We start from the raw sequence: 56,004 nt of genomic DNA on the forward strand, positions 1-56,004 counted from the left end.
GCGGTCCACGGCGCCGGCGGCGACGATTTGCAGGTATTCGAGGGTCCGGGCGATCTCCTCGACGTCGCCGGCGAAGTCCGCCGCCGCAGCGAAGCCGAGCAGCGCCGCGTCCCGCGCCGCCGTCGAACTCAACTCCCGCAACTGGCCCAGAATACTGCCGAGCGACGGAGCGGCGCCGCGCTCATCACCGTCCGGCCGACCGGCCGGACGAGAGACGAGAACTGCACCGATTCCCATGAACCAATTCAAACAAGGGGGTCAGACATTAAAGGAGTTGCGAGCGTTGCTGCCTCGAAGGCCACGCGGGGGCGGAAGTATCGTGGGACCAGGAATCGGATTTCGATCTCCTACCCGACATTCGGAGGCGAGCGTGAATTGCTGCGTGCGGCGATGCGGCGGCATAGCGCGTGAGTGACCCTCAGGCTCTGGCGCGGCGGCTGGGCACCCTTGACGCGTCTGTGATCGGTCTTGGATCGATGATCGGCGCCGGCGTGTTCGCGGCCTTCACTCCGGCAGCGGCGGTGGCCGGTTCAGGTCTGCTGGTGGGACTGGTTGTTGCGGCCATGGTGGCGTTCTGCAATGCCACCTCCTCCGCCCAGCTCGCCGCCGTTTACCCGACTTCGGGCGGAACCTATGTGTACGGCCGTGAACGCCTGGGACCGTGGGCCGGCTTCGTGGCCGGCTGGGGCTTCGTTATCGGTAAGACCGCCAGCGCAGCGGCCATGGCAATGACATTCGCCGCCTACGCCGCCCCGGCAGGGTGGGAACGGCCTGTTGCCGTCGGCGCCGTCGTCGTCCTCGCCGCGGTGAATTACCGCGGCGTCACCCGGACAGCCGGGCTCACCCGCATCCTTGTCGTACTGGTGCTGGCGGCCCTCGCGACTGCCGTTGCCGCCTGTTGGGGTGGTTCCGGGGCGGATCCGGCCAGAATTCTCGGGGACGGGCTGTTGGCCCACGGCTGGTACGGGATTCTGCAGTCAGCCGGCCTGCTGTTCTTCGCCTTCGCCGGTTACGCCAGGATCGCGACGATGGGCGAAGAAGTCCGGAACCCCCGCCGCACCATTCCCCGCGCTATCGGCATCGCCCTGGGTATCACCATCATCGTCTACGCCATCATCGCCGTCACTCTGCTGGCGACCATCGGTCCCGAGGCAGTGGCAGCCAACCCCGCACCTCTCGCCGCCGCCGTCGAATCCGGGACCATGACCTGGGCCAGCCCTATAGTTCGGGCAGGGGCGGCGGGCGCAGCCTTGGGCGCGCTCCTGGCTCTCATCGCCGGACTCGGGCGGACCAGCCTGGCGATGGCCCGCGAACACGATCTGCCGCACTGGCTCGCCGCCGTCCACCCCCGCTACAAGGTTCCCCACCGCGCCGAGGTCACCCTGGCAGTGGTGATCAGCGGGATCATCACGGTCGCCGACCTGCGCGGCGCGATCGGCTTCTCCTCGTTCGGCGTGCTCATCTACTACCTGGTCGCCAACCTTGCCGCCTTCACGCAGCCGGCCGCGGACCGCCGCTACCCCAAGGCGCTCCAGGTCTTGGGCGCCGCGGCCTGCGTGGCCCTGGTCGCGACCCTCCCACCCTTCTCCGTGGCGCTGGGAGTCCTCATGTTCGTGGTCGGGATAGTTCTGCGCGTGGCCCGGCAGCGCAGGAAGTCCTGACCCCCGACGACGGCGACCCGCGCGACCTCGACGGGCAAGCGCGCTACGACAAGCCTTACAGCACCCTCGGCCGGCCGAACTGGGTGTGGACCCCGGGCGAGAACAGCACCGAATCGGGCGGCCCGGAGACTGCAATGCCTGCTGCCGCGACGAGCTCATCCTCCAACTCCGTCAGCTCCGCCCGGAACAACGGCCAGGGGCCGTGGGCGTTGGGAATGTAGAGCGTGTTGCCGCGGAACCGGGAATGTAAACCGAACCGCGCTGTGAGGTGGACGGACAGCGGATCGTCGGCGTCAGCGTCGAACTGCGGGACAACAGCGAAATCGCTCCCCTCCCCACCACGCAGCCGACGAACAGAATACCCAACTGAACCGTCCGGCGTGGCCGCGCGGAAGTGCCCACGGGACCAGACGTACGGGATGCCCGCAGCACGGGCCGCCAGCACCACCGCCAAGCGCGATGCGTCCAGGCTCAGGAACACGACACCCCTCGTGCCGTCCGGTTCCCGGGAGTAGAGCCGCACGTTGACCTCGTTGAAGCTGCCGAAGTAGGGGATCCCCGGGCCCCTACCCACGCCCGCGCCCTGCATGCGGAAACCGATGAGCCCCACCCAGGCCGACCCATCGAACTCGTCCGGGACCACGCCAACCGGCATGAACGACGCCGCGACCGGCCGGGGAACGCGCCAGTGCAGGAACACCGCGTCGGTCCAGCGCTGCGCCATGATGACCGGTCGGGGCAGCTCCGGCGCCAAAGGCCAGGGATCCGGCTCCATATGCCGCGTCAGCTCGCCGTCGCGGCCGCTTGGTCGCCCGCGGGTTGCTTCTGCCAGGGCCAGCGCCCGGTGATTTCCAGCTCGAGGGAGAAGCTCAGGAAGGTCCGGATCAGCACGATGATGGCCAGCACGCCCACGCTCTCGAAGGTGGGGGTCACGGCGACGGTCCGGATGATGTCGGCTGCCACCAGCAGCTCAAGGCCGAGCAGGATGGAGCGGCCCAGCAACTGCCGATACGACCGGTACACCGTGAGCGGTTCGGAACCGGCAGGAAGACGGCGCGGCTGGAAGCCACGCAGGGCCAACGGCAACGACACCAGGGCGCCGATCACCATCACAGCCACGCCGGCGAAATCCATGAAGCCGCCAATCGCCTCAATGATGTGCTGAAAATCCATGCTGCCCCTCAAAAGTTGGGTGTGAAATCTAGTGCTGCGCGGCCCCGTTCCGGTGCCGCCTCGTCATGGATGCCGCTCGCCGACGCCGCCCAGCACGGACCGGTATCCCTCGCGGAAGCTCGGATACCGGAACTCGAAGCCGGTGCCCCGCAGCAATGCGTTGCTGATGCGCTTGTTCCCGCCCCGCGACGGCTCGCCGCCCCCGGTGCCATCGCCGGAGCCGCCCCCGGAGCCCCTGCCAACCCCGGAGGCCGCGCCCGCCCCGGCACCGGACTCCGATGCCGGTTCCGGTAGCTCCAGCTCGGCGGCCAGGAACCGCAGCACCTCGCCGAGTTCGGCGGGTTCGTTGTCCACGCCCAGGTACACGGGTGCCGGCTCGGGATCCATGCTGCACAGGTGCACGATGGCGGCAGCGGCGTCGTCGCGGTGTATCCGGTTGGTATAGCGGGGTTCCGCCGGGATCTTGGCGTTCCCGCCCCGCACCTGGTCGATCAACCGGGTACGGCCAGGGCCGTAAATCCCGCCAAGCCGCAACACCACGGCCGAAACTCCGGTCCCCTGCAGCCGGGTGTGGAGCAGTTCCTCGGCCTCGCGGATGATGCGGCCGGAGAACCCGCCGGGATTCGGCGCCGTCGATTCGTCCACCCAGCCGCCGTCGGCGTCGCCGTAGACCGCGGTGGAGGACACGAACAGCACCCGCCGGACGGGGGCGCCGGAGGCCCCCACGGCGTCGAGCACATGCGCCAGCCCGTCCACATAGGCCGCCCGGTAAGCTTCCTCGGTGGGGGAGCCCGCCGCGATTGCGACGACGACGGCGGTGGTGTCCGCCGGGACCGGTGGCAGTTCGCCGGTGGTCAGGTCCGCCGCCGCACCTTCGATGGCGGCCGGCAGCTTTTCCGGGGACCGCCGCCAGCCCACTACGCGGTGTCGGGCAGCGGCAAAGCGCAGTCCGGCCTCGGTGCCCAGGTCGCCGCAACCGGCCAGCAGTACAGTCATACGGGCCAGTCTGCCAGCCATTGAGCAGCTCCACTGACCGCCTTGAGGAAAACTTGAAGTGATCTTGTCGTGGACCGAAGCCTTGCCTTGAAGGAGGCCGGGCATCGTAGTAGGGGTCAGCCAGTGAGGCTGGCGGACACAAATACTTCGCCTGGCCGGTCGGCCGGCCCCACGAAACGGAAAATCTGATGGGTCTCAACCTCAAGTCCACGTCCAGCAAGGTCCTTGCCTCCGCAGCACTCCTCGCCGCAGCCGCGGGTGTGGCCGGCATGGGCACCTACGGTGGCTTCACCACCAGTACGTCTGCTTCCGCGGCCGTCAACTCCGGTACCGTCAACCTTGCCGTCGGCAGCGGGGCAAGTAACCGGCTGAGCGTTGCTGCCGCCGGCGCCGTCCCGGGTGACAGCATCCAGCGTGCTGTCACCCTCAACAACGGCGGCGACCAGAACCTCGCGTCCATCACCCTCACCACGACGGCGTCGCCGTCCTCCAAGCTCGACACGGACGCCGTCAACGGCCTACAGATGAAGATTGACGGCTGCTCCGTGCCGTGGACCGAGGCCGGAACGTCCCCCTCATTCACGTACACCTGCTCCGGCACCACCAGCGCTGTTCTGGCGTCGCGGGCCGTGACCGGCAGCAGCCTCGCACTGACCGGACTCGCCTCACTGACCGCAACCAAGACTGACTACCTCCGGGTTGCGCTGACCGTCCCGCAGACGGCGGACAACACCTTCCAGGGCTTGAACAGCACCATGGGCTTCTCCTTCGACGCCATCCAGCGCGGCGCCGCTAACAAGTAAGCGGCAGCAAGAATCACAGGAGCTCAGGCCGCTTGGACCCGGCCGGCTTGAGCTCCTCGCCACTACCCGATATCCGCAGCGCAGGGGAGGAACCCGTGAGCACCGTCATCACCCCGAGCCGTTCGACGGCCAGCCAGACCCCGCCGGTCACTGGCACTGAGCCGGGGGTCCCCGGAACGGGGCGTGGGCGGCGCCGGGCGCAAACCTCGAGCAAGCTGACGGGCGTCACGGCGTCGAAAGTCGCTGCCGCCGGCGGACGCGCGGTGTTTACACTCACCCTCGCTGTCGCAACCCTGCTGTTTCTGTTTCTTGCGGTGGGTCCGCGATTCCTGAACTACCAGACGTCCACCATGTTGACCGGCAGCATGGCCCCCGGTATCAACCCGGGGGATGTGGTGGTCAGCGTCCGGACGCCCGTGTCTGAGCTCAAAGTCGGTGACGTGATCACGTACAGCATCCCGATCGACGACCACCGGGTCGAAACGCACCGGGTGGCGAGCATCAAGCGCGGCGACGCCGGCGTGACCTCGGTGACCACCAAGGGCGATGCCAATGCGGGGGCAGACCCCTGGACGGCCGTGCTGTCCGAAGACCATGTCTATGTCCAGGCCGGGGTCGTGCCGTACCTCGGTGACGTCATCCGGGCCCTGCGCCAGCCCTTGGTCCAGGCCGTCTTCCTGTACGGTGCCTGCGGGCTGCTCGTCGTAGTGGTGCTGACCTCGATCTGGCGGAAGCCGGCCGGGGCCGCGGACGGAGCAGCCGGCCAAAGAGGCGGCATCCCGGGCGCCGACCCGGAACGGGGCCGGCCGTGAACTGCCACGGAAGCGGCATGGTCCTGGATATCCGGCAGATCGATAAGCTCGCCGCCGAGCTGGATTCGCGAACCTGCGCCGTACGTTTCGTGGGCCGCTTCCTCGACAGCCTGCCCCGCAGGGTGGCGTGCGTCCACAGCAGCCTGGCCGAGCGCGCATTGGTCGCGGTCCTCAGCGTGGCGACCTCGGCGGCGATGGCCGGAGCGGTTCAGCTGGAGGGCCGCAGCCGGGCCGTCGAGCGGAATATCCGCGCCGGTGACCTGACGGCAGCCAAGGCCGCTGCGGGCGAACTCGACTCCACCATCGCTGACTTCGCGCACCACGTCAACAAACTCGTCAGCTCCGCGGAATCCTCGGAATCCTCGCGCCAGGATCTCCGAACTAGGACCAGGACGCCCTAGCCGTACGGCCCAACCGGGGACGCCGGCAGTCTGACGGAGACGACCGTACCGCCGTCGGGGCCCGAACTGATCCACAAGCTGCCGCCGTGGGCGTTGGCGATCCGGAGGCAGGTCGCCAGCCCCAGTCCGGAACCGGGCGGGTCGTCCTCGCGGTGCAACCGGACCAGCGGTTGAGTGACGCGTTCCCAATCCGCCATAGGAATACCCTTGCCGTTATCCGCTACCTGAATCTCAACGCCGTCGGCAATGGCTTCGGCCCTGACCAGGATCCGGGGCCGCACACCGGGGCGGCGGTAGGTGACGGCGTTGTGGATGAGGTTCTGAAAGAGCATGCGAAGCTGTTCGGCGTCGGCGCGGAGGACGAAGTCCGAGACTTCGATTTCGGCATCGACTTCGCTGAGGCTCGAGCGCAGGTCCTCCTCCACGTCGCGGACCAATGCCAGCAGGGACACATCACCGCAGCGGAGGGCGCCGCCGATCCGGGAAAAGGACAAAATGTCGTCCACCATGGCCAGCATCCGGCGTGATGTCCGGCCAATGATGCCGAGTTCCTCTGCGTCCGCGGAGCTTTTGAGCTCCCCCAGCTCGGTGAAGCCGATGATACTGGTCAGCGGGTTCCGTAGATCGTGACTGATCCGTCCGGCGAATGACTCCAGCAGTTTGTTGCTGTTCCGAGCTTCTTCAAGGGCCCGGTCAAGCATCCGGGCGTGATGTTGGAGTTCGAGGACTTCGACGACCTGCGAGGCGATGATCTCAAGCGCCAGCGTCCGTTCAGCCGAGAGCTCGGCCGGGGCATGCGAGAAGAGGCAGAGCGACCCCAGCACGAATCCATCGGCCGTGGTGAGCGGCACCGACGCGTAGAACCGGACGGCGGCAAGCTGTCCCGTGACAAATGGATGGTCCCGGAACATGGGATCCCGCGAGGCGTCCGGGACCACCGTTGTCCTGCCGCTGAGGAAGACGCGGCTGCACATTGAATCTTCGCGGGAACACAAGCCGGGATCGATCCCCACAGTGGCAATGTGGTGTTGCTGATCGGCCGTGATGATGTTGACGACGCCGAACGGAATGCCGGTGGTTGTGGTGGCAAGGACGAGTAGCTTCCGGAGCTGCCCCATCGTGTCCGGGACGCGTGCGCCGCTGTTCTCCGGGAGCGGTTCGAGGCGCGGTAGCCCGTACCCCGCCAGCATGGACTGACGCGCGGCCTCGTCCTGCGCTTCGACCTGGACGGACGGTGTAGTTGACAGCTACCCCACCGCTTCCGCTGGCGCCATCCGGTAACCAACGCCGCGCACAGTGCGGATGAACCGTGGTTCGCGGCCCTTGTCGCCCAGCTTTTTGCGCAGGTTGCCGATGTGTACCTCGACGAGGTGCTCATCCATGGGCCACTCCATGCCCCACACCTTGGTGAGGAGCGCCTTTCGGGTCCACACGCGGCCGGGGGCGCAGGCGAGTGCTTCGAGAAGATCAAATTCCGTGCGCGTCAACACCAGTTCGGTGCCGTCCAGCGACGCGGTCCGGCCCTCGACCTCGACGACCAGCGGGCCGTGCCGGACGACGCCGTCGGCCTCGTCGCGCCGCGGATCGGGTTCCGGCGCCGCGGCGGCGCCCGAAACGACGGCGGGAGCGACGGAGGCGGCGGCGGGAGCGACGTCTCCGGCCCGGCGTCCCGGGTTGTGGTGGGCTTCGTCCGGCGTGGCGCCAGCGGCGCGGGGCATGAAGTCTGAGGCGCGGCGTTGCGGCGTGGGCCTTTGCGGAGTGGGCCGGTGGCGGCGGAGCACGGCCGTGATCCGAGCCTGGACGGTCCGGGGGCTGAACGGTTTGCTAATGAAGTCGTCCGCGCCGATTTCCAGGCCCATCAACTCATCAATCTCGTCGCCCCGGGCCGTGATCATGATGACGTAAGCGTCGGAGAACTTGCGCAGTCGGCGGCAGACTTCCACGCCGTCCAAATCGGGAAGATTGAGGTCCAGGGTGACAAGGTCCGGACCATATTCCTGGATGCCCAGCAGCGCCTCAGCGCCGGTGCCGGCTTCGGAAACGGCGAAGCCCTGCATCTCCAGCGTCCGGCGAATCAGCAGGCGAATATCGGCGTCGTCATCTATAACCACAGCGCGGAGCTGACTGACCGGACCGAACATAACCCCAGCTTCTCAGACAAAGAGACTTTGTCCCTGCTATCACATGAGTCACAAGGTGCGACACGAACCACATACAACACACTGGACTCTACGTTAACGCGGTTTTCTTGAGCAAATGTTGAAGTTTTACCCGGGTTCGCGTTGAAAACGGACTGCCAAACTGGGAGCTGCCAGATGAACCGCCCAAACAGGGAGTAAGCAGTGAACGTCGCCCGGCCCGTACCGCCAGCCCCGCGGGCTTCGCCCGTACGGCGCGAGCGGTTACGTCGGCTGTTTGCGGTGCCCGTGGCCCTGGCCCTGGTGCTGGGCGCCCCTGGGCTTGCCTATGCTGCCTTCACCGCTGGCACCAACGCCTCCCTGAGCGTCGGGACCTACACGATTCCCGCCCCCGCATCAGTCAATGGCACACTCCAGTGCACCAACGATCGCGGACAAAAGGGTGCCAGCATCACTTTTACGTCAGTGAGCGCGGTCGACCGCGCCACCGGATATACAGCGACGCTGACGCCGCCGACTGGAGCACCGTCCCTAGTCCCGATTGCCGCTGGGGGCAAGGTCCAGGTCACCATGTCTTCCGGCAGCGGCAAGGGAAAATATACCTTCACGGTGTCCGCTCAGGTCGGGTCGTGGACCGGACCTGAGTTTAAACAAACCGCGATCTGCTGACCAGCCCGGCGCGGACCGGACCGGACCGGACCGGGGCCGCGGCGCTCCGCGGCGCCTCCGCCCGAAGCCGGGGCCCGGCCGTCAGGTCAGCGGGCAGCGATCGGGAAGAACACCCGCGGGTCCTGCAGCAGTGCCGGGTAGTCGAAGTCCCGGCGCGCCAGGATCTCGCTGACCTGGAAATTGCGGGCGAACTTGCCGTCCACCGTGACGGGACGGCCCTGCACCTCGCCGACGGCGAATGACTGGCCGCCGTCGAACGGGATCGCCACGACGGACTTCCCGGGCAGCGTGGTGAAAGCCTCTTCCTGCGCCAGCCGCTTGCGCGTGGGCTTCTTCACCAGCGGCTTGGCGGGGCGCTTGCGTGCGTTCTTGTCCGGCCTGCGGGAAGGGTTGTCCGCGTAGACAAACTGGTAGTCGTCCGCGGCGGCATCGGCCCTGGTGCCCCGCACCGGCGGCAGGCTGATGGTGTCCAGTTGCTGCGGATCGGTGTCGTCCAGCGGCAGGCGGAGGACCCACATGCGGTCGCCGGCGGGATCTTCCGGCAGCAGCTCGTGCTTGGGTTCGGGCCAGACATACTCAAGGTCCGGGTCCGTGCCAGGGAACACCGAGGCGTAGAACCGGTGGTCCTTGGCCAGCAGCCGGGAGCGGTGGCTGAGGTGGAAGTCCGGGTTCCCCAGCCAGTAGGGCATCGGAATCTTGGCAGCGTAGTCCGGGTGCGCTGCCTGCGGAGCGAACTCCATGATCTTGTCCCGGGTGGTGTCCTCGCCGCCCCGGGCGGTCCATTCGTCCACCACGGCCAGACCGTACATGGTCAGCGCCGGGACATGGCCCATCCACATCCGGACGGCCGGGTGGGACTGCCAGCCGTACTCGGGAATCACCAGCGCGCGCAGCATTTGCAACGCTTCAACACGCTGCTTGCCGAGCCGCACGCGGTCAAGGGCCGCGGCGCTCTGCCGGAAATCGGGGAAGGGGAGGAAAGTCTGCATCTCTCCAGTTTGGGGCCACCGGGCCGCAACGCCAATTGCTGGGGCTCGCGGGTGAGCGCGTTCACACCGCGAAATGCTACAGACAGTTCCCAGCTGCGGGCTCTATCATTTATGGGAACCACCACTGCCGCCCGGAAGACCCGCCATGACCTTTGAAGCAGCGGCGCCCTTTGCGCCCAAATACGGACAAATGCTCGGACCGGAGGCCAACGGCATCCTGGTCCTCGAAGAATTCACGCTGAACCCTGCCGAGGCCCGCAAGGAGCAGAGCGGCTTCCGCGCGGCCCTGGCCTCGATGGCTCTGACCATGCGGCGGCTGATGGCGTTCCGGCTCCTCATCGCCCTCGTCGCCATCGCCAACCTGCCACTCTTCCTGCTCTCCAGCGGCTGGGAAATCTACGTCATCTCGCTGACGCTGGTGGTGGCCGTCCACGCGGCCGTGTCCTGGCTGAACCGGCATGAGCCCAAGTTACGGCAGCGCCGGTTGCTCGAACTTCACCTGCACCGGGAGCGCAGCGCCAACTACCGCAAGGTCCGCGACGCGGTGAAGTACGTGATCGACACCCCCGCCCGGATGAACGAACAGCTTTACCTGGAACTGCTCGCGGCCAAGCGGGTCGCACTGCACCTCGCCCAGGGCACCGTGGCCCTGCTGGACACCAGCGACGACGCCGCCTGGAAGGTCCGCATCGTCCGCGAACTCCCGCGGGCCGTTTGACCGCCTTACGACGACGCCGGAGCCGCCCCCAAGGGCGCCCCGGCGTCGTCGTTTTTAATCACACTGCTGTTCGAGCACACTGCGTCAGTCATTCCGCTGCAGCGCAGGCCGCCACTTTAGGCCGGGAGCTGCAGGACCTGGCCGGTGAGCACCAGGTTCGGATTGCTGATGGTGGCCGCGTTGGCGTCGGCCAGGGTCTGCCAGCCGCCCTTGATGTTGAGCTGGTCAGCGATCTTGCTCAGGCTATCGCCGCTCTGGACCGTGTAGGTCTGGCCGCTCAGGGCCACCGCGGCGACGTGCCGCGGCGCCGCCTGAACGGGTGCCGCCTGGACCGGGGCGGCCTGGGCCGGCGCATACCGGACCGGTGCGGGCGTTTGGACCGGTGCGGCGGCAGGGGCCGCGGCCGCGCCTCCGCTCAGGCCCAGCTTGGCGGCGCAGGCAGGCCACGCTCCCCAGCCCTGGCTGGCCTGGACATTTTGCGCCACCGCGATCTGCTGTTCGCGGCTGGCGGAGGCCGCCGCGCCGGTGCCGCCGTGGGCCGCCCACGTGCTCTGGCTGAACTGCAGGCCGCCCGAGTAGCCGTTGCCGGTGTTGGTGCTCCAGTTGCCGCCGCTCTCGCACTGGGCCAGCGAGTCCCAGGTGGAAGTGGGCGTGGCGGTGGGGATGGCCGCGCTTGCCGCCGTGGCGGAGAGGGCGACGCCGGCAGCCGAGATGGCTGCCAAGGTGGCTCCGCGGCGCGCGACAGTAGTGAGGGTTGAGGTCTTCATGGTTTCAGCTGCTCCTGAGGGCCACCGGCGCTCGGTCCGTCCCCGGACGTTATCGCGACTCTGCCCGCCCCTGACAATAGAGGTCATTTTCGGTGGCTACCGGTCGGGCAGATCATGGTGGAGGTAGCACCGGGCATGCAAACGCCCGACTGCGGGCATCCGTCCACGGTAAGGCAGGACGGGACGCAGATCAACCCCTACGGGGGTTTCGGGCGAACAATCAGCCGCCCAGCACCGCCGCTAGGTACGGCGCCGTTCTGCTGGTTTTGGAGCGCGCGACGACGGCCGGTTCCCCGGCGGCGACGATCTTGCCGCCGGCGTCGCCCCCCGCCGGGCCCAGATCGATGACCCAGTCCGCGGCGGCCACTACGTCCATCTCGTGCTCCACCACCACCACCGTATTGCCCGCGTCCACCAGGCGCTGCAGCTGCGCCATCAGGAGTTCGACGTCGGCCGGGTGCAGTCCTGTGGTGGGCTCGTCCAGCAGGTAGAGCGAGTGCCCGCGTTGGGCCCGCTGCAGCTCGGTGGCGAGCTTGATGCGCTGTGCCTCCCCGCCGGAGAGCTCGGTGGCGGGCTGGCCCAGGCGGAGGTAGCCCAAGCCCACCTCGCGCAGGGTCTGCAGGGCGCGCGCAGCGGCGGGGACCTCGGCCAGGAACTCGGCGGCGGCGTTGACCGTCATGCCCAGCACTTCGGCCACGTTCTTGCCCCGGTAGCTGACTTCCAGGGTTTCCGGGTTGTAGCGCGAACCGTGGCACACCGGGCACGGGCCGTAGCTGCCAGGAAGGAAGAGCAGTTCGACGGCCACGAACCCTTCGCCCTGGCAGGTGTCGCAGCGGCCGCCGGCCACGTTGAAGGAGAAGCGGCCGGCCCCGTAGCCGCGCGCCTTTGCCTCGTCCGTGGCGGCAAATTCCTTGCGGACGGCGTCGAACAGCCCGGTGTAGGTGGCGAGGTTGGACCGAGGGGTGCGGCCGATCGGCTTCTGGTCGACCCGCACCAGCCGGTCGATCTGCTCCAGCCCGGACACCGGACCGACGCTCAGCGGGGCGCCGGGCTCGACGTCATCCGGTGACTCCTCCGCTGCTGCGGCGGCGTCCGGGTGCAGCCAGGCGCCGGCGACCTCGGCGAGGACCTGGCTGACCAGCGTCGACTTGCCCGAGCCGGACACGCCGGTCACTGCCGTCAGCACGCCGAGCGGGAAGCTGGCATCGAGGTCCTGGAGGTTGTGCCTGCTGATGTCGCGCAGCTCGAGCCAGCCGGCAGGCTCGCGGCGGGCGTGTTTCCCGCCGTCGTGCGTCTGCTGGCGGGCGCCGTCCGGGAACAGGTACGGCCGGGTCACGGACGCCTCCACGTCGGCCAGCCCGGCCACCGGCCCGCTGTAGAGCACCTCCCCGCCGCCCTCACCGGCGCGCGGGCCCACGTCCACCAGCCAGTCGGCGCGGCGGACCACGTCCATGTTGTGCTCCACCACGAACACCGAGTTCCCCGAGGACTTGAGTTGGTCCAGCACGGCCAGGAGAGGCTCGGCGTCGGCCGGGTGCAGGCCTGCGGAGGGCTCGTCGAGCACGTAGATCACGCCGAAGAGCCCGGAACGCAGCTGCGTGGCAATCCGCAGGCGCTGCATCTCGCCGGGGGAGAGGGTAGGGGTCGAGCGGCCCAGCGCGAGGTAGCCCAGGCCAAGGTCCACCAGCACGGTGACACGCTGCAGCAGGTCGCGGGTGATGGCGACGGCCACCTCGTTGCGCTCGCCGGAGGACTGGCCGGCCGGGAGCCGGCGCGACGCCGTCCCGGCCTCGGTGAGTTCGGCCGTGGGCCTGATGATCTGGGTCAGCTCAGTCATCGGCACGGCGTTGAGCTCGGCGATGGTGCGGCCGGCGAACGTGACGGCCAGGGCCTCCGGGCGCAAGCCGCTGCCGCCGCAGCGGGGGCACGGGCCGGTTTCCATAAAGCGCAGCACCTTCTCGCGCATGGTGTTGCTCTTGGAGTCCGCCAGGGTATGCAGCACGTAGCTGCGGGCGCTCCAGAAGCGGCCCTTGTACGGTTTGGCCACGCGGTCGCGCTGCGGCGTCACCTCCACCACGGGCTGTTCCTCGGTGAAGAGAATCCAGTCGCGCTCCTTTTTGGGTAGCTTCCGCCACGGCGTGTCGACGTCGTAGCCCAGATGGGTGAGCACGTCGCGCAGGTTCTTGCCCTGCCAGGCGCCGGGCCACGCGGCGATCGCGCCGTCGCGGATGCTCAACGAGGGGTCCGGAACCAGTGAAGACTCGGTGACGGTGTGGGCGATGCCCAGGCCGTGGCATTCCGGGCAGGCGCCGGCGGCCGTGTTGGGCGAGAACGCGTCGGAGTCCAGCGGCGCGGCGCCTTCGGGGTAGCTGCCGGCGCGGGAGAAGAGCATGCGCAGTGAGTTGGACAACGTCGTCACCGTGCCCACGGTGGAGCGGGAGCTGGGGGTGCCGCGGCGTTGCTGGAGCGCGACGGCGGGCGGCAGCCCGGTGATCAGCTCCACCTTCGGGTTGTGGCCCTGCTGGATCAGCCGCCGGGCGTAGGGCGCCACGGATTCGAAGTACCGGCGCTGGGCCTCCGCGTAAATGGTGCCGAAGGCCAGCGACGACTTGCCGGAGCCGGAGACGCCGGTAAAGGCGACGATCGCGTCGCGCGGCACGTCAACGTCCACGTTGCGCAGGTTGTTCTCCCGGGCGCCGCGGACCCGGACAAAGCCGTCAGTAGGATGGTCCGGCACCAGGCCGGCTGAATCGGAAGCCTGCTGATTGTTCTGCATCTGTTCGACTCTATCCGGCGCGGCTTCCGGCGGCCTATCGCGTTCCGGCGGGCATATCCTTACCGAATGGAAACTTACGACGGCGGCGCCCGGGCGCCGCAGGCAGAGCTGGAGGCTGAGCTGGAGGCTGAAGGCGTCCCCGAGTTCGCCGAAATCCCCGAGGAAGTCCACGCCGCTTTACCGGTCGCGGAACTGCACCTGCACCTCGAGGGCACGCTGGAACCGGAGCTGATCTTCGCGCTCGCCGAACGCAACGGGATTGCCCTGCCGTACGCGGACCTCGCCGAGCTCCGCGCCCGCTACGAGTTCACGGACCTGCAGTCATTCCTGGACCTGTACTACGCCAACATGGCCGTGCTGCGGACCGAGCAGGACTTCGCGGACATGACCCGCGCCTATCTGACCCGGGCCGCGGCCGCCGGAGTGCGGCATGCCGAGATCATGCTGGATCCGCAGGCGCACCTGTCCCGCGGGGTCGCCCTGGAGACCTGCGTCAACGGGGTCGCGTCGGTGCTGGCCGGCTCGGAGCAGGAGTTCGGCATCTCCACCCTGCTGATCGCCGCGTTCCTGCGCGACCAGCCGGAGGAGTCGGCGCTCGCGGTGCTGGAGCAGCTGCTGGCCATGAACGCGCCGATCGTCGGGATCGGGCTGGACTCGGCCGAGGTCGGCAATCCGCCGTCGAAGTTTGAACGGCTCTTCGCGCGGGCCAAGGACGCCGGGCTGCGGCGGATCGCGCACGCCGGCGAGGAGGGCCCGCCGTCGTACATCATCGAGGCGCTGGAGCTCCTGGACGTGGAGCGGATCGATCATGGCATCCGCTGCATGGAAGACCCGGAACTGGTGGAGCGCCTGGTGAACGAGCACCTGCCGCTGACCGTGTGCCCGCTCTCCAACGTCCGGCTCCGCGCGGTCGACACCCTGGCCGGGCACCCGCTGGCCGGCATGCTGGCGGCCGGGCTGAACGTCAGCGTGAACTCGGACGATCCGGCGTACTTCGGCGGCTACGTGGATGACAACTTTGCCCAGATTAAGTCCGTGATCGGCCTGTCCGAATTCGACTGTGTGCGCCTCGCGGCCAACTCCATCCGGTCCTCGTTCGCAAGCGAGGAACGCAAGACTGAGTTGCTCGCCGAACTCGCCGCCTCGGGACGCTAACCCCGTGTTGCCCTATCAGCTATGGTCGCCAAAACGGGCGGACGGCAGCCATAGCTGACAGGGCAACAGGGCTAAGCGTCGATGCTGCCCATGTCCGGGTACCGCGCGCCCGCCTCGTAGCCGGCCGGCGCCAGCTCATCGAGGCGGCTGAGGTCCTCGGCGGACAGCTCGACGTCGACAGCGCCCAGGTTCTCGCGCAGCCTCTCGCGCTTCTTGGTCCCCGGGATCGGCACGATGTGGCCGCCTTGGGCCAGCAGCCAGGCGAGGGCCAGCTGCGCGGGGGTGCAGCCCTTCTCGGTGGCGAGTTCCGTGACCCGGTCCACGAGCTCGATGTTGCGGTTGAAGTTCTCGCCCTGGAACCGGGGTGAGTGGCGGCGGAAATCGTTCTCGGCGAAGTCGTCCTCGCTGCGCAACTGGCCGGTGAGGAAGCCGCGGCCCAACGGGCTGTAGGGGACGAAGCCGATGCCCAGTTCGGCGAGGACCGGGAAGACCTTGGTCTCCGGCTCACGCTCCCACAGCGAGTATTCGGTTTGCAGGGCGGCGATGGGGTGCACGGCGTGGGCGCGGCGGATCGTGTCGGCGCTGGCTTCGGAGAGGCCCAGCTGCCGGACCTTGCCGGCCTGGACCAGCTCGGCCATGGCGCCCACGGTCTCCTCGATGGGCACGGTTTTGTCCACCCGGTGCTGGTAGTACAGGTCGATGTGGTCGACGCCGAGGCGCTGCAGGCTCGCGTCACACGCCGACCGGACGTACTCGGGTTTGCCGTTGATGCCTACCCAGGAGCCGTCTTCGCGGCGTTCGTTGCCGAATTTGGTGGCCAGCACGACGTCGTCGCGCCGCCCGGCGATGGCCCCGCCCACCAGCTTTTCGTTGGTGAATGGCCCGTACATGTCGGCGGTGTCCAGCAGGGTTCCGCCGGCGTCGAGGAAGGCATGGATGGTGGCCACGGACTCCTGCTCGTTGCCCTGACCGTAAAACTCGCTCATGCCCATGCAGCCCAGGCCGAGGGCCGAGACGGTGAGCGGTCCGAGGGTACGTGTTTCCATAGGGATCTCCTGAACCAGAGGGGGATGTGGTGCCGTGGATGCCCGAGGGGCGGCTCGGCCAGAGGGGCTGCGGCGATCAGGCCACTCTAGCCAGCCTGCTTGCCGCGGGCAACGGTTTCCCGGGTTGTCATCGTCTTCCGGGCCGTCATAGTGGGACACGACGCAAAGAGTTAACCTCATCCGGTCGCGTAACCTGCCGAACCTTGGCAAAATGCAGGTGGATCAATTGCTTCTAAAGGAGACCCATGGGCGCGAACTCAGCGGAAAACACAAACCTTCGGCTTAAGGCCGTTTTGGACGTCCTGACCGAGGGGGTCTGGTCGGGCGAGAAGCTGAACGCCGGCGTCGTCCTGGGCGAGGCGATCGCGAGGGTGCCACTGAACGACCACGAGCGCGAACTGCTCAGCGGCGGCATTCCCCGCGGTCACAAGACGCTCACCACCGCCACGGCCAAGCTGGTCAAGGCCGGCTGGCTGGTCAAGGGCCGCTCCGGCTGGACCATCACCGAGGACGGCCAGCGCGCCACGGTTGCCTTCGCCGATCCCGCCGCTTTCACCGCCGCGCTCGACGCCGGTACCCCGGTTCCGGCCGACACTCCGCTGCCGTCCGCCCCCGCGGGGAAGCCGGCGCCCAAGGCTGCGCCGAAGGCCGCCAAAGTCGCGGCCAAGGTGGCCGACAAGGCAGCCAAGCTGGTCGAAGAGGCCGTCGCTCCGGTCGCCAAGGCGGTCCGGAAACGGAAGACCCCGGAGGGCGCGGCCGCTGAAACTCACGCGGAAACGCCAGCGGCAGCCCCGGCGCCGATTGAGCAGCCCGCGGCCGTAGCCGTTGCCGGGGACTTCAACGTCCTGCTGGGCGCGCCCGGGAACTGGGCTCCGCAGTATGACGAGTCCCAGATGCAGCTGGATGAAGTGGACCAGCTCTGGAAGCTCGCCGCGGAGCTGCCGGCGGGTTCCTATAGCTTCAAGATCGCGATCAACCGCTCCTGGGACGAAAACTACGGTGCGTTCGGAGCGTTCGACGGCGCCAACCACGAGGTGCATCACCGCGGCGGTGTCCTGGTCATCCGCTACGACCACCGGACCCGCGACATCGTCATCGACTAGGCGCCGACACCCAAAGATCCAGCCGACCTGCGCCTCGCGAGCCCAGGCTCAGAACCGGGTGGGGTCCGGGCTGGGCGGAACGGGCGGCGGCGGGACCGGGCCGGGATCCGGGATCGGCAACGGACCGGGCGTGGGGCTGGGTGTTGGGCTTGGACCCGGCGTGGGGACGGGCGCCGGCGGTGGCCCCGGATCCGGCGGGAACGGATCGCCGGGCTGCGGCTCCGGCGTTGTCGGGCCGGGTTCGGGCGGGAACGGGTCAGGACCAGGTGCCGGAGGGATCGTCATGGCTCCGATTATCGACCCACGTGGGCAGGCAGGGAAGACCCTGGCAGGGGAGACCTGCCAGGGAAGACCTGGCCGGCGAAGACCGGCCACGGAAGACCCTGCGCTCCCGAGCGTTACTAGTTCTTCTGCGCCGCGATCGACTTGTCCCGGTCCTCGAACACGTCTTCGCCGGGCCCGGTGAACGCGCGGGAGCGCTGCACAGCCTCGATGGAGCCGGTGAAGAGTTGCGAGTCGTGCGGGTCGGAGGGCATCCGCGCGGTGGTTTCGTCGGCGGCGGAGAGCCGGCCCGGCCGCTTCGCGGTGGGCCGGGCGGGGGTTGCCGGCTGGGTGGAGGCCGTGGCGGACGGCATGGATTCGAGCCGGACGTGCGGCAGCGCCGTCGGGTGGTCCTGCTGCAGGAAGAGCACCAGCTCCTCGCGGATCAGGCAGCGCAGGTCAAAGAGTGAGGCGCTGTCTCCGGCGCTGACCAGGATGCGCACCCGGACAAAGCCTGCCGTCGCGTCGGTGATCTGCAGGACGCCGACACGCTCGTCCCAGAGGTTGGTGCTGGCGAGTACCTTCTTGAGCTCGGCGCGCATGGCTTCCACCGGCGCGCGCCAGTCGAGGTCGAACTCCACGGTGCCCATCACTTCGGACTGGCGCCGGGTCCAGTTTTCGAACGGTGTGGTGGTGAAGTAGGTGGACGGCAGGATCAGCCGGCGGTCGTCCCAGATGTGGACCACCACGTAGGTCAGCGTGATTTCCTCGATCCGGCCCCATTCCTTCTGAACCACGACGACGTCGTCCACCCGGATGGCGTCCGTGAATGCGAGCTGGAGGCCGGCGAAGACGTTGACCAGCGAGGTCTGCGCGGCGAGGCCGGCCACGATCGAGATCACACCGGCGGAGGCCAACAGGCCGGCACCGAGGGCTTGGATGGCGGGGAATGTCAGCATGATGCTGCCCAGCGCCACCACCGCGATCAGCGCGACGCCGATCCGCCGGGCCATGATCACCTGGGTGCGGAGCCGCCGGGCACGCCGGTTGTCCGCCACATCCACGCGGTAGCGGGTCAGGATGATGGTTTCGATGACCAGCAGGACGGCGATCGCCAGCCAGGCCAGGGAAGCGATCAAGGCGATCACCAGGGCATGGTCCACGTTGCGGCGCCAGTCGGCGTCGTCGGTGGTCATGCTCAGCGCGATCCGGACCCCGATCAGGCAGAGCGCAAAGCGCAACGGAAGCCGTGCCTCCCGTGAGGTCTCGCGGAGTGCCTCCTGCTTGCGGTTGAGACGGAGGACGATGCGGCGGACCAGCCACGAGGCGACCAGCCCGGCGGCCACGGCGAGGACTACAGCGATATAGGGCATAGCGGAGCTTAGAAATTCTTGCATTACTTTCAGGTCTAGCAAGCTTCGCCGGGTCAACTGAAATCGGTGGAATGTCAACGTGGGCCTGCTCACCCAGGGCCGTTCCGGGCCGCCCCGGGCGCCAGTGCGCACGGCCGCCGGCCGGTTCGGGACCTAGTGCCCTTGATTCGGCGGCTGAATCCCCGAGAATGAGGCAAGTACTTGCATCTTTGGGGGAGGGTGACATGGGTCGCGCCGCGTTATTGACCGCTGCGGTTGGACTGGTCCTGGCGCTGGCGGCCTGCGGCATTCTCGGCACGGCGCCACCCAGCACGACGGCGGAGACCTCACCCGCCGCGTCCCCAGCCTCCGAATCCACAACGCCGTCGGGCTGGCAGACGTTCACGACGTCGGACGGGCTGGCCTTCGACTACCCGCCGGACTGGACCGCCAGGGATCCCGGCGACGCCCTCGGCGGGGCGTCCGTGGACGTCACGAACGCGGCAGGGAAACCGATGGCCCACTTGCGGACCAACATCGTCACCGGTGCGGAATGCAGCGAGCAGCACCCGTATCGGGTGTTCGATTCGCAAGCTGTCCAGGCGCTGGCGCGACCGGGCGCCGCGGACCGCACGGTGCCGCGCTACGTCTTCGAATCGCGCGGGGACGGCACCGGGCCGGTTCAGACGCAAACGACGACGGCCGCCTACGGGATCACCATGATGCCCGAGGAATCCGGGTCGCTCGCGTGCCCGATGTTCTTAATGTTCCTGTGGCCGCCGAGCGGGGCCTTGTTTGGCAGCGCCTACAACCCGGCCAACAATCTCACCCCGGGCGAGGCCTCGCTGCCGTACCTGGAGAAGGCGAAGCTCTACGCCGGTACCCCGGAGTACCGGGAGATCCGGACCATGATCACGTCGCTGCGGCCGGCTAAGGCGGCCGGGTAAGGCATCGATCTGGCCCGGGGCGCGCCTGGAGTGCGCGAGGGCCCGCCCGGCTACGAGCCGGGCGGGCCCTTATCGGAACCGATTCACACCGCGGGGAGGTGCCTCCGCCGGTGGGAGTGCTGCTGCGCCGGTTGGCTGCCTCTTGTCCGGGCGGCGCCCCAGGGGGTGGCGTGCGATTCCCTGATCAGCCCGGTGCCAGCGCACTCGCGGACCGCCATAATGCCGTCTGCGGCGGCGCGCTTGTCCTGGAAGGCCTTGGAGACGGCCAGCACTGTGCCATCCGCGCCCAGCAGGCGGAACCGGACGTTCGATTCTGCGTCGGTGAAGATCTCGAATTGCCCTGCCATGTCTTTATCCTTTCAGCGTTCCGGCGGGCGGCGCGGGGTGTCCGCTGCATGCCCGGTGCCGGAGGACTTCTATCCACCCTGCCCACCGCGCCGGGGGGACTAAAGGGGCGAAAGTCCCGGATGTTCCCAATGACGGGCGATCGCGGCGGACAAGCGCGGCTTTAGGATCGACCCTAGATAATCGATTTCCCTTACGATAGTGTTTTATTTGATACGAAATGCAAAAAATTGAGATCGCGGAAGTGCGCGAGGAACAGGAGACAAGGATGTCTTGGGGATTGATCAGTGCCATGGGGCACATCGGCATTCAGACGACGAAACTCGAGGACTCGGTGTTCGACGCAACCCAGATCCTCGGGCTCCGGGAAACCGAACGGACGGCGGGCGCGGTCTACCTCGCCGCCGGCAACGTGCACCATGAACTGGTCTACGTTGAGTCCGACGTGGACGGCGTCGACAGCTTCGGCCTCGTGGCCCGGGACGGCGATGCGCTGCGGATCATCCGCAAGCGCGTGGAGGATGAGAATTTCCGGATCATCAGCGAGAAACCCCGGGGTGCGGGCATCGAAGACGGGTTCTCCTTTGTGGGACCCGAGGGCTTCGTTTTCGAGATTTACGTCGGCATGCAGGAGAACCACGCGCCCCAGCTCTCGTTCGGTCCAGACCGCTATGGCCACATCAACTTCCACCCGCGGGATGTGGGCGGGATGATGAGGTTCCTGCATCGTGTCCTGGATTTTCGGCTCTCTGACGTAATCGGCGACGACTTTGCCTACTTCATGCGCTGCAACCCGGACCACCATGGCATCGCTCTGGTCCGCGGCGAGGGGACACTGCACCACCATGCGTGGCAGACCCAGAGCATCGCCGATCTGGGCAAGCTCGGCGACCGTTTGAACAAGCTGGGGCGGGACCTGATTTGGGGCCCGGTGCGCCACGGGGCGGGCCATAACATTGCCGCCTACTTCGTGGAAACCTCGGGCGCCGTCGTCGAGCTGTACACCGACCTGGAGCAGATCTACGACGATGCCAGGCCCCCGGTTGTCTGGGGCGAGGATGAGAACTGGTACAACATGTGGGGCCAATACCGCCCGCTCGACTTCCGCCAGCACGGGCTGGCTCCCGTGGACCTGCGCTCAGTTGGCGCCACACGCCGCTAGGAGTGAATAGCCGCCGTGCGGCCAGTCCACAGCGCCCACCAGAACGAAGTTCAGATAAAACACTTTTACGGGATTATGCGTAATCCATTTGATGGATGGGTGTGAGGCGCGTCATACTGGAGCCTGCCTGTGATGCAGCTCATGGTGGCCCTGACGGGCGCTCCTAAGAGAAACGAAATGAGCACATGCCCAACCCCAAAAGCACCCTGACACCCCTCGACCGGCCACACCCCGCTGTGGGTCCTGGTACCGAGCCCGCGACTGCTTCAGTCAAGGCATCGGACTCGCTAAATACGAAGAATATGCGTCGGATCCTCGGATCGAGCCTCGTTGGCAGCATCATCGAGTACTACGACTTCATTCTTTATGCCACCGCGGCCTCGCTGGTGTTCGACAAGGTCTTCTTTGCCAACCTCGGCCCGGGATTCGCGCTGTTCGCGTCCTTCGCCACCCTCGCGGTCGGCTACGTCGCACGCCCGCTCGGTGGCATAATCTTTGGCCATTTCGGCGACAGGATAGGCCGAAAACACGTGCTGGTGCTGTCGATGCTGCTCATGGGCGGCTCCACGGTGCTGATCGGCGTCCTGCCGACGACGGCGCAGATCGGGATCGCCGCGCCCGTGGTGCTCGTGCTGCTGCGGGTGGTCCAAGGCATAGCGGTCGGCGGTGAGTGGGGCGGAGCCACCTTGATGGCACTCGAACACGCCCCTGCGAAGAAGCGCGGGCTGGCGGCCTCCTTCGCCAATGCCGGCGGACCGGCCGGCGGCCTGCTGGCAACGCTGGTGGTTTCCGCTGTTTCCGCAGCCACAGGCGATCAGTTCCTGGTCTGGGGCTGGCGGCTTCCCTTCCTGTTCAGCGCGCTGCTGATCGTGGTCGGACTGGTCATCCGCCTCAAGGTGGCGGAGACCCCTGCCTTCCAGGAACTCAGCGCCAAAGCCGACCAGACCCGCCGGACCCCGCTGGTAGAGGTGCTGCGCAGCCACCCCCGCGCCGTCGTCGTCACCCTCGTGGCGACGCTGGGTTTCTATTGCTGCCAGGGCCTGCTCACCGTCTGGGGTGTGTCCGTGGCAGTCGCGAGCGGCGTGGACCGCTCTGAGGTGCTGAACTGGAAAGGTGCTGCGGCGGTCGTGACCGTGGCAGTCTGCTTCTACTCGGCCAGGCTAAGCGACCGGATCGGCCGCCGCGCGGTGCTCACGGGAGCCGGCATTGCCGCGGCGGTCCTGGCATATCCCTTGATCATGCTGGTCAGCAATGGGACGCTCTGGGGCTTCGCCACCGCCGTCGTGATCGGCAACGGGCTGCTTCAGGGAGCTCTCGGCGGACCTATCGGCGCCTACATCTCCGAGCAGTTCCCCACCGACGTCCGCTACACCGGGGCATCCCTTTCCTATCAGGGCGCCTCGATGATCGGCGCAGGCTTCACCCCGATGATAGCGACCGGGCTGGTGCTCGCCGGCAGCGGATCGATGTGGCTGGTGGGGGTCTTCTGGGTCGCGGTCCTCCTCGCCGGAGTCTGGGCAGTCCGCCTGACCCGGGAGGGCTCCGAGCTCGCGCTCTGAACTTCCTGGCCCCTCGAGCCCGGCTGCGCCGCTTGCGGCGCGCCGGGCTCGGCGTTGCCCCAGGGAAACTGCTAAATCAATTTTTCTGATCTCCATGCTCTGAAACGTGTCATTTACGCAACAAGTGGACACTGCCATGATGGATCCAGCGAGGCGCCGCAGCTTGGCGCGAACCACGAAAGGAATCAAGGCAATGAAGCCGAAGAATCATATGGTGCTGACAACGTTCATGTTGCCGGCGGGCTACCACAAGGACAGTTGGCGCATGGAGGGCAGCCGGGCCGAGGAACTGGGGAACCTGGAGTTCGTCGCAGACCTGACGGCCATGGCGGAGGCTGCCAAGCTCGACGCTGTGTTTTTCGGCGACATCGTCCATGCCAACACCGTGATGCGCGGAGATATCAAGATGAACGGGTTCTACGAGCCCATGACCGTGCTCGCCGCACTCGCCGCCAGGACCAAGAACATCGGTCTCATCGGTACGATGTCGACGTCGTTTTCGGAACCCTACAACCTGGCCCGGCAGCTGTGCGGACTCGACCATATGTCCAACGGCCGGGCGGGCTGGAACATCGTCACGTCCTCCGACGGCTTCCGCAACTATGGCGTCGACGAGGTCCCGGATCCGGCCGTGCGCTACCGGCGCGCCACCGAATTCGTGGACGTGGTGCAGCGCCTGTGGGACAGCTGGTCTGATGACGCCATCATCGTGGACCGTGCCTCGGGAGAATACGTGGACCGGAGCAAGCTCCGGCCCATCAACCATAAGGGTGAGTTCTTCGAGGTCGAGGGGCCGATCAACATGCCACGCTCGCCGCAGGGCCGTCCGGTGCTGGTCCAGGCCGGTTCCTCGGGCCCCGGAATGGACCTGGGCTCCTCGGTTGCCGACGGCATCTACACGGCCCAGCCGTTCAAGCAGCCGTCGGTCGAGTTCTACACGAAGTTCAAGAACATGGTGGCCGAGAAGGGCCGGAACCCCGACGACGTGAAGATCATCCCGGGAATCCTGCCGATCCTCGGGGACACCGAGAAGGAAGCACAGGACCTGGCCAATGAGCTCGCGGGCTACGTCCACCTCGGCAACGGACTGCAGCAGGTCGGGGCGGACCTGCGCATGGATCTTTCCGAGCTCGAGTTTGATGAGTCCATCCCCGCAGAATGGTTTTCCGATGACCCCAAACTCGGCAGCCGTTACCAGATTTACCGCAAGAAGAGCGTGGACATGGGCATGACGCTGCGCGAGCTGATCGTGGACCTGGCCCGTTCCACCGGCCACCAGTGGATGGCAGGCACGCCCTCCCAGGTCGCGGACCGCATGGTGGATTGGTTTGAGTCGAAGGCCTGCGACGGCTTCAACCTCAACGCCCCGTTCAATCCCGGCGGATTCAAACTGATCTGCGACAAGCTGGTCCCGGAGCTCCAGGACCGCGGCTACTTCCGCAGCGAATACGAGGGCACCACGCTGCGGGACAACTTCGGGCTGTCGCGCCCGTCGGCCTAATCCCGAGGTTCGTCGCCGCCGGGCCGGAAGCGCTCGACGGCGACGTCAACCCACGCTTGGGCCCGTGCGTTTAAGCGCATGCTGCGGGCCCAGGCGAGGGATACCGTGGCCCGCGCGCCCCCAGTGGCTCGCGGCTCCGAGACCTGCTTGAGCACCACGCGCAACTCCTCATAGGGTGCGTCGAGCATCGGCTGCTGGAAAAGAACTGCTACGCCACGGCCGCCCGCAACTAGCGAGCGGACTGTGGCGTAGCTGCGTGAGCGGTGCCGTATGTCGGGGGCCAGGCCGGCCGTGCGGTACATGTCCAGGACTCGCGTGGAGATCGGCGGCGCATCGAAAAAGATGACCGGATCTGCTGCCACGTCCTTAAGGGTCACCACCTGGGCTTCGCGAAGTGGATGGTTGTCCGGCAACAGGATGTACGGATCGACGGAAAGCAGGGGGGCCGTCTTGAGCGCCGGAGACACATCCATGTCATAGAGGAATGCTGCGTCAATGGAGCCGTTGAGCAGCCGTTCCTGGAGATCCTCGTGGTAGCCCTCGACGAAGTCGACCTCCACGTGCGGGCATTGGGTCGCGAAGTCGGTGAGCATCGGCGGGATGATCGTGGGCCCCAGCGGCATGTAGCAGCCGACTTTCAGAGGGCCGCGGATGTCCACACGGTCCCTCTTGGACAGCGACGTGATGTCATCCGCGAGATCCAGCAACTGCCTCGCCTGTCGGAACACGACTATTCCCGTCGATGTCAGGGTCAGCCCCTTTGACTTGCGCTTGATGCACAGCTGGGCGCCTACGATCCGCTCCAGCTCGGCGATAGACATGGAAATCGCCGACGGTGCCATATGGAGCCGCCGGGCGGCCTCACTCATCGTCCCTGACTCGGCGGCGACGACGAAATGGAGAACCTGGCGAAGAGTGATCGAGGGATGGGAGACGAGATTCATATTGTCAATTCTACTGATAAGCCTATACAGAAATCGACGGTTTACTTGAGGCATCCATGTTGCCATGATGGAATGGCGCCCCAGACGGGCGCCAGTGTGACGGCCGCCCCGTGGCGGCGCCTTCCCGGAAAGTGACGTGAACGTAGATGGACGCCCAAACGCAATTCCTCGACCTGGCCGAAGCCATTGTCGGCGCGGATAATGTTGTCCGAGCGACCCCGCAAGAGGGCTACATCGATCCCTACCCGCTGAACTCGGGACGGGCGAAGTGGCCGGGCGTGCGCCCCGGCAGTGTGGAAGAGGTTCAGGACGTCGTCCGGATCGCCAACGAGACCGGCGTGCCGCTGTGGTCTTTCTCCAAGGGTAAGAACCTCGGTTACGGCGGCCCGGAGCCGCGCACCCGGGACATGGTGGCCCTGGATCTGAGCCGGATGAACAAGATCATCGAGGTGGACGACCAGCTCAACTACGCGGTGATCGAGCCCGGTGTCACCTTTTTCGAGCTTTTTGACTACATCCAGGCCAAGGGCCTGAAACTGTGGATGTCCGTCCCCGCACTCGGTTGGGGATCGGTCATGGGCAATGCCCTGGACCGGGGGTACGGCATGACGCCGATGGGCGACCACGTCCAGTCAGTGTGCGGAATGGAGGTGGTGCTGCCGGACGGCGAGCTGCTCCGCACCGGAATGTGGGCCATGGAAGGCACGGACCTCGGCCCCATCTTCAAGGGCGGCTTCGGGCCGACCCTGGACGGCATCTTCACCCAGTCCAACCTGGGTGTTGTGACCAAGATTGGTCTGTGGCTGATGCCGTGGCCGGACGTCTACATCAACGGCGACGTCGTGGTGGAGCGCGAGGAGGACATGCCCCGGCTGGTTGATATCCTCACCCAGCTCCGCCGGGAGGATGTCATCCAAAACAATGCACTGTGCGGCAACGTGGTCAGGGCCGCGACCATGAACGGTCCCCGTTCCCGCTGGTACACCGGCGAGGGGTCAATCCCCGATGACCGGCTGGAGGAGATGCGCCAGGAGATGGGCATCGGGCAATGGAACGCCAAGTTCGCCATCTACGGCGACAAGGGCCTGGCCGAGCGCCGGCTGGAAATCATCCGGGAGCGTTTCGCCGGGCTCGAGGGATTCACCGTCAGAGCCCGCCTCTATGAAGGTGCCGAGGGCGCCCAGGTGGCGTACGAGGACATCGCCCAGATCGACCGCACCCAGATGGCCGGCGTTCCGACGCTCAAACCGCTGTCCACGGTTGCGTGGGCCGCCGAGAACGGCGGCCACATCGACGCGGCCCCCATCATTCCGGCCAGGGGCGAGGAGGTCTGGGAGTTCTACCAGGAGGCCAAGGAGCTTTACCGCCGCCACGGCTTCGACCTGTACATCGGCTATCACCTGTATCCACGGCACATGGTGCACGTGACCATGATTTTTTTCGAGAATGACAACCAGGAGCAGCTGGCCCGGGCGCGGGCTCTCTATGCCGAACTGCTTGCCGCTGCCCGCCGCCGCGGCTATGCGCCTTATCGCAGCCACGTGGACTACATGGACGTCATCGCGGACGGCTTCGATTACGGCAACCATGCCATCCGCCGCGTCCAGGAGAGGCTGAAGGACGCGCTGGACCCGAACGGGATCCTGTCCCCGGGCAAGCAGGGCGTCTGGCCCCGCCGCTACCGCGCGGTCGAAGCGCAGGTGCCGGACGGCGTCGCGGTCTCCGTCCTGGAGTAGGGCGGCTGTCGACAAGACCTGCAGACTGTCGCGGGACGGGAAGACAAAATGACAAAAAGGGCCGGACGCTGGTGGAAGAAACCAGCGTCCGGCCCTGTTCGCTTGCGGAATCCGGGCGGCGGACTAGGCGCCGCTGATATTGACCGCCACGGACTTGACTTCGGTGTAAGCCTCCACGCCTTCGCGGCCGTTCTCCTTGCCCCAGCCGGACTGCTTGAAGCCGCCGAACGGCATATTCGCATCCATGCCGCCGGCAGCGTTGACCCGCACATTTCCCGCCTTGATCCGGCGCGCGAACTGGTGGGCCCGGGAGACGTCCTTCGTCCAGATGGTCGACGAGAGGCCGTAGATCGTGTCATTGGCCCGCGCCACGATGTCCGCGACGCTGTCCCCATCCCGGAAGGTTGCCGTGGAGAGCACGGGCCCGAAGATTTCCTCGCGGACCACCCTCATTTCATGGGTCGTGTTCCGGAGGATGGTCGGCTGGATGAAGAAGCCATTTCCCGGGACTGCCGCACCACCGGTGACCAGTTCTGCGCCCTGCTCCCGGCCGCTCTCGATGTAGCCGAGGATGCGCTCGCGTTGCTGCGCGGAGATCACCGGGCCGAGCTGGGCCTGCGGGTCGATCCCGGCGCCGATCCGGAGCGCCCCGGCCCTGTCCGCGATCCCGGCAATCACCTCATCCGCCACGGACTCATGGACGTAGAGACGGGAGCCAGCAGCGCAAACCTGGCCGGTGTTGCCGAAGATACTCATCGAGGCGCCATCGATGGCCCGTTCGAGGTCCGCATCCGGGTAGATGACCACCGGGGATTTTCCGCCGAGCTCCAGCGAGACGCGCTTCAAATTCCCCGCGCAGGAGGCCAGCAGGTGCTTGCCCACGGCCGTCGATCCGGTGAAGGAAATCTTGTCCACGAGCGGATGGTCCGCGATCCGCTGGCCGGCAACCGCACCGAGGCCCTGGACAATGTTCAGCACGCCGGGCGGGAAGCCCACCTCCAGGGCCAGCTCGCCCAACCGGACTGCGGTCAGCGGTGTAAGTTCCGCGGGCTTGAGCACGACAGTGCAGCCGGCGGCCAAGGCAGGCGCCAATTTGGCCGCCGTGATGGCCAACGGGCTGTTCCACGGAACGATCAAACCAACGACGCCGATGGGTTCGCGAAGGGTATACGCGTGCCACTCGCCTGGCAATGAGACGTTGCGGGTCTCGCCGTTTAGCTTCGTCGCCCAGCCCGCGTTGTAGCGGAACGACTCCGCGGCCCCGCCAATTTCGAAGGCCCGGGCAATGCCAAGGGGCTTTCCCGTGTTCAGCGTTTCCAGCAGGGCCAGCTCGTCGGCGGCGGTCTCGATGGCCTCGCCGAGCTTCCAGATCAGCCGRCTCCGCTGGGCCGGGGTCATCGCTGGCCAGGGGCCGGAGTCAAAGGCCCGCCGGGCGGCCTCGACGGCCCGGTCGACATCCCCCGCGGTCGCGGAGGCAGAGTCGACCAGCTGTTCGCCGCTGGATGGATCGATGAGGGACAAGGGCTCGGCGCTGCCTTCCACCCATGCGCCGTCGATGAGCAGGCGCAGCGGCCTGGCCAAAAGGTCCGGGCGCGCAGGCGTGGAGAGGGTCTGGGTGAGGGGCATCGTTGGCTTCCTTCCGGGAGGCGGATTGCGTCGCATCTCAAACTATGTCTTCTGTGATGGTTGCCACATCGTATCCACCAAGATACATTGTTCTAGGAATTATGCATTTATTTGTAACCTTCGTATCGGGCCTGCCGCCCAATCGACCAGCAAGCATTCAGGCGCCACGTGGTCCGGGTTCCCCGGCACGGGCGCCAGTACTCAATGAGGAGATTCTGGATGGAAAAGCACAAGCGTTACTCACTGTTGGCCAAGGTCCTGACGCCGGCCGTTGCCGGACTTACCCTGCTGTCGTTGGCCGCCTGTGGCGCCCCCAGCGCTGCGAGCAGTGCGGCCAGCGGAGGATCGGAAGGCAAGACCTCGATCAAGGTGGTCGTAGCACCTATCCAGTTCGAAACGGCGTACGTCGCCAAGGAGAAGGGCTTCTTCGATGCAGCCGGCCTCACCGTCGAGATCGTCCCGGGCGCCGATCCCGCGGCCAACCTGGCGCAGACCGTGAGCGGACAGGCCGATATCACCACGGCGTCGTGGGGCGTCATGACAACCGCGACGGCGAAGGGCATGCCGGTGAAGGTGATTTCCGGTAACGGCGTGGTTGATCCCAACGTCGACAACTCCGGAATCCTGATCCCCAAGAACAGCGGCATCAAGACCGTCGCCGATCTGAAAGGCAAGAACGTTGCCGTCGTCGGCGTGAACACCGGTGGCGACATCCCGATGCTCCAGGCCGCCGCAGCGGCAGGAATCGATCCCAAATCGATCACGGAAATCGCCGTCCCGTACGCGGGCATGCAGGCCGCGCTGGAACAGGGAACGGTTGATGCGGCGTTCGCGGCGGATACCTTCTACCACCAGCTCGTTGACGCGGGCTTCAAGAGCATCGCCAGCCCCGTGCGGGAGTTCCAGGGCAACATGCCCGTGACCGTCTGGGCTGCCACCGATGCCTGGCTCAAGAGCAATCCGGGGACCGCCAAGAAGTTCAATGACGCAATGACCAAGGCCGCCGCGTTCTACACGGACCCGGCCAACGTCAAGGCAATCGTGGACATCACCGCCCGGATCAAGCAGGTTGACGCTTCGAAGGTCAACCCCAAGGCCTACGTTCCGGTGAACGTCTCCATCAACCTGGCGACCGGACAGGCCGGCATCGATGCCATGAAGGACCTCGGGTTTGTCACCAAGCCGTTGACCGCCGAAGCCATGCTCTGGGCCGACGCCCCGCGCTTCGCCAAGTAAGGCTGCACGGGCACCACGAACATGACGGAGAGATCGATATGAAGACAAGCACAAAGTCGCTGGACTGGGGTCTGAACGCCCAGCGGCTGTTGGCGGTAGCCGTACTCCTGGCCATCTGGCAGGTGGTCATCTGGAGCGGCACACTGCCTTCGATGACGCCGGGCGTCGCCGCCCTGGCATCCTCCATCGGGGAGGCAGTGGCGTCGGCAACGTTCTGGTCAGCCTTGGCGCAGACGATGGCGGCGGCGGTCAGCGGCTGGCTGATCGCCGTGGTGGCCGGGACCGTGCTCGGATTGCTGATCGGCTCTGTCCGCGTGCTGGACCGCTCGACGTCGATCCTGATCGACTTCGGGCGTTCTTTCCCCGTACTGGCACTGATGCCGGTGGTCATCATGCTCCTGGGCGCAACCGCACAGATGGAGACCGTCGTCGTCGCCCTGTCCTGCCTCTGGCCGGTATTGGTGCAGACAATTTACGGGGCCCGGCGGATGGAGGCGGCGGTGGTGGATACGGTGCAGATCTTCCAGATTCCGGCGTTCCTCCGGTTCCGCCGGGTGCTGCTCCCGAGTGCCACACCTTTTATTGCCACCGGGATCCGGATCGCCGCCTCGATCTCCATCCTTGTCGCCGTCGGCGTGGAGGTGCTGAGCCAGACGCCGGGTATCGGCCGGCAGATCACCCTTGCACAGCAAGCGCAGCGGTGGGATTCGGCCTTTGCTTACCTCTTCTTCGCCGGGTTGGTGGGCTGGGGCATCGCCAGCCTGCTGCATTTCGCTGAAGGCCGGATCCTCAAATGGAATAGGCAGACCAATGACTGATACCGCACTCCGCCCCGAATCAAAGACGGGGACCCCGGCCCGGCCCAGGCGGTCAAAGGTGGAGCGCGTGCGCAGCCGTCCCGCACAGCTGGCCTTGAACATATTGCAGCGCACGTGGTTGATCGTCGTCGTGTTTGCCGTTTGGTGGATTGCGACGGCAGACAGTACGAACGTCTTTATCCCTTCGCTCGAGTCGATCCTGACCAGCCTGTTCCGTGACCTCAGCAACGGCGTGATCGCCTCGGGAGCGGCCTACAGCCTGGGCAACCTGGCTGCCGGCCTCCTGATCGCGGTGGCTGTCGGGATCGTCGGGGGACTGATCCTCGGCGAGACGAAGCGGCTGCGGGAAATCGTGGATCCGGTGATTCACTTCTTCCGGTCGGTTCCGCAGGCGGCCCTGGTTCCCCTGATCATTGGTGCGTTCGGGATCGGACAGGGACCGAAGATCTATACGATCGCCTTCGCCTGCATGTGGCCGGTGCTGCTGAACACCATCGACGGTGTCCTGGGCGTGGAACCGACCATCCGGAAGTTCTCCAAGGTCTACCGCATCCCGCGGGGCCTGCATTTCCGCAAGGTGGTGCTCCCGGCGGCGCTGCCGCAGATCGTGGCCGGCGTTCGCGTGGCGCTTCCGATTGGAATCACGGTGATGGTGGTGAGCGAACTTTTCGCCGCCAACAAGGGCTTGGGTTTCTACATCCTCAATTCCTCCGCGACCTTCATGGTGCCGGAGACGTGGGCCGGGGCGCTGCTCGTCGGCGTCATCGGATATATCCTCTCCCTCCTGTTCATCGTCCTTGAACGCAGGATCCTGGGCTGGTACTTCAAGTCAGGCGCAAAATGACACTTCCGATCCAACAGAAATACGAAGGAGCTCCCATGGCCATTCAGGCAGCACTCGAGGAGGAGCAGGTGGCAACGACGCCGCTGCTCCAGGTCCAAGGGCTGACGATGAGTTACGGCGTCGGTGACTCCGAGAACAAGATCCTGAGTGATCTGAATCTTGAGGTGAACGACGGCGAATTCGTCTCCATCGTCGGTCCGTCCGGTGTTGGCAAGACCACCCTGCTGCGGTGCCTCTCGGGCCTCATCCAACCCCGGAGCGGCACCGTGAGCGTGGGCGGGGAAACTATCAACGGCCCCCACCGGGACCTGGCCGTAGTCTTCCAGGACTACAGCCGCTCACTGATGCCCTGGATGACCACGCTGGAGAATGTGGCCTTTCCGTTGCAGGGTCGCGGGGTGGGCAAGAAAGAGCGGAACGAAACCGCCGAGAAGAACCTTGCGGCGGTGGGCCTTGCCGGCCAGGGCCACAAGTATCCGTGGGAAATGTCAGGCGGCATGCAGCAGCGCGTGGCAATTGCCCGGGCCTTGGCCTACAACGCCAAGGTCCTGCTGATGGACGAACCGTTCGCGTCCGTGGACGCTCAGACCAGGTTTGACCTTGAGGACCTCGTGATCGATCTCCAGGCGTCTTTGGGAGTCACCATCATCCTGGTCACACACGACATCGACGAAGCGTTGTACCTGGCGGACAAGGTGATCGTCCTGGCGGAGAAGCCCGCCACCGTGGTGGACGTCATCGAGACCGGGTTCGGCGACCATCGCGACCAGGTCGAAACCAAGGCGGACCCGCGTTTTGCCGAGGCGCGGGCGCGCATCCTCCACCGACTGCGGGACCACTAGTGCCAGCCTGCCGAGAGGACGCGAAGTGAAACTGGGAACCATCGAACGCCCCGGAGGCAGCGCCGTCGTCGTACAAGCAGGCGAGCACGAGGTGGCTGTCTTGCCGGGCTTCAGCAGCGTGGACGAAGTAGTGCAGACAGACGAGGCCACGTGGCGGGCGGCGGCCGCCGAGGCCCTGCGCAGCGGGCAACGGCTGCCATCCGCCGAGCTGTCCTGGCTGCCGCCGGTGGTCCGGCCCGGCAAGATCCTCTGCGTCGCGCTCAACAACAGCGCGAACCCCGATCGCATCATGTCCGGTCCGGACACTCCCGCGATGTTCGTCAAGCCGTCCTCCTCCTTGGTGGGGCACGGCAAGCCGATTGTCACGAAGCCTTCCTATGGGCGGGTTCATCCCGAGCCGGAGCTCGCCGTGGTCGTGGGCACCGGCGGGGCCGACATCGCAGAGGACGACGCCCTGAAACACGTCTTCGGTTACACGATCATCAACGACATCACCTCGCCAACCATGCGCGATACGGATACCTTCCACTACCGGGCGATCCATCCGAGTACAGAAGAACCCGAGGGTGTCCGATACGTGGATAGCTGGGTGAGCTACCCTGCCCGGTACAAGGGATCTGACACTTTCGGGCCGCTCGGTCCCTGGGTCGCAACGGCCGAGGATATCCCGGACCCGCACGCGCTCCGCATCACGTGCAGCCACGACGGCCGCGTGGTGACGGACGATAACACCGCCAACCTCCGCTTTAGCGTGGCCCAGGTTATCGCCTTCGCCTCCGAGTACCTTGCGCTGGAACCAGGTGATGTCATCGCCATGGGTACGGCACTGCGCCGGTCCGCCAAGGGAGGCGCCGTGCAGAACCTCGACCTCGCCAAGGTGGGCGGCTCCGTGGCAGTTGAAATCGAGGGGATCGGGGTGCTCTCCAACCCCGTGGAGTGCCGGTGACAGTTTTGACTCCGGAGCACCGCGCCGCCATTGGCGATCTCAATGCGAGGTTCGCCTGGGCACTTGACCTGAAGGAATACGACTCGCTGCGGGACCTCTTCACCCCTGACTGCCACTATGCCAGCACGGGAGGGGAGTTCTTCGGGGTGGACCAGCTCATCGAATCCTTCCGCGCTCGCACCGGCACCCGCACCACACGCCACGGTCTGGGCAACCTGCTGTTGGACGGGGTCACAGCGTCCACGGTGAACGGGCGGGGGAGCTGGCACACGTTTGCGAGCAACGCCGAACCACCCCAGGGCGTGGACGTGTACATGGTGGCGGACTTCCGCGATAGGTATGTCCTCGCCAAGGGAACCTGGCGCATCGCCGAACGTCTCATCTCGCCGGTCTTCCGAAGGCCCGAGCTCGGGCCGCCCGCCACTACCAGCCCTCCAGGAAGGATCTGACATGCTTGACGACGACGCCGAGAGGGTCCGGGATCTGGCACACCTCGGTCACGTATCGCTTCTAACGCCCGACCTTGACCAGACGCGCCACTATTTCGTCGAATTGCTCGGCATGGACGTCGTCGAGGAGTCCGACGACTCGCTTTATTTGCGCGCCTACGGCGACTACGAGCGGTGGAGCCTGAAACTCACTCGTTCTCAACACGCTGGGGCCGAGTACGTTTCCTGGCGTGCGGTCAGTCCTCGGGCCTTGCGGCGGCGCGTCGCCTGGCTCGAGGACAATGGACACGCCGGAAGGTGGGTCCCCGCCGAACTTGGTAAAGGCCGCGCCTACGAGTTCGAGGACCCGGACGGCCACACCTTCCGCCTGTATTACGAGACGGAGCGCTATGCGGCGCCCGACGGGAAACGCGCGGTTATCCCCGTGAACGTGCAGGCCTACGCCGGGCGGGGAGCGAACGTCCACCGCCTTGACCACATCAATCTCCTCGCACAGGACGTACGCGGCTGCCGGGAATTTTGGGAGGCCGGGTTCGGGCTACGCACCTACGAGATCATCCAGGACTCCACCGGCCAGTCAGAGGTCGGTGCTTGGATGAGCAGCTCCATCCAAGGTCACGAGCTGATCTACACCCAGGAAAAGACAACCGGCAGCGGCCGGCTGCATCATCTTGCCTATGCCGTGGACACGCGCGAAGAGGTGCTCCGGGCGGCGGACATCATGGCCGACGCCGGCATCTACATCGAGGCGGGCCCCTCCCGGCATACCGCGATCCAGGGCTTCTACCTCTACACCCGCGAACCTGGCGGGAACCGCATTGAAGTGGCAAATGGCGGCTACCTCGTCTTTGCCCCGGACGCGCAGCCGTATGTTTGGACTGCTGCAGAGTGGGCCGCCAAGCCGGGGTGGGGAGCGGTGATACCGCCGGAGTTCCATATCTACGGCACGCCCGTGGCGGAGGTGGCCCATGTCTAGGCCCGGCAACGCGCGGGTCCCGCTGCGACCGCCCGGCGAGCTCGACGACGGCCAGCTCGCCCTGTACAACCGCATCGTCGGGGGACCACGCCAGTCCCAGGCGGGCCAGATCCCAATCGTTGACCGCTCCGGTGCACTCCTCGGGCCCTTCGGGCTCATGACCATCGCCCCGGAGATAGGCGATGCGATCCAGGCCGTGGGAGCCGCCCTGCGGTTCGCCAGCAGCCTCGAGGACCTGGTGCGCGAAGCGGCCATCCTGTTGGTCGCCACCCGCCACAGTTGCGAATTCGAGTGGTACGCGCATGCCGGGGCGGCCCGCGCGGCCGGACTCGACGACGGGCAGCTCGCGGCACTGGGCGAACTGCGGATCCCGCAGGGATTGCAGCCGGCGCAGCGGGCTGCCCTGGGGGTCATGCTGGCCCTACTGGAGGACCAGTCGCTAGGCGACGCGCAGTACCACGACGCGGTCGACATTCTTGGAGAGCGACAGCTCGCCGAGCTCGTCTGGCTGTGCGGGTACTACAGCCAACTGGCCCTGGCGCTCGCCGTTTTTCGTCCTCCGATGCCGGCTGCGGCTCCGGGCGCCTAAGCTTTGCGCCTAGGCTTTGGCCTTCTCGAGTCCGGGCTCGGCTGCTTCCTTCTCGACTCCGGATTCCAGGATGGCTTTCAGCGTGATCTCGTAGTGGTTCCGGATGAGCCGGGAGGCGAGACCCGCATTCCGGTCCAACGCGGCGGCCATAATGTCGCGGTGCTCCTGTGCGATGTCGCGGTCCATGAATCGGGTGGCGCGGCCGGCCCAGCGGCCGTACAGCTGTGCCAGGTCGGACAGGGTGGAGGCGAGGTCGATCAGCACCGGCACGCCACAGGCTTCGAGCAGTTTGGCGTGGAACGCCTGGTGCGCGCGGTCCCACGCTTCCGTCAGCTCGCCGTTTGCGCTCTCCTCGCGGTAGGGAGTGCGCTCCAGCGTGTGGTGGGCCGCGATGAGCTCCGATTCCCAAGCGAGGTCCCCGCGCTTGACGGCCAACCCGATCCCGAACTCTTCCGAGACGCAGCGCAGTTCCGTGATGTCCTTGATCTCGTCCAAGGAGAGCGTAGGAACGAAGAACCCGCGGTTCGGTTTGAGTATCACCAGGCGGTCTCCAACCAGCCGCGTCAGCGCCTCACGGATTACGGTGCTGCTGGTCTTGTAGTGCTTGGTGAGTGCCACCAGCTGCAGCTTGTCACCGGCGCCCCAGCGGCCAGCCAGGATGTCATCCCGCAGCGAGTCACGGATCTGCGTGCTGAGGGTCTCAGACTCGATACTTTTCGACATGTGCATTATTGTACCTCACAGCAAATTATATTTTCTTTATTGACTTATGCAATTTCGCTCCTAGAATTGGATGAGCATACGGAGAGACCTGAATCACAACAGACCCCGTCATTACCAAGGAGAACCGCCGTGACCAACTCCACCACCGAAGCCCTCCAGACCCGCGAGGAGCACGTCATCGACGACCTCTACTGGCGGGACAGGTATGAGCCCATCGCGGAAGACGACGAGTTTTTGCAGAAGATTGTGGACACCTCAGACCTCCCGGCGTTGATGGTGGCGCTGGCTGCAGTAACGAAGGACTTCTCCCTGCTGCGCGAAGATCTGCGTCCGCCGCAGCCGCCGGCGGAAATCGTCGGCCAGCCGCACGGCGGCATGAGCCAGGAGCAGCAGGCGACGGCGCGTGGACTGGCTTTCGAGGCGCTGAAGCGGGTTCGCGATGAGCACCTGACCAGCGTCGGCCCCCTGACCGAGGCGCAGGCTGACGACATCCTGACCTGGATCACCAATGCGGCCAACCCCGACTACCACCCCATGCTGATGCACGACATGGCCCTGGTCGAGGGCAAGAGCGGCAAGCCCGCGTGGGACTTCAATGACATTGCCGTGGGCCGGGAATTCAGCGTGGCCGTCATCGGTTCCGGGGTCTCCGGGATGGCCGCCGCGTACCGGCTCAAGCAGGCCGGGGTTCCCTACACGGTATTCGAGAAGGGTCATACCGTCGGCGGCACCTGGTGGAAGAACACCTATCCGGGCGTCCGGCTGGACACGCCGAACTACGCCTACAGCTTCTCCTTCGCCCAGCGCGACGACTGGCCCCAGCAGTTCTCGCAGGGATCTGAGATTTTCGAATACACTCGGCAGGTGGCCGAACGCGGCGGCATCCTCGGTGAGATCGAGTTCAACACCGAAGTCACATCCGCCAGCTATGACGAGGCCGCGGGCCTCTGGAACGTCGACATCATCGACGCCACCGGCCAGCCGGCCACCCGACGGTTCAACGCCGTGCTCTCCGCCGTCGGTCAGCTGGACCGGCCCAAGTATCCCGATGTTCCGGGACGCATGGACTTTGCCGGCATCCAGATGCACTCCGCCGAGTGGGACAACAGCGTCGACGTGACCGGCAAGCGGGTGGCCGTCATCGGCACCGGTGCCAGTGCTTACCAGATCGTCCCCGCAATCGTTGACCAGGTCTCCTCCTTGACCGTCTTCCAGCGCAGCTCACCCTGGATGTTGCCCACCCAGGGCTACTACGCGGACATGCCGGACTCCGTCCAGTGGCTGGTCCGCAAGCTCCCGCACTACGGACAGTGGCTACGGTTCTGGCAGCACTGGCTCGGCGTCGAGGGCCGCCAACACACCACCGTGGCGGAACCTGGCTGGGACGAGCCCGGCAGCGTGTCCGCCGTCAACGCGCAGTGGCGCCAGGGCCTGACCGACATCCTGGCCAAGCAGTACCAGGACCGCCCGGACCTGCTCGCCAAGGTCACCCCGGATTACATCGTGGGCGGCAAGCGCATGCTCCGCGACAACGGAGTCTGGGCTGATTCGCTGAAGAAGCCCCAATCCACGCTGGTCACCGAGGGCATTGAGCGCATGACCCCCGAGGGTATTGTCACGAAGGATGGTGTGCTCCACCAGGTGGACATGATCGTCTACGCCACCGGTTTCCAGGCCTCGGAGTTCCTCGAACCCCTGAAGATTACCGGCCTCCACGGCACGGACCTGCACGAATACTGGGGCGGCGACGCCAAGGCCTTCGCCGGACTGACGGTCCCGAACTTCCCGAACCTCTTCATCATCACCGGTCCCAATACCGGCCACGTGGTCAACGGGAGCCTGTACTCGATGATCGAATACGGCGTGGAGTACATCATGGAGGCGATCCGGCTCATCATCGAAAACGACCTCAAGGGTCTGGACCTGAAACAGGAGGTCCTCGACGAGTTCGTTGCCGGCCTCGACGCGGCCAACGCCACCAAGGCCTGGGGCCACCCCAGCGTGCACACCTGGTACAAGAACAAGTTCGGCCGGGTGTCCCAGATCTGGCCCCACCCGGTGTTGGACTTCTGGAAGATCACCCGCACCGTGAACCTCGACGACTACGACCAGCTGGCATGAGCGCCGCCGCTACCGCGCCGATGGCGCGCATCCGTGCCGGGGAGGCGCTGTACAAGGCGGAGACGCACGACGGCGTGATCAGCGTCCGCGGCGTCCGTTACGGCGAGCGGCTGGATCCCTCAGACCGCTTCTCCATGTTGGGCGACCCGTCACCGGAACGCCCCCAGGCCGCCGCGACCGTGTTCCCGCAAGCGCCCGGATCCCTGGACTGGCTGCTCGGCCCCGCCCTGGCGCGGATGCCGCAGAGCGAGGACTCCTTCCTGCTGGACATCTGGGCACCCGTTGGCGCAAAAGATCTCCCGGTGCTGGTCTTCCTGCCCGGGGGAGCCTTTATCAGCGGCGCCGGAAACGTGCGCTGGTATGACGGCGCCCGGCTCGCCCGGGAGGGCGGGGCCGTCGTCGTCACCGTCAACTACCGGTTGGGTGCGCTCGGTCTGATCGACGGCGTCGGCGGGGCCGCCAACCTTGGCGCCCGGGACATCCTGCAGGCCCTGACCTGGATCCACCGGAACATTGCCGCGTTCGGCGGCAATCCGGGGGCGGTCACCCTCGCCGGGCACTCTGCTGGAGCCTGGTACGCCTACGTCCTGAGCCTGGCCGAGCAGGCGCGAGGCCTGTTCTGCCGAACCGCCCTGTTCAGCCTGCCGTGGCAGCCGCCGCTAAATGCCGCGGAGTTTACCGAGCGCTTCGACCTGTTTGCCGCCGCCCTCGGCGGTGCTCCTCAAGCCACGGCCCCGGTCGGGGCGCTCCTGGCTGCCCAGGCCGAGGTATCCAAGGCTTACGCCGGACGGGGCCTGGGTCTGATGCCGACCGCTGATGGGGAACTGGTGCCGGCATGGGCCATGAACTTCGAACGGGCGGCGGCTGCAATGCATGTGGACGCGCTGCTGCTAAGCAGCACCGATGATGAAGCCGCCGCGTTCCTGCAGGCGCTGCCCGTTCGGGCTGTAGGCCCGGAACAGCTGGCCGGTTACCTCGGCGCGCACTTCGAAGCTCCCGCCGAGGCAGCGTCCTTCATCAATGCCCGGCATCCCGCGGCGACGGATCACGCCAAGCTGGTGGAAGCCATGAGCCTGCATCAGTTCCGGCTGGCTGCCACCGAGCTCGCGGACCGGGCGGCCGCGGCGGGAATCCCCGCGACGCTGCTGAGATTCTCCGTCCAAAGCAGGCTGGAAGGCGCCGGAAGCCCGCATTGCTTCGAGCTGCCCTTCCTGTTCGGGAACGGCCAGGACTGGCAAGACGCGCCGATGCTCGAGGGGTTCCCCGGCGAGGTGTTTGATGACGTGGCGGACCGGCTCCGGCCGCTGCTGCTCGGCTTCGTTGCCGACGGCGTGGCGCGGACGCCGGAAGGCCGGCCCGTCCCGCGCTTCGATCCGAAGAATCCGGCACTGAATACGGTGAGCGAAACCGGAAACGGCACCGCCATCGTCGAGCCTGAACTGCATCCGCGACGCTAGGTCCGCCCGCAGGCGGGAGACACTATTCAACCGAAAACGCCCGTGGAGCCGTCCGAAAGGGCGGCTCCACGGGCGCTAAGCGGATGAAGGCGGATCTCAGAAGCTGGTGATCACCGAACGGGCCACCGACCCGCCGCGCAGCAGCTCGTAGCCTTCATTGATCTGTTCCAGCGAGATGCGATTGGAAACCAATTCATCCAGCTTGAAACGGCCCTGCAGGTAGAGCTCCGCGTACATCGGGATGTCGATCTTCAGGTTGGTGGAGCCCATGGCCACGCCGCGGATGCCCTTCTGCTTGCCCATCAGGTCGCCGAACGGCGTCACTTCCAGGCGCGTTTCCGGTTTCTGGACACCGATGAGGAACGCCGTTCCGCCAATGTCCAGCATGGCAACGGCGTCCATCGCCGTCTGCTTCAGGCCGATTACCTCGAAGGCGCAGGTGACGCCGCCGCCGGTGAGGTCCTTGACCGCCTGCACGGAATCCCCGGCGCCGGCATTGATGATGTCCGTGGCGCCGAACACCTTGGCGAGTTCAAGCTTGGCCGGCTGGAGATCGATGGCGATGATCCTCCGCGCACCGGCCAGGGCGGCGCCCTGGATGACGTTGAGGCCCACCCCGCCGCAACCGATGACGGCAACAGTGTCGCCGGGGCGGATGCGGGCCGAGTTGATGGCTGCCCCGGCACCCGTCACCACACCGCAGCCCAGGAGCGCTGCACGGTCGAAGGGGATGTCCCTGCTGACGGAGACAACAGTGTTCTCGTGGACGATCACCTGCTCGGCAAACCCGCCGACGCCGATGAACTGCGTCAGTACCTCGCCGTTGCGGCTCAGCCGCGGCGCCTGGCCCGGGGCCCTTTGTGTTTCCTGCGGATGGCGGCACTGGTAGGGCCGGCCCGTCAGGCATCCCCGGCAGTGGCCGCAGCTGTGGATGGGCGATGACACCACGTGATCGCCCACGCGGAACTCCGTGACGTCCGGGCCTACTTCGGCAACCACTCCGGCGATCTCGTGGCCGAGCAGGGCGGGCATGGGGAAGCCCACGTTGGTCTCGGCCACATGCATATCACTGTGGCACAAGCCGCTGGCACGGACATCGATGAGGACTTCGCGGCCGATCGGATTTGCAATGTCAATGTCCTGGACCTGGAACGGCTGGCCCACTGCGTCGATTACCGCTGCCTTCATTTTTGTTTGGTCCCTTCGATGAACGAGCCGGAATCAGCCGGCATGGACGTGACTCAGGCCACAAAATAAATATACTATGAACTGAAGTGCAAAATCAGTTAATAATCGATTACATCGGCAAGTTTGCCTAGGGCGCCAAGTGGCGTGCCGGCAGGGGCGCCGACAGAGACAAGGGAGTCCACGATGAAAGCCGCAGTCATCAACGAAATCAACGGTCGCTTTGACATCGAAGACGTCAGTATCGGGGCTCCGGTGGGCCATGAGGTCCTGGTCGAGGTCAAAGCCGCAGGCCTGTGCCATTCGGACCTGCTCGTCGCCTCGATCGATCGCGGACGTCCGCTTCCCATGGTCGTGGGGCACGAAATGGCCGGCGTCGTCGCCGCCGTCGGCCCCGATGTCCGGGACCTCGCCGTGGGGGACCATGTTGTTGGCTCCGAAGTGAAGTTCTGCGGCCATTGCGAGGAATGCCTCGCTGGCCACAGCTACCGCTGCCTCAACCCCGGTGAGGTGTCCCGGCCGGTCTCCGCTGGTTCGAAACTCCGCGGCGGTGGCCAGGAGGTGCATGCATTCGGGGTTGCGGCCTTCGCCGAATACACCATCTGCCATGCCAACACCCTGGTGCGGATCCCTAAAGAGATTCCCTTCCCGCAGGCCGCCGTGCTCAGCTGTGCGGCGATCACCGGTGTCGGGGCCGCACTCAACACCGCGAAGGTCCAGCCGGGTGACACGGTGGCTGTCATCGGCCTGGGCGGCATCGGCCTCAATATCCTCTCGGGTGCCCGGATCGCCGGTGCCACGACCATCATCGGCGTTGATGTGCATCCGGCCAAGCTGGAACTGGCAGCCCGCTTCGGAGCGACCCACGTGGTGGACTCCGGCACTGAGGACGCCGTGGCCAGGGTGCGCGGGATCAGCGGGCGGGGCGTGCATCACGCCTTCGAGGCCATCGGACTTGGGGTGACCCAGGCCCAGGCCGTCGAGATGACGCGCGTGGGCGGTGGGGCCTACTTCATTGGCATCCCCAACGGCGGTCCACTTGAGGTCGACGTCCTCCGCTCGCTCATTGCCTCCCAGCGGCGCATCCAAGGCGTCTACATGGGCTCGAGCAACATCCGCAGGGACATTCCGATGTATGCCGAGCTCTACCTACAGGGCCGCTTGAACCTCGATGACCTGATCGCCCAGGAAATTCCGCTCGAGGGGATCAATGATGCCTACCGCCTGCAGGAGTCCGGGGCGATCGCCCGCAGCGTCATCACGTCGTTCTGACGGATGCCGGTGGGCGGGCATTGCCAAGCCTCGGCTTTTTATATAAAATCTATCCAAGAATACATTTTTAGCTCACAAATGTTGTGGAGCTTTCCACGGGTGCCAGAAGTGGTGCCAGCCCAAGAAGGAGTTCACAGTGACTGCACGCACCGGAGCAGAGTACAAGCGGGGCCTCGATGACGGCCGCGAAGTCTGGCTGGGCTCGGAACGCATCTCCGTTCTCGACCACCCCGCCTTCAAGGGCTCGCTGGACGGCATGGCCGGCTACTTCGACTATCAGCACAAGTACGCGCAGGACTGCCTGATGAGCGATCCGGAGAGCGGCGAGGCCATGAATGTGAGCCTGTCGCTGCCGAAGAACGCCGAGGATATCGCCCGCCGGCACCGCGCCTTCGACCGGCTGGCCCGCTACTCCAACGGGATGCTGGGCCGCACCCCGGACTACGTCAACGTCGTCTTGGCCGGCCACGTCTCCCGGAAGGACATCTTTGACCGGTCCGAACCCGTCTACCACGAGCGTCTGGCGGCCTATCACCGGGAAGTGATCGAGAACGACCTCGCTCTGACCCACACGATCGTGCACGCCGCGATCGATAAGAGCGTCGGCGAGCTGCAGGGCATGAACGAGGAACTCACCCTGCGCGTCATCGACCGGACCGAGGAAGGCCTGATTGTCCGCGGCGCCAAGATGCTCGCCACGCTCGGCCCGATCGCCGACGAACTCTACGTCTACCCGGCAGTCCCCATCCAGAAGGGCTTCGAGGAGTACGCAATCTCCTTCGCGATCCCGGTGGCGACCACCGGCGTCGTCGCCGTCTGCCGTGACCACTACGGCGTGGACGCGGCCGTGGAGGACAGGCCCTTCTCTTCGCGCTTTGACGAGCAGGATGCCGTCATCATCTTCGACGACGTGCTGGTTCCGTGGCACCGCGTGTTCATCGACGGCAACCTGGACGTCTACAACTCCATCAACGCCGGCACGGCCTCCGGGAACACCCAGCAGCAGACCGCCATCCGCGCCGCCGTGAAGCTCGAATTCGCGTACGACCTGTGCACCCAGATCGCCAAGGTGACCGCCACCGAGAACAAGCCCGATGTCGGCTCCATGCTGGGCGAAATCTACACCTACCTGCGGCTGGCCCGCTCCGTGATCCACTCCGCCGAGGTGCGGGCCTCGGACTGGGGCGGCGGAGCCTTCTTCTGCCATGACGACATCAGCTCGCTGCGCGCCATCCTGCCGACCTGGATGATCCGGATCAACGACATCATCAAGTCCATGGGCTCGCACAACCTGCTCGCCACCCCGACGGCAGGCGCGTTCAACGATCCGCGCCTGGGCCCGCTGCTGGAGAAGTACCTGCCCGGTGCGAACGGCATCTCCGCCCAGGAGCGTTCCCGCATCATGCGGACCGCATGGGACTTCGCCGGCTCGGCCCTCGGCAGCCGGATCGAGCTGTACGAGCGCTTCTACCTCGGCAGCATCGGCCGCGCCCGGGCCCTGGACCACCGCAAGGCCCAGGCCGCAGGGGAGACCGGCGCCTACCGCGCGCTCTTCGATGAAATCGACGCCGCCGCGCTGAAATCTGGGGCGCCGGGACAGGCTGGTGTGTCCTCGGCGCCGAGCCAGGACAAGCAGACCGTCGGGGCCAGAGGCTAGGAGCCCGGCCATGACCGCGCAGACCACAGACGGCACGAGAGTGGAGGCCCTCACCGAAACGGTGAGCCGGCACATCACCGGAACCGGGTATGAAGCATTTGACGCCACTACCGTGGCCCGGGCTAAAATCCGCATCATCGATTCGCTGGGCAACATCGCCGCCGGGCACCGCGCCCAGGGCAACGATGCGCTGCTGGCCCTCGCCTCCCGCTGGGGAGGTGCCGCCGAGTCCACGGTGTTGATCGACGGGGCCAGGGTTCCGGCGCACACTGCGGCCATGGTCAACGCGGCCATGATGCGGTCCTACGACTTCGAGGCCATCGGCGCCGAGTACGAGGACCACACGCAGACGGCAGCGCATATCAGCGGGACCACGGTCTCCGTGGCCCTGGCGGTGGCGGAGCAGCAGCAGTCCTCGGGCAAAGAGCTGCTGACCGCACTGATCCTTGGCGATGACCTGACTTCCCGCCTCGGCGCCTCATCCGGCTTCGACGTGTACAGCGGCCAGGACAACACCGGGACCATCAACGGACTCGGCGGCACGGCCGTCGCCGCGAAACTGATGGGCCTGGACGAAGTCCAGTTGCGGCACGCCCTCGGCATCGTGGAGAACCAGCTGTCCGGCACCGTGGCCAACATCTACGACCAGACGTTGGCCTTCAAACTCCCGATGGCCTTCGCCGCCCGGAACGCCATCGTGTCAGCTGAAATGGCGCAGCTCGGATTCACCGGACCGGCGGATGCCATCGGCGGAGGCCACGGATTCTTCGACATGTTCTGTGCCTCGCCAGAGCCGGAAAAGCTCACCCGGCGGCTGGGCGAGGCCTTCTACGCCGACTGTGTCATCAAGCCGTGGTCCTCCTGCCGGGCCAGCCATCCATCGTTGGATGCCTGCGTCCGGCTCGCGACGGAGCACGTGCTCGATGAGGACGAGATCCAGGAGATCGTCATCCATGTCACCCCTCGCACCCTGGCAGGCTTTGTCGGCCAGCCATTTGTGATCGGGGAATGCCCCGAGGTATCCGGCGCCTTCAGTATCCGTTTCACCGCGGCGACGGCGCTCATGTATAGGACCGTCCGGCCCGAGCACCTCACGCTCGGGCACATGCAGGATCCGCGCCTTCAGCGCCTGCTGGCGAAGATCACGCTGGTCGATTCGCTGGCCCCCACGGAATACCTCACCGCCGAGGTCCAGCTGAAGCTTCGGAACGGATCAGTCCTGCAGACCCGCACGGATGTCCCCAAAGGCGATATCTACACCAACCCGATGAGCGAGGCGGAGATCCTCGAGAAGTACTACGCCAACGTCGCATTCGGCGGCCGCATGACGCGGCCTAACGCCGAAGAAGCCGTCGGGCTTATCCAGCGGCTCGACGAGCTGGAGAACCTGGCGCCGCTGATCCGGCTCTTCACCCCGGCTGTCTAACCAGGCACCCCACACCACGCAACAACTCCCAGGAGGACGAAGTGAATTCAAACCAGGTCATTCCCGCAGCTGAGGTCACCGTCGATCCCGCTGCCTTCCGCCACGTCGTCGGGCACTTCGCCAGCGGCGTCACGGTCATCACCACCGTCGTCGACGGCGAACTGTTCGGCACGACGGCGTCGGCGGTGTCCTCGCTGTCGATGGAGCCGCCGATGATGCTCGCCTGCCTCAACCGTTCCAGTTCCACCCACGATGCCGTGCTCAAGGCCGGCGTTTTCGGGATCAACATCCTGGCCGAGGAACAGAGCGAGCTCGCCATGAAGTTCGGCCGCAAGGGGGCGGACAAGTTCGACGGCGTCGCGGTGACCTTTTCGGAGGAAGGCGTTCCGCTGCTGGACGGCGCCCTTGCCACGATCGTCTGCAGGGTTGAAGAGACACCCACTGGCGGCACCCACACCGTCTTCCTGGGCCTGGCCACCGCGGCGAGCGCCGGCAGCGGCGAGCCGCTCGCCTACTTCCGCGGCACTTTCGGGCGGCTGGAACGGGTCAAGGAGCTTGCGGCCTACAACGCCGTGCGCGACTGGGTGCTGCGGCGCCGGACCCCGCTGCGGCATGAGCTGGAACCGGCCGTGATCGCGGCAGAAACCAAATCCGATCCGCAGAACGTCCACAACGCCCTGGTCCAGCTGACGGCCGAATCGCTGGTGACCCGCGGTGACAAGGGGGAATTCCTGCCCACGCCCATCACGCATGAACTTATCGACAGCGTCTACGACGGCCGCGCCACGATCGAGCTTGGCGTGCTCGCAAGCCACTTCGGCAAGTTCACGGACGAGGACATCGCGGAGTTGAGCCGCTTGACCGCGGAGCTCGGGAAACTGCGCGAAAGCGGGAAGGACGGCCTGGACGAATTCCTGAAGCTGAACGTGAAGTACCACGACCGCCTGGTCAACGTTGCCGGCTCCGCGCAGCTCACAGATGCCTTCAGGCGCCTGGGCATCGGTACCGTATGGCGGGAGGCTCTCGGCGAGGATGAGTGGGCCCGCCAGATGGACCACAGCCACATCGCCGAGCTGACCGCGGCGCTGCGGGACCGTGATGAGGCACGTGCCGTCAAGGCCTTGTCTCTGCACACCGCCTTCGGCAAGAAGCTGGCCAGCGACGTCATCGAACGCCACGGCGGCGAGGTCTAAGCACGGTGCATCGGAGGCTCGGCCGGAAAACATAGTCCCCAAACCACGGCGGGCCGTACCGAAAGGTGCGGCCCGCTTTGGTTTGGGGTTGGGGTTTGGGCTCGGCCCGGGGTTTTGGGCTCTGGGGTTTGGGCCCGGCCTGGGGCTTGGGGTCGTCCCTGGGCTTGGGTTGCACGGGGTCTGGGTTGCGTGGGGTCGCCTGGCGCCGGGGGACATGCCCAGTCTTTGAACCCGCCACCGGGCATAACCGGAATATGTCCATGCGCCGGCCCCTGCGTGGGGCATGTCCTGAGCCGGGACGTGTCCACCAGCGAAGAAGCGGGCCGCACCCGAAGGTGCGGCCCGCTGTCGTTCCCAGCTGAGGCGGCTTAGCGGGTGGGTTCCGCCGCTGGCGCCTGGACCGAGAGGTCCGGCACGTAGGCATCCAGCGCGCGGAGGGCCGCAGGTTCCCCGGTCGCCGTCGTGGCGGCGGCGACGTAACGGTCCGGCCGGACCACGAGGCTCACTCCGGTGCCGGCGAGCTCCGTGAAGGCGCCGGTGGTGTCGGTGACCGTCACAGGACCGCCGCCGTCGTGCCCGTCAGTGGCGAGGGACTGTACCTCGAAGTTCCCGTTGCGGGTGCCGGCCGGGAAGCGCAGCAGCGCCCAGCCGCAGCCGAGCAGCGTGTCCAGGGCGGCGGTATCGCCGGTGGAGAGCCGGACATCAGGCTGGGAGAGGGAGCGGCCGACCAGCGCGGCGGCCGGCTTCGGGAGATCGGCCGCAGGAGCAACGACGCACCCGTTCGTGAAGTGGGGCTGCTTGAGGAACTTCATGCCCGCAAGCCAGCTCTTGGCCGCGGGGACGATGCCCGACGCCGTGATGGCGGCGTCCCGGATCGCCGTCAGTCTGGGGTTGACGTTCATGACCACCATGCCGATCCGGTGGGACAGGCGGACCATGTCCACGGCGTGCGGGCGGCGCTCGGCCTGATAGGTCCCCACGAGGGCGTCGGTGCCGGTGCCCTTGACGTGGGCGGCGACCTTCCAGGCCAGGTTGGCGACGTCCCGGATGCCGGCGTTCAGGGCCTGGCCGGCAAACGGCGGCATCATATGGGCGGCATCGCCGGCGAGCAGCACATGGCCCACACGGTAATTCAGGGCCACGCGCTGGTGCGCGACGTAGACGGCGGCGCGGCGGATGTCCTGCTTCGCAATGGTCCGGAAGGGGGCGACCATGGCGACGATGGATTCCGGTCTGGTCACGTCTTTGGCGTCCTCGCCGGCCAGCAGCATGAATTCATAGCGCCGGCGGCCCTTGACGCCGGGGACGACGACGGCGGGCCGGGTGCCGTTGCAGTGGAACTCGGAGAACTTTTCCGGTTCTTCGGTACTGTTGACGGTGTCCACGACGATCCATTTCTGGACCTGGGTGGAGCCTTCCATCGGGATACCCAGCTGGGAGCGGACCGGGCTCCGGCCGCCGTCGCACGCCACGATCCACTTGGAACGGACGGTGAGCTTGCCGGCGTCGTCGATCAGGACGGTATCCACGTGCTCCGGGCCGTCGGTGATCCGGAAGGCCTCGGTGTTGAACCGGACGTCGATCAGCGGACGCTGCCGGGCGGCTTCGAGCAGGAGGGACTCCATTACGGGCTGGTCGAACTGCGACTTGCCGGGGTGGCCCAGGCGTGGGCTGGCCGGGTACACCTCTGCCAGCAGCTGTTCCTTACGGCCGAAGTAGCGGGCGCCGGTGTCCATCAGCATTTCCGGCGCCAGCCGGTCCATGATGCCGATCTGCGCCATGACCCGCAGCGTCTCGTCCGTCACGCTGATGGCGCGCGGCTCGTCGCTGGTGCTGGCGTTGCGCTCGACGAGCATCACCCTCACGCCCTGGTCCGCGAGCAGGTTCGCCGCGGCCAGGCCGACGGGGCCCGCTCCGATCACCAGGACGTCGGTATCGATGACGTTGCCCATCAGGAGACCAGCTGGACCGTGTTGCTCAGGGTGCCGAGGCCGGTAATTTCAACCTCGACGACGTCGCCTTCATTGAGAAGCCCGGAGGGGACCATGAACCGGCCGACGCCGCCGGGGGTGCCGGTGACGATGACATCGCCCGGCGACAGCCGGGTGAAGCCGGTGACGTAGGCGATCAGCTGCGGGATGGTGAAGTACAGGTCGGCCACGGAGGCCTTTTGGCGGACGTCGCCGTTGACGCGGGTTTCCAGGGTGAGCTTGTCGACGTCGCCCAGGTCCGCGGCGGGCACCAGGTAGGGTCCGAAGGCGCCGGTGCCGGGGAAGTTCTTGCCCGGGGTCCACTGCGTGGTGGCCAGCTGCCAGTCGCGGACGCTGAAGTCGTTGTAGGCGGCGTAGCCGGCGACGTGGTCGAAGGCGTCTGCTTCGGCGACGTGGAAGCCTTCCTTGCCGATGACCAGGGCCATTTCGCCCTCGTAGTCGAATTCGTTCGTGGTCGCGGGCATCTGGGCCGGCTGCAGGTGGCCCATCTGGGAGTCGGCGAAGCGGGTGAAGACGGTGGGGGCCTTTTGTTCCTTCTGGTGCGCCGCGTTGCCCGTTTCGTTTTGGTGGCTGCGGTAGTTCACGCCGATGCAGATGATCTTGCCCGGATTGGTGATCGCCGGCAGGAATTCGATCTCAGTTTCATCGCGGGCCGGCGCCGTGCGGAATTCCTCGCCGAGGGCACCGAAGATGCCTTGCTCGACGGCGGCACGCAGCGTGGGGGCAAGGTTCAGGCCGGTGGGGCCCAGGTCATAGACGGTTCCTTCGCTCACGATGCCCCAGGTGGGGGAGCCGTCGGCGGCCAGGAAGCTTGCGTACTTCATGATGTGGTCCTTTCGCGGCGGCAGGGCGCCCGTGGTGAACAGAAGTTGGGTCCCGCCCGGCAGCTCGAAGTGCCTGGCGGGAAGCATTTTCAACTGATCACAGACTATGTGAGCCGCAGTGCATTACGCAAACAATTATATATTGTCCGCTCTTTTGAACATTATTATCGGTGTCGCCCGGTGGGCTCGTCGAGTCCGGCGAAAGTCCCGGATGTCCCCGGTGCCGGGCCGGGACTACATTGGACGCATGGCTGAATTCGCTGACCGTCGCGGCGCTGCAGACACCGGTATCGCCGTGCGCCTGACGGCCCGGGTAGAGGGCATGGTGCAGGCAGTCGGCTTCCGCTACTGGACCGTGCGCAAGGCCGAGGAACTCGCGTTGTGCGGCACTGTCCGGAACAACGACGACGGCACCGTCGCCGTCGTCGTCGAAGGCCCGCAGGACGTGGTGCTGCAATTCCGGGCCTGGCTGCGCTCGCCGGAGGCGCCCGGGCGGGTGGACCACGTGGACGAGCGGATCACCCGGGCCACCGGTGCCTTCAGTAATTTCCGGGTGGTGTACTGAGGAGTGGCCGGCTGGCTCGCCGGTGCAGGCGCCGAATTACGCGGGTTTGTCTGCGTCTGTGGCCGTATCTACGCCCTTAGCTGTGGCCGCCTTTCGGAGCGGGTCCACTTTTCCGTCCGTGCCGTAGTCGCCCTCTGCGTACCGGCCGATTTCGGAGTCGGCGGTGCGGCCAGGTACGGATCCGCTCTCGCCGTAGTCGGCTTCGACGTATCGTCCAGATTCCCGGGCCTTGGCTCCCAGCGGTTCGGGCAGTCCGCCCTCGCTGCCGGCCGGCCCGTAATTCCCTTCGATGTATTGGCCCTCTTCGTCGTCAGTATGCCGGCCGGTCTGCGCGCCAGCCTTGCCAAAGTTGCCTTCGACGTACCGGCCCCGCAGGTCTTTTTCTTCCGGCTTCTCTTCCGAGGCTGCCTCATCCGGGGTGTCGTTGATGCCGCTGTTCTCGGTCATGACCGTGCCTTTCCCGAAGCGAATTTGCGTCTTGTGCGGCGCAATTTCAGTCTAGCGAGGGGCGCCGATCCCCAACAGGGACGGCAGTCGCAGTGCCCGTGGCAGGGCTGGGAGGGGACCGCTTAGCTGTCTGTTTGCGCCAGTGTTTCCAGCAGCTTCCTGAGGATCTGTCCGCGCCAGCCGCCGCCCATGATGCGGTGCGCGATCACGTGCGTCGGCTCGGGGTGCCGCGCATGGTGTAGCGGTGTCCGACGACGGGTTTGAAATCGTTTTCCATCAGCCAGGTCGCGATCAGGTCGGGCTCGGTGAGGGCCCGCCACACCTTGGCGGGCGGGTGCGGGAGGAATTCGTCGAGTTCGATGGCGGTCAGCGGCTGTGACATCAGGTGTCCTTCAGGTTAGCGAGGGTGGTGTGGAGGTCTTTCAGGCGGCCGCTAACGGCCGTTCGGGACAAATGGCCCTCGGCAGGGRCCCGGCCGGTGGCTAGGGTGTCCCCATGCAGAAGATATCGATCGATGCCCTGGCCCGTCAGCAAGTTGCGGCGGCGCTCGCGGCCGGCAGCGGACGGGCCGCTGACACGGTGTACGGCGGCCACGAGAAGGTGCTCCGCCAGACCGTGATGGCGTTCCGGGCCGGGACCCAGCTGAGCGAACACAAGAACCCCGGGGAAGCCACCGTATTTGTGCTCAAGGGCTGCGTCCGGCTGCGTTCCGGCACCGAATCCTGGCAAGGGAAGGCCGGGGACCTGCTGATCGTGCCGGACGGGCTGCACAGTCTGGAGGCCGAGGAGGACTCGGCGATCCTGATGACCGTGGCCAAGGTAGCCGGCCCGGACAGGGCGTGAAGCATGACCCAGGCGCGCGCCGGGAAGGCCAGCATTGAAAGTCAGTGAAGCCAGGCAGCTCATCCAGATCAAGGCCCCGGTCTTGTCCCGCCGACGACGGGTGCTGGCCAACGCGTTCAATGTGGCGGAATACCGGAAGGCTGCACGGAAAGTCCTGCCCACCGGGATCTTCGACTACCTCGACGGCGGATCCGAAGACGAAGTGACGCTGCGCCGCAACCGGGCCGTCTTCGATGCCTGGGCCCTCATGCCCAGCTGGGGCCCGGTGTCCGGACCCGACACGGCAACGACCCTGCTGGGGAAAGAAAGCACCCTGCCGCTGACCTTGACCCCCACCGGTGCCACCCGGCTGTTCCATCCCGAGGGGGAACTGGCCGTCGCCGCTGCCGCGGACCGGGCCGGCATTCCTTACGGGCTGGCTGGGCTGAGCACCGTCCCGATGGAAGCCATCGCCCGGCGGCAGCCGGCCCTTGAGCGCTGGTTCAACATCGGCCTCAGCTCCGACAGTCAGGCGTTGAAAGACAAACTGGCCCGCTGCGAAGCTGCCGGCTTCCACACCCTCATTGTCGGCGTCGACACCCGCGCGCTGGGATCCCGGGAGCGGGATCTTCACAATGGGTTCACCGCACCTCCCGCGTTAACGCTTTCCACCGTTGCGGACATCGCCCGGCGTCCTTCCTGGTGGATCAACTTCCTGAGATCGGAGGGAATCAGCTTCCCGAACCTGGATCCCCGCAGTGCCGCGGCCACTTCCGTTATCACCCCGGCCATGTGGCAGGACATCCTGGGCCACTCGGACGCGACCAGCGGGTGGGGGGAGCTCGAAGCCTTACGGCAGGCCTGGCCGGGCAAGATCATCCTCAAGGGCTGCGTCAACCCGGCAGATGTGGCCAAGGCTGCGCGGATTGGCGTGGACGCCGTCCAACTGAGCAACCATGGCGGCCGCCAGCTGGACCACATGCTCAGCCCCATGGACGTCCTGCAGGAATCGCGGCAGCGGGTGGGCGATTCGATGGAGATTTATGTGGACTCCGGGATTCGCCGGGGGAGCGACATCCTTAAGGCGCTGGCGCTGGGGGCCGACGCCTGCTCAATCGGCAGGGCCTATCTCTATGGCTTGGTTGCCGCAGGGTCCGAGGGCGTCGGACGAATCATCGAGATCCTCTCGGACGAGCTCCGGCGTACCATGACGTTAGTGGGCGTTTCCAGCATTCCCGAGTTGAAGACCCGGGGTGGAGAAATTCTCCGGGATATTCGACATTCCGGAGAAATCTTTGAAACAACAGCGTCTGGTGAAACGAAGGGATTTCACTCCGGTCCGGCAGTCACTAAGAGTCCTCCCGCAGCGTCGCGTGAGGGTGATGAATCCCTGAACAACTAAGGAAACCATGCGTACTCGATATGTTTTTCCCGTTCTCACGATCGCTTCTGCCCTAGCCCTCTCCGGTTGTGTCAACAACAGCGAGCCCGCTCCCTCGGGCGGCGCCAGCGGAAGTTCCGACGCCGTCGACGTGAAGAAGAACGACTCAATCGCGGCGGCCCTTCCGGACAAAATCAAGAGCGCCGGCGTGCTCAACGTCGGTATGGCCAACAATTACCCGCCCAACGAGTTCAAGGACGATAACGGCGCCCCCGCCGGCTGGTCCGTGGATCTCACCAATGCGCTGGGCAAAGTGCTGGGGGTGAAGGTCAATTTCGACATCGGCACCTTCGATAACATCCTTCCGGCCGTCAAGGCGGGAAAGGATGACATGGGCATGTCCTCCTTTACGGACACCGTGGAACGCGAAAAGCAGGTCGATTTCGTGAATTACTATTCCGCCGGGATCCAGTGGGCCGGGCCCAAGGGCAAGACCGTGGATCCGAAGAACGCGTGCGGGCTCAAGGTCGCGGTCCAGGCCACCACCTATGAGGACACACACGAGGTGCCGGCCAAGTCGAAGGCCTGCACGGATGCCGGGAAACCGGCCATCACCATCTTCAGGTATGACGCCCAGGACCAGGCCACGAACGCCCTGGTGGTCGGACAAGTGGACGCCATGAGCGCCGATTCGCCCGTGACGCTGTATGCGATCTCCAAGACTAAGGACAAGCTGCAGACCGCCGGCGACGCCTTCGAAGTGGCCCCGTACGGGATCCCGGTGGCCAAGGGCAGCGACTTTACCCCGGTCCTGCAAAAGGCGCTGCAGGCGCTGATTGATGACGGTTCCTACAACAAGATCCTGGCCAAGTGGGGTGTGGAAGCCGGCGGCATCAAGAAGGCGGACCTCAACGTGGCCGCCAAGGGCTGACCACCCATGAGCGAGCGGGGAGCCGACAGGGTGACGGATCCGGCTAAGAAACCGGCCACAGCCACGGACCCGGCAGATGCCATCGTCGCCATCCCGCTGCGGCACCCGTGGCGGAACGTGATCGCTGTGGTCCTGGTGCTCGGGCTGGCGGTGTTCCTGTTGGATGCCGCCCAGCGCCCGGACTATGGCTGGGCCGACGTGGGAAAGTACATTTTCGACCGCCGGATCAGCCAGGCCGCCTGGGTGACGTTGTGGCTGACCATCTACGCGATGATCGGCGCGATCGTCATCGGGCTCCTGCTGGCCATCATGCGGCTCTCCCCGAACCCGGTCCTGAAGAGCATTGCCTGGCTGTACATCTGGATCTTCCGCGGGACTCCGGTCTACGTCCAGCTGGTGTTCTGGGGCATCGTGTCGCTGATCTATCCGGTGTTTACGTTCGGGATTCCGTTTACGACGCCGTGGGTCACCGTTCCGAACGGGGTGTTCACCAACCTGTTCATCACCGCGGTGATCGGGCTGGGCCTGAACGAGGCCGCGTACATGTCCGAGATTGTGCGCGCCGGTCTGCTGTCCGTAGACGAGGGACAGGCCGAGGCGTCGACGGCGTTGGCGATGTCCTGGGGGCAGACGATGCGGTTCGTCGTGGTTCCGCAGGCCATGAAAATCATCATTCCGCCCACCGGCAACGAAGTGATCTCGATGCTCAAGACCACCTCACTGGTGGCCGCGATCCCGTTGAGCGTTGACCTGTACGGGGTGTCGCGCGGCATTTCGGCGGTGACGTTCACTCCGGTGCCGCTGCTGATCGTCGCGTCCCTCTGGTACCTGCTCTTCACGTCGGTGCTGATGGTCGGCCAGCACTTTATCGAGAAGCGGTTTTCCCGGGGAACCGGACGGCTCAAGGCGGACAAGGGAGCCGGGACGCCGACGTCGGCGCCCGGCCCGACGTCGACGCCGGGACCCGGCGCGCCGGGGGTGCCCGGAGTGGCGGGACCCGCCACGCCGGGAGCGCCCGGCGTGACGGGAGCGCCCGGCGCCCCGCTCGGCAACGACTTTGGAGGAAAAGGATGACCGGCGTGCCCATGGTTCTCGCGGAGAAGGTCTCCAAGAACTTCGGTTCCAACCGGGTGCTGCGCGGGATCAGCCTGGAGGTGGACCCGGGGGAGGTCCTTTGCATCGTCGGGCCCAGCGGCTCGGGCAAGTCGACCTTTCTGCGCTGCATCAACCACCTGGAACGCGTCGACGGCGGCCGGCTGTCGGTTAACGGCCAGCTCGTCGGCTACCGGCAAAAAGGCGACAAGCTCTACGAACTCAAGCTCAAGGAAGCCGCGTTCCAACGCCAAGACATCGGGATGGTCTTCCAACGGTTCAACCTGTTTCCGCACCTGACCGCGGTGGAGAACATCACCCTGGCTCCGATCCGGGTCAAGAAGCAGTCCAAGGCCGCCGCCACGGCCAGGGCCATGGAGCTGCTTGCACGCGTAGGCCTGGAGGACAAGGGCGACGCGTACCCAACGCGCCTTTCGGGCGGCCAACAGCAACGCGTGGCCATTGCCCGCGCCTTGGCCATGGACCCCAAACTGATGCTCTTCGACGAACCGACCAGTGCCCTGGACCCGGAGCTGGTGGGCGAAGTCCTGGACGTCATGAAGGGGCTGGCCAAGAGCGGCATGACCATGATTGTGGTGACCCACGAAATGGGCTTTGCCCGGGAGGTGGCGGACACTCTCGTGTTCATGGATGAAGGCGTGGTGGTGGAGGCCGGACCGCCGCGGCAGGTCCTCAGCGACCCGCAGCACGACCGGACCAAGGAGTTTCTCTCCAAGGTCCTCTGACGCACCGAGCCCGGGGCCGCACCGAGCCCGGGCCTACGGACTTTCCGGAGCCTGTTGTCAGTGCGCGGCGGTGGGCCTACGCTGTGCCCGACGGCCCCACTCGGGGACCGGCTCCAGGAACGTCTCGCGCTGGCATGCCCGCCACGTGGCCCGGTGCCCGCGTCCTGGACTTCACGGGACAGGAACAGGCCATGACCAAATATCTGTTTGAAGCAAACTACGTCGGCGAGGGCATCAAGGGGCTCATGCGCGAAGGCGGTACCAAGCGCCGGGACGCCCTGGTTGACGCCCTCAAATCCGTCGGCGGAACGCTGGATTGTTTCTATTACGCCTTCGGGCACACGGACGTGCTGGGCGTCTTCGATGTCCCCAGCGACGCCGACGCCGCGGCCCTCTCGCTGATGATCAACTCCACCGGCAACGTGAACGTCCGGCTGAAGCCGCTCATGTCGGCCGAAGACCTCGACGAGGCGGCCAAGAAGACGCCGACGTACCGCGCACCCGGACAATAGCCCGGACACTGGCCGCGGAAGCGGCCGGGGGACCGTGCAGCTACCGGGCGCCCTTGATCTTGCGCCAGCCGCCGGCCCGGTTGTTGGCGATGATCGCCCGGAACATCGCGCCGAGTGCTTCTTCATTCACCGCGTCGCCCTCGTAAAAGGCGACGGTCCGGGCCGTCTCGTTGCCGTGCCCGGCGGTGATGATGTGCTGCGGATCCGGGACGATGCCGCCGTCGTACAGGAAGACGTTGACGTGGTCCTTCGCCGCCAGCAGGGCGCAGATGTTGCCGTCCAGCACGAAGTAGGGCTGGACAGAGCGCTTGATGGTTTC

Annotated in this window: 54 protein-coding genes and 1 pseudogene (1 of these 55 only partly in view); 34 read left to right on the plus strand and 21 right to left on the minus strand. The window is 66.2% G+C overall.

The window, feature by feature from the left end; translation table 11 throughout:
* Positions 1-237, minus strand: a pseudogene (locus AC1DGI_RS11545) (HNH endonuclease signature motif containing protein); the annotation flags it as partial.
* A gap of 170 nt (positions 238-407) precedes the next feature.
* On the opposite strand from AC1DGI_RS11545, the gene AC1DGI_RS11550 reads away from it, so the two are divergent.
* Positions 408-1,661 (plus strand): APC family permease, encoded by a 1,254-nt coding sequence (locus tag AC1DGI_RS11550; protein WP_441402231.1) that lies wholly within the window; start codon positions 408-410, stop codon positions 1,659-1,661.
* Positions 1,662-1,716: 55 nt separating this feature from the next.
* Here AC1DGI_RS11550 and AC1DGI_RS11555 read toward each other — a convergent pair whose 3' ends face one another.
* From AC1DGI_RS11555 to AC1DGI_RS11565, 3 genes are all read right to left on the minus strand, one after another.
* Complete coding sequence (locus AC1DGI_RS11555; RefSeq protein ID WP_441402230.1) at positions 1,717-2,436, minus strand: YqjF family protein; 720 nt, start codon at positions 2,434-2,436, stop codon at positions 1,717-1,719.
* Positions 2,437-2,444: 8 nt separating this feature from the next.
* Complete coding sequence (locus tag AC1DGI_RS11560; RefSeq protein ID WP_441402229.1) at positions 2,445-2,834, minus strand: DUF1622 domain-containing protein; 390 nt, start codon at positions 2,832-2,834, stop codon at positions 2,445-2,447.
* A gap of 63 nt (positions 2,835-2,897) precedes the next feature.
* Positions 2,898-3,830 carry an SDR family oxidoreductase gene (locus AC1DGI_RS11565; protein WP_476898916.1) on the minus strand — a complete coding sequence of 311 codons (933 nt, stop codon included), beginning with the start codon at positions 3,828-3,830 and terminating at the stop codon, positions 2,898-2,900.
* Positions 3,831-4,018: 188 nt separating this feature from the next.
* Between AC1DGI_RS11565 and AC1DGI_RS11570 the strand changes: the two genes are divergently transcribed.
* The 3 genes from AC1DGI_RS11570 (at position 4,019) to AC1DGI_RS11580 (ending at position 5,846) form a co-directional block, all read left to right on the plus strand.
* Positions 4,019-4,633: a TasA family protein gene (locus AC1DGI_RS11570; RefSeq protein ID WP_476898917.1), complete on the plus strand. Its 615-nt coding sequence runs from the start codon at positions 4,019-4,021 to the stop codon at positions 4,631-4,633.
* 95 nt (positions 4,634-4,728) lie between these two features.
* Entirely contained in the window at positions 4,729-5,445 is a 717-nt protein-coding gene (locus AC1DGI_RS11575) for a signal peptidase I (RefSeq protein ID WP_476898918.1), read from the plus strand.
* Positions 5,446-5,462: 17 nt separating this feature from the next.
* Entirely contained in the window at positions 5,463-5,846 is a 384-nt protein-coding gene (locus tag AC1DGI_RS11580; RefSeq protein ID WP_476898919.1) for a hypothetical protein, read from the plus strand.
* On the opposite strand, the gene AC1DGI_RS11585 is transcribed toward AC1DGI_RS11580, so the two are convergent.
* Positions 5,843-7,036 (minus strand): GAF domain-containing sensor histidine kinase, encoded by a 1,194-nt coding sequence (locus AC1DGI_RS11585; RefSeq protein WP_476898920.1) that lies wholly within the window; start codon positions 7,034-7,036, stop codon positions 5,843-5,845. The two genes, AC1DGI_RS11580 and AC1DGI_RS11585, sit on opposite strands and share 4 nt — an antisense overlap.
* A 57-nt stretch (positions 7,037-7,093) precedes the next feature.
* Positions 7,094-7,957, minus strand: a complete 864-nt coding sequence (locus AC1DGI_RS11590) for a response regulator transcription factor (RefSeq protein ID WP_476898921.1) — start codon at positions 7,955-7,957, stop codon at positions 7,094-7,096.
* 231 nt (positions 7,958-8,188) lie between these two features.
* Between AC1DGI_RS11590 and AC1DGI_RS11595 the strand changes: the two genes are divergently transcribed.
* Positions 8,189-8,653: a hypothetical protein gene (locus AC1DGI_RS11595; RefSeq protein WP_476898922.1), complete on the plus strand. Its 465-nt coding sequence runs from the start codon at positions 8,189-8,191 to the stop codon at positions 8,651-8,653.
* An 86-nt stretch (positions 8,654-8,739) separates the two neighbouring features.
* On the opposite strand, the gene AC1DGI_RS11600 is transcribed toward AC1DGI_RS11595, so the two are convergent.
* The gene (locus AC1DGI_RS11600; RefSeq protein WP_476898923.1) at positions 8,740-9,642 is read right to left on the minus strand and encodes an MSMEG_6728 family protein; all 903 of its coding nucleotides are present in this window, start codon (positions 9,640-9,642) and stop codon (positions 8,740-8,742) included.
* Positions 9,643-9,787: 145 nt separating this feature from the next.
* Here AC1DGI_RS11600 and AC1DGI_RS11605 point away from each other — a divergent pair, with 145 nt between their 5' ends.
* On the plus strand, positions 9,788-10,360 hold the full coding sequence (locus AC1DGI_RS11605; RefSeq protein WP_441399711.1) for a hypothetical protein: 573 nt from the start codon (positions 9,788-9,790) through the stop codon (positions 10,358-10,360).
* A gap of 116 nt (positions 10,361-10,476) precedes the next feature.
* On the opposite strand, the gene AC1DGI_RS11610 is transcribed toward AC1DGI_RS11605, so the two are convergent.
* Complete coding sequence (locus AC1DGI_RS11610) at positions 10,477-11,127, minus strand: transglycosylase family protein (protein ID WP_476898924.1); 651 nt, start codon at positions 11,125-11,127, stop codon at positions 10,477-10,479.
* Positions 11,128-11,347: 220 nt separating this feature from the next.
* Entirely contained in the window at positions 11,348-13,903 is a 2,556-nt protein-coding gene (gene uvrA, locus AC1DGI_RS11615) for an excinuclease ABC subunit UvrA (RefSeq protein WP_476898925.1), read from the minus strand.
* 66 nt (positions 13,904-13,969) lie between these two features.
* On the opposite strand from uvrA, the gene AC1DGI_RS11620 reads away from it, so the two are divergent.
* On the plus strand, positions 13,970-15,058 hold the full coding sequence (locus tag AC1DGI_RS11620; RefSeq protein ID WP_476898926.1) for an adenosine deaminase: 1,089 nt from the start codon (positions 13,970-13,972) through the stop codon (positions 15,056-15,058).
* Between the two features lie 71 nt (positions 15,059-15,129).
* On the opposite strand, the gene AC1DGI_RS11625 is transcribed toward AC1DGI_RS11620, so the two are convergent.
* On the minus strand, positions 15,130-16,104 hold the full coding sequence (locus tag AC1DGI_RS11625; RefSeq protein WP_476898927.1) for an aldo/keto reductase: 975 nt from the start codon (positions 16,102-16,104) through the stop codon (positions 15,130-15,132).
* 245 nt (positions 16,105-16,349) lie between these two features.
* Between AC1DGI_RS11625 and AC1DGI_RS11630 the strand changes: the two genes are divergently transcribed.
* Positions 16,350-17,207 carry a pullulanase X25 domain-containing protein gene (locus tag AC1DGI_RS11630; RefSeq protein ID WP_476898928.1) on the plus strand — a complete coding sequence of 286 codons (858 nt, stop codon included), beginning with the start codon at positions 16,350-16,352 and terminating at the stop codon, positions 17,205-17,207.
* 401 nt (positions 17,208-17,608) lie between these two features.
* Here AC1DGI_RS11630 and AC1DGI_RS11635 read toward each other — a convergent pair whose 3' ends face one another.
* Entirely contained in the window at positions 17,609-18,841 is a 1,233-nt protein-coding gene (locus tag AC1DGI_RS11635; protein WP_476898929.1) for a mechanosensitive ion channel family protein, read from the minus strand.
* Positions 18,842-19,065: 224 nt separating this feature from the next.
* Between AC1DGI_RS11635 and AC1DGI_RS11640 the strand changes: the two genes are divergently transcribed.
* Entirely contained in the window at positions 19,066-19,767 is a 702-nt protein-coding gene (locus AC1DGI_RS11640; RefSeq protein WP_476898930.1) for a hypothetical protein, read from the plus strand.
* Positions 19,768-19,850: 83 nt separating this feature from the next.
* Here the strand turns inward: AC1DGI_RS11640 and AC1DGI_RS11645 are convergent, their stop codons facing one another.
* Positions 19,851-20,114, minus strand: coding sequence for a YegP family protein (locus AC1DGI_RS11645; protein ID WP_476898931.1), 264 nt, complete (start codon positions 20,112-20,114; stop codon positions 19,851-19,853).
* Between the two features lie 266 nt (positions 20,115-20,380).
* Here AC1DGI_RS11645 and AC1DGI_RS11650 point away from each other — a divergent pair, with 266 nt between their 5' ends.
* From AC1DGI_RS11650 to AC1DGI_RS11660, 3 genes are all read left to right on the plus strand, one after another.
* Positions 20,381-21,274, plus strand: coding sequence for a VOC family protein (locus AC1DGI_RS11650; protein ID WP_476898932.1), 894 nt, complete (start codon positions 20,381-20,383; stop codon positions 21,272-21,274).
* Between the two features lie 302 nt (positions 21,275-21,576).
* The gene (locus tag AC1DGI_RS11655; protein ID WP_476898933.1) at positions 21,577-22,833 is read left to right on the plus strand and encodes an MFS transporter; all 1,257 of its coding nucleotides are present in this window, start codon (positions 21,577-21,579) and stop codon (positions 22,831-22,833) included.
* Between the two features lie 193 nt (positions 22,834-23,026).
* Positions 23,027-24,334 (plus strand): LLM class flavin-dependent oxidoreductase, encoded by a 1,308-nt coding sequence (locus AC1DGI_RS11660; protein WP_441402695.1) that lies wholly within the window; start codon positions 23,027-23,029, stop codon positions 24,332-24,334.
* On the opposite strand, the gene AC1DGI_RS11665 is transcribed toward AC1DGI_RS11660, so the two are convergent.
* Positions 24,331-25,278 (minus strand): LysR family transcriptional regulator, encoded by a 948-nt coding sequence (locus tag AC1DGI_RS11665; RefSeq protein ID WP_476898934.1) that lies wholly within the window; start codon positions 25,276-25,278, stop codon positions 24,331-24,333. The genes AC1DGI_RS11660 and AC1DGI_RS11665 overlap by 4 nt on opposite strands.
* Before the next feature lie 146 nt (positions 25,279-25,424).
* On the opposite strand from AC1DGI_RS11665, the gene AC1DGI_RS11670 reads away from it, so the two are divergent.
* Positions 25,425-27,014, plus strand: coding sequence for an FAD-binding oxidoreductase (locus AC1DGI_RS11670; protein ID WP_476898935.1), 1,590 nt, complete (start codon positions 25,425-25,427; stop codon positions 27,012-27,014).
* Between the two features lie 123 nt (positions 27,015-27,137).
* Here AC1DGI_RS11670 and AC1DGI_RS11675 read toward each other — a convergent pair whose 3' ends face one another.
* Positions 27,138-28,640, minus strand: coding sequence for an aldehyde dehydrogenase family protein (locus AC1DGI_RS11675; protein WP_476898936.1), 1,503 nt, complete (start codon positions 28,638-28,640; stop codon positions 27,138-27,140).
* A gap of 219 nt (positions 28,641-28,859) precedes the next feature.
* Between AC1DGI_RS11675 and AC1DGI_RS11680 the strand changes: the two genes are divergently transcribed.
* Genes AC1DGI_RS11680 through AC1DGI_RS11715 form a run of 8 tightly spaced genes read left to right on the plus strand, consistent with a single transcriptional unit; the run spans position 28,860 to position 35,340 of the window.
* Positions 28,860-29,876, plus strand: coding sequence for an ABC transporter substrate-binding protein (locus tag AC1DGI_RS11680; protein ID WP_476898937.1), 1,017 nt, complete (start codon positions 28,860-28,862; stop codon positions 29,874-29,876).
* 38 nt (positions 29,877-29,914) lie between these two features.
* Positions 29,915-30,694: an ABC transporter permease gene (locus AC1DGI_RS11685; RefSeq protein WP_476898938.1), complete on the plus strand. Its 780-nt coding sequence runs from the start codon at positions 29,915-29,917 to the stop codon at positions 30,692-30,694.
* Positions 30,687-31,538, plus strand: a complete 852-nt coding sequence (locus tag AC1DGI_RS11690) for an ABC transporter permease (RefSeq protein WP_476898939.1) — start codon at positions 30,687-30,689, stop codon at positions 31,536-31,538. Before AC1DGI_RS11685 ends, AC1DGI_RS11690 begins: the two co-directional genes overlap by 8 nt.
* A 35-nt stretch (positions 31,539-31,573) precedes the next feature.
* Positions 31,574-32,380 (plus strand): ABC transporter ATP-binding protein, encoded by an 807-nt coding sequence (locus AC1DGI_RS11695; protein ID WP_476898940.1) that lies wholly within the window; start codon positions 31,574-31,576, stop codon positions 32,378-32,380.
* A gap of 25 nt (positions 32,381-32,405) precedes the next feature.
* The gene (locus tag AC1DGI_RS11700) at positions 32,406-33,326 is read left to right on the plus strand and encodes a fumarylacetoacetate hydrolase family protein (RefSeq protein ID WP_476898941.1); all 921 of its coding nucleotides are present in this window, start codon (positions 32,406-32,408) and stop codon (positions 33,324-33,326) included.
* Positions 33,323-33,775, plus strand: coding sequence for a nuclear transport factor 2 family protein (locus AC1DGI_RS11705; protein ID WP_476898942.1), 453 nt, complete (start codon positions 33,323-33,325; stop codon positions 33,773-33,775). The genes AC1DGI_RS11700 and AC1DGI_RS11705 overlap by 4 nt, the downstream gene beginning before the upstream one ends.
* A 1-nt stretch (position 33,776) precedes the next feature.
* Positions 33,777-34,751, plus strand: a complete 975-nt coding sequence (locus AC1DGI_RS11710) for a VOC family protein (protein ID WP_476898943.1) — start codon at positions 33,777-33,779, stop codon at positions 34,749-34,751.
* Positions 34,744-35,340: a carboxymuconolactone decarboxylase family protein gene (locus AC1DGI_RS11715; RefSeq protein WP_476898944.1), complete on the plus strand. Its 597-nt coding sequence runs from the start codon at positions 34,744-34,746 to the stop codon at positions 35,338-35,340. The genes AC1DGI_RS11710 and AC1DGI_RS11715 overlap by 8 nt, the downstream gene beginning before the upstream one ends.
* Positions 35,341-35,349: 9 nt before the next feature.
* Here AC1DGI_RS11715 and AC1DGI_RS11720 read toward each other — a convergent pair whose 3' ends face one another.
* On the minus strand, positions 35,350-36,063 hold the full coding sequence (locus AC1DGI_RS11720; protein WP_476898945.1) for a GntR family transcriptional regulator: 714 nt from the start codon (positions 36,061-36,063) through the stop codon (positions 35,350-35,352).
* A 129-nt stretch (positions 36,064-36,192) separates the two neighbouring features.
* Between AC1DGI_RS11720 and AC1DGI_RS11725 the strand changes: the two genes are divergently transcribed.
* On the plus strand, positions 36,193-38,184 hold the full coding sequence (locus tag AC1DGI_RS11725) for a flavin-containing monooxygenase (protein ID WP_476898946.1): 1,992 nt from the start codon (positions 36,193-36,195) through the stop codon (positions 38,182-38,184).
* The gene (locus AC1DGI_RS11730) at positions 38,181-39,641 is read left to right on the plus strand and encodes a carboxylesterase family protein (RefSeq protein ID WP_476898947.1); all 1,461 of its coding nucleotides are present in this window, start codon (positions 38,181-38,183) and stop codon (positions 39,639-39,641) included. The genes AC1DGI_RS11725 and AC1DGI_RS11730 overlap by 4 nt, the downstream gene beginning before the upstream one ends.
* Positions 39,642-39,737: 96 nt before the next feature.
* Here AC1DGI_RS11730 and AC1DGI_RS11735 read toward each other — a convergent pair whose 3' ends face one another.
* Positions 39,738-40,829, minus strand: coding sequence for a Zn-dependent alcohol dehydrogenase (locus tag AC1DGI_RS11735; RefSeq protein ID WP_476898948.1), 1,092 nt, complete (start codon positions 40,827-40,829; stop codon positions 39,738-39,740).
* A gap of 183 nt (positions 40,830-41,012) precedes the next feature.
* Between AC1DGI_RS11735 and AC1DGI_RS11740 the strand changes: the two genes are divergently transcribed.
* From AC1DGI_RS11740 to AC1DGI_RS11755, 4 genes are all read left to right on the plus strand, one after another.
* A complete protein-coding gene (locus AC1DGI_RS11740; RefSeq protein WP_441399858.1) occupies positions 41,013-42,098 on the plus strand; it encodes a zinc-binding dehydrogenase in 1,086 nt (361 codons plus the stop codon).
* 136 nt (positions 42,099-42,234) lie between these two features.
* Positions 42,235-43,755: a 4-hydroxyphenylacetate 3-hydroxylase N-terminal domain-containing protein gene (locus tag AC1DGI_RS11745; RefSeq protein ID WP_441399859.1), complete on the plus strand. Its 1,521-nt coding sequence runs from the start codon at positions 42,235-42,237 to the stop codon at positions 43,753-43,755.
* 10 nt (positions 43,756-43,765) lie between these two features.
* Positions 43,766-45,181 (plus strand): MmgE/PrpD family protein, encoded by a 1,416-nt coding sequence (locus AC1DGI_RS11750; RefSeq protein WP_476898949.1) that lies wholly within the window; start codon positions 43,766-43,768, stop codon positions 45,179-45,181.
* A gap of 41 nt (positions 45,182-45,222) precedes the next feature.
* The gene (locus tag AC1DGI_RS11755; RefSeq protein WP_476898950.1) at positions 45,223-46,374 is read left to right on the plus strand and encodes a flavin reductase; all 1,152 of its coding nucleotides are present in this window, start codon (positions 45,223-45,225) and stop codon (positions 46,372-46,374) included.
* A 368-nt stretch (positions 46,375-46,742) separates the two neighbouring features.
* On the opposite strand, the gene AC1DGI_RS11760 is transcribed toward AC1DGI_RS11755, so the two are convergent.
* Complete coding sequence (locus AC1DGI_RS11760) at positions 46,743-48,326, minus strand: FAD-dependent monooxygenase (protein WP_476898951.1); 1,584 nt, start codon at positions 48,324-48,326, stop codon at positions 46,743-46,745.
* Complete coding sequence (locus tag AC1DGI_RS11765; protein WP_476898952.1) at positions 48,326-49,189, minus strand: fumarylacetoacetate hydrolase family protein; 864 nt, start codon at positions 49,187-49,189, stop codon at positions 48,326-48,328. Before AC1DGI_RS11765 ends, AC1DGI_RS11760 begins: the two co-directional genes overlap by 1 nt.
* Positions 49,190-49,436: 247 nt before the next feature.
* Between AC1DGI_RS11765 and AC1DGI_RS11770 the strand changes: the two genes are divergently transcribed.
* Positions 49,437-49,754: an acylphosphatase gene (locus AC1DGI_RS11770; RefSeq protein WP_476898953.1), complete on the plus strand. Its 318-nt coding sequence runs from the start codon at positions 49,437-49,439 to the stop codon at positions 49,752-49,754.
* A gap of 36 nt (positions 49,755-49,790) precedes the next feature.
* On the opposite strand, the gene AC1DGI_RS11775 is transcribed toward AC1DGI_RS11770, so the two are convergent.
* Together AC1DGI_RS11775 and AC1DGI_RS11780 are read right to left on the minus strand one after the other, a co-directional pair.
* A complete protein-coding gene (locus AC1DGI_RS11775; protein WP_476898954.1) occupies positions 49,791-50,201 on the minus strand; it encodes a hypothetical protein in 411 nt (136 codons plus the stop codon).
* Between the two features lie 205 nt (positions 50,202-50,406).
* Positions 50,407-50,583, minus strand: a complete 177-nt coding sequence (locus tag AC1DGI_RS11780) for an SRPBCC family protein (protein WP_476898955.1) — start codon at positions 50,581-50,583, stop codon at positions 50,407-50,409.
* Between the two features lie 113 nt (positions 50,584-50,696).
* Here AC1DGI_RS11780 and AC1DGI_RS11785 point away from each other — a divergent pair, with 113 nt between their 5' ends.
* The 6 genes from AC1DGI_RS11785 to AC1DGI_RS11810 all read left to right on the plus strand — a co-directional run bounded on the left by AC1DGI_RS11785 (position 50,697) and on the right by AC1DGI_RS11810 (position 55,685).
* Positions 50,697-51,044, plus strand: a complete 348-nt coding sequence (locus AC1DGI_RS11785) for a cupin domain-containing protein (protein WP_476898956.1) — start codon at positions 50,697-50,699, stop codon at positions 51,042-51,044.
* A gap of 34 nt (positions 51,045-51,078) precedes the next feature.
* Entirely contained in the window at positions 51,079-52,425 is a 1,347-nt protein-coding gene (locus AC1DGI_RS11790) for an alpha-hydroxy acid oxidase (protein WP_476898957.1), read from the plus strand.
* A gap of 7 nt (positions 52,426-52,432) precedes the next feature.
* Positions 52,433-53,335, plus strand: a complete 903-nt coding sequence (locus tag AC1DGI_RS11795; protein ID WP_441402007.1) for an ABC transporter substrate-binding protein — start codon at positions 52,433-52,435, stop codon at positions 53,333-53,335.
* Between the two features lie 6 nt (positions 53,336-53,341).
* The gene (locus AC1DGI_RS11800; RefSeq protein WP_476898958.1) at positions 53,342-54,409 is read left to right on the plus strand and encodes an amino acid ABC transporter permease; all 1,068 of its coding nucleotides are present in this window, start codon (positions 53,342-53,344) and stop codon (positions 54,407-54,409) included.
* Positions 54,406-55,173: an amino acid ABC transporter ATP-binding protein gene (locus tag AC1DGI_RS11805; RefSeq protein ID WP_441402499.1), complete on the plus strand. Its 768-nt coding sequence runs from the start codon at positions 54,406-54,408 to the stop codon at positions 55,171-55,173. Before AC1DGI_RS11800 ends, AC1DGI_RS11805 begins: the two co-directional genes overlap by 4 nt.
* Positions 55,174-55,364: 191 nt before the next feature.
* Positions 55,365-55,685, plus strand: a complete 321-nt coding sequence (locus AC1DGI_RS11810) for a GYD domain-containing protein (protein ID WP_441402498.1) — start codon at positions 55,365-55,367, stop codon at positions 55,683-55,685.
* Positions 55,686-55,725: 40 nt separating this feature from the next.
* Here the strand turns inward: AC1DGI_RS11810 and AC1DGI_RS11815 are convergent, their stop codons facing one another.
* Positions 55,726-56,004, minus strand: partial view of a DUF1801 domain-containing protein gene (locus AC1DGI_RS11815; protein ID WP_476898959.1) — the 3' portion only. It continues 108 nt past the right edge of the window; only the last 279 of its 387 coding nucleotides appear in the window; its start codon lies beyond the right edge, outside the window — the gene reads right to left on this strand; its stop codon occupies positions 55,726-55,728.

This window comes from Arthrobacter sp. 05N428_2 (genome assembly GCF_056397065.1).

Bases quoted from the DNA above. Each gene is read 5' to 3' on its own strand.
- AC1DGI_RS11555 (WP_441402230.1), bottom strand. From the start codon at position 2,436: ATGGAGCCGGATCCCTGGCCTTTGGCGCCGGAGCTGCCCCGACCGGTC.
- AC1DGI_RS11560 (WP_441402229.1), bottom strand. From the start codon at position 2,834: ATGGATTTTCAGCACATCATTGAGGCGATTGGCGGCTTCATGGATTTC.
- AC1DGI_RS11565 (WP_476898916.1), bottom strand. From the start codon at position 3,830: ATGACTGTACTGCTGGCCGGTTGCGGCGACCTGGGCACCGAGGCCGGA.
- AC1DGI_RS11570 (WP_476898917.1), top strand. From the start codon at position 4,019: ATGGGTCTCAACCTCAAGTCCACGTCCAGCAAGGTCCTTGCCTCCGCA.
- AC1DGI_RS11580 (WP_476898919.1), top strand. From the start codon at position 5,463: ATGGTCCTGGATATCCGGCAGATCGATAAGCTCGCCGCCGAGCTGGAT.
- AC1DGI_RS11585 (WP_476898920.1), bottom strand. From the start codon at position 7,036: ATGCTGGCGGGGTACGGGCTACCGCGCCTCGAACCGCTCCCGGAGAAC.
- AC1DGI_RS11600 (WP_476898923.1), bottom strand. From the start codon at position 9,642: ATGCAGACTTTCCTCCCCTTCCCCGATTTCCGGCAGAGCGCCGCGGCC.
- AC1DGI_RS11605 (WP_441399711.1), top strand. From the start codon at position 9,788: ATGACCTTTGAAGCAGCGGCGCCCTTTGCGCCCAAATACGGACAAATG.
- AC1DGI_RS11610 (WP_476898924.1), bottom strand. From the start codon at position 11,127: ATGAAGACCTCAACCCTCACTACTGTCGCGCGCCGCGGAGCCACCTTG.
- uvrA (WP_476898925.1), bottom strand. From the start codon at position 13,903: ATGCAGAACAATCAGCAGGCTTCCGATTCAGCCGGCCTGGTGCCGGAC.
- AC1DGI_RS11620 (WP_476898926.1), top strand. From the start codon at position 13,970: ATGGAAACTTACGACGGCGGCGCCCGGGCGCCGCAGGCAGAGCTGGAG.
- AC1DGI_RS11625 (WP_476898927.1), bottom strand. From the start codon at position 16,104: ATGGAAACACGTACCCTCGGACCGCTCACCGTCTCGGCCCTCGGCCTG.
- AC1DGI_RS11630 (WP_476898928.1), top strand. From the start codon at position 16,350: ATGGGCGCGAACTCAGCGGAAAACACAAACCTTCGGCTTAAGGCCGTT.
- AC1DGI_RS11635 (WP_476898929.1), bottom strand. From the start codon at position 18,841: ATGCCCTATATCGCTGTAGTCCTCGCCGTGGCCGCCGGGCTGGTCGCC.
- AC1DGI_RS11640 (WP_476898930.1), top strand. From the start codon at position 19,066: ATGGGTCGCGCCGCGTTATTGACCGCTGCGGTTGGACTGGTCCTGGCG.
- AC1DGI_RS11645 (WP_476898931.1), bottom strand. From the start codon at position 20,114: ATGGCAGGGCAATTCGAGATCTTCACCGACGCAGAATCGAACGTCCGG.
- AC1DGI_RS11650 (WP_476898932.1), top strand. From the start codon at position 20,381: ATGTCTTGGGGATTGATCAGTGCCATGGGGCACATCGGCATTCAGACG.
- AC1DGI_RS11655 (WP_476898933.1), top strand. From the start codon at position 21,577: ATGCGTCGGATCCTCGGATCGAGCCTCGTTGGCAGCATCATCGAGTAC.
- AC1DGI_RS11660 (WP_441402695.1), top strand. From the start codon at position 23,027: ATGAAGCCGAAGAATCATATGGTGCTGACAACGTTCATGTTGCCGGCG.
- AC1DGI_RS11665 (WP_476898934.1), bottom strand. From the start codon at position 25,278: ATGAATCTCGTCTCCCATCCCTCGATCACTCTTCGCCAGGTTCTCCAT.
- AC1DGI_RS11670 (WP_476898935.1), top strand. From the start codon at position 25,425: ATGGACGCCCAAACGCAATTCCTCGACCTGGCCGAAGCCATTGTCGGC.
- AC1DGI_RS11680 (WP_476898937.1), top strand. From the start codon at position 28,860: ATGGAAAAGCACAAGCGTTACTCACTGTTGGCCAAGGTCCTGACGCCG.
- AC1DGI_RS11685 (WP_476898938.1), top strand. From the start codon at position 29,915: ATGAAGACAAGCACAAAGTCGCTGGACTGGGGTCTGAACGCCCAGCGG.
- AC1DGI_RS11690 (WP_476898939.1), top strand. From the start codon at position 30,687: ATGACTGATACCGCACTCCGCCCCGAATCAAAGACGGGGACCCCGGCC.
- AC1DGI_RS11695 (WP_476898940.1), top strand. From the start codon at position 31,574: ATGGCCATTCAGGCAGCACTCGAGGAGGAGCAGGTGGCAACGACGCCG.
- AC1DGI_RS11710 (WP_476898943.1), top strand. From the start codon at position 33,777: ATGCTTGACGACGACGCCGAGAGGGTCCGGGATCTGGCACACCTCGGT.
- AC1DGI_RS11715 (WP_476898944.1), top strand. From the start codon at position 34,744: ATGTCTAGGCCCGGCAACGCGCGGGTCCCGCTGCGACCGCCCGGCGAG.
- AC1DGI_RS11720 (WP_476898945.1), bottom strand. From the start codon at position 36,063: ATGTCGAAAAGTATCGAGTCTGAGACCCTCAGCACGCAGATCCGTGAC.
- AC1DGI_RS11730 (WP_476898947.1), top strand. From the start codon at position 38,181: ATGAGCGCCGCCGCTACCGCGCCGATGGCGCGCATCCGTGCCGGGGAG.
- AC1DGI_RS11735 (WP_476898948.1), bottom strand. From the start codon at position 40,829: ATGAAGGCAGCGGTAATCGACGCAGTGGGCCAGCCGTTCCAGGTCCAG.
- AC1DGI_RS11740 (WP_441399858.1), top strand. From the start codon at position 41,013: ATGAAAGCCGCAGTCATCAACGAAATCAACGGTCGCTTTGACATCGAA.
- AC1DGI_RS11750 (WP_476898949.1), top strand. From the start codon at position 43,766: ATGACCGCGCAGACCACAGACGGCACGAGAGTGGAGGCCCTCACCGAA.
- AC1DGI_RS11760 (WP_476898951.1), bottom strand. From the start codon at position 48,326: ATGGGCAACGTCATCGATACCGACGTCCTGGTGATCGGAGCGGGCCCC.
- AC1DGI_RS11765 (WP_476898952.1), bottom strand. From the start codon at position 49,189: ATGAAGTACGCAAGCTTCCTGGCCGCCGACGGCTCCCCCACCTGGGGC.
- AC1DGI_RS11770 (WP_476898953.1), top strand. From the start codon at position 49,437: ATGGCTGAATTCGCTGACCGTCGCGGCGCTGCAGACACCGGTATCGCC.
- AC1DGI_RS11775 (WP_476898954.1), bottom strand. From the start codon at position 50,201: ATGACCGAGAACAGCGGCATCAACGACACCCCGGATGAGGCAGCCTCG.
- AC1DGI_RS11780 (WP_476898955.1), bottom strand. From the start codon at position 50,583: ATGTCACAGCCGCTGACCGCCATCGAACTCGACGAATTCCTCCCGCAC.
- AC1DGI_RS11785 (WP_476898956.1), top strand. From the start codon at position 50,697: ATGCAGAAGATATCGATCGATGCCCTGGCCCGTCAGCAAGTTGCGGCG.
- AC1DGI_RS11795 (WP_441402007.1), top strand. From the start codon at position 52,433: ATGCGTACTCGATATGTTTTTCCCGTTCTCACGATCGCTTCTGCCCTA.
- AC1DGI_RS11800 (WP_476898958.1), top strand. From the start codon at position 53,342: ATGAGCGAGCGGGGAGCCGACAGGGTGACGGATCCGGCTAAGAAACCG.
- AC1DGI_RS11805 (WP_441402499.1), top strand. From the start codon at position 54,406: ATGACCGGCGTGCCCATGGTTCTCGCGGAGAAGGTCTCCAAGAACTTC.
- AC1DGI_RS11810 (WP_441402498.1), top strand. From the start codon at position 55,365: ATGACCAAATATCTGTTTGAAGCAAACTACGTCGGCGAGGGCATCAAG.